At 31.8% G+C, this 57671-nt stretch carries 50 protein-coding genes (2 of these 50 cut by a window edge); 29 read left to right on the top strand and 21 right to left on the bottom strand.

Annotated elements, in window-relative coordinates; all coding sequences use genetic code 11:
- Together CW733_RS13475 and gdhA are read right to left on the bottom strand one after the other, a co-directional pair.
- Positions 1-1918 carry the 5' portion of an ABC transporter substrate-binding protein gene (locus tag CW733_RS13475; RefSeq protein WP_100997678.1) on the bottom strand. It extends 431 nt beyond the left edge of the window, so 1918 of the gene's 2349 nt are visible here — the first part of the coding sequence; the start codon lies at positions 1916-1918; its stop codon lies beyond the left edge, outside the window.
- Positions 1919-2022: 104 nt separating this feature from the next.
- Positions 2023-3366, bottom strand: coding sequence for an NADP-specific glutamate dehydrogenase (gdhA, locus tag CW733_RS13470; RefSeq protein ID WP_100997677.1), 1344 nt, complete (start codon positions 3364-3366; stop codon positions 2023-2025).
- Between the two features lie 224 nt (positions 3367-3590).
- Here gdhA and CW733_RS13465 point away from each other — a divergent pair, with 224 nt between their 5' ends.
- Positions 3591-4376, top strand: a complete 786-nt coding sequence (locus tag CW733_RS13465) for a glutamate dehydrogenase (protein ID WP_100997676.1) — start codon at positions 3591-3593, stop codon at positions 4374-4376.
- Between the two features lie 70 nt (positions 4377-4446).
- Here CW733_RS13465 and CW733_RS13460 read toward each other — a convergent pair whose 3' ends face one another.
- The gene (locus tag CW733_RS13460) at positions 4447-5586 is read right to left on the bottom strand and encodes a cystathionine gamma-synthase (RefSeq protein ID WP_100997675.1); all 1140 of its coding nucleotides are present in this window, start codon (positions 5584-5586) and stop codon (positions 4447-4449) included.
- 100 nt (positions 5587-5686) lie between these two features.
- Here CW733_RS13460 and CW733_RS13455 point away from each other — a divergent pair, with 100 nt between their 5' ends.
- Complete coding sequence (locus CW733_RS13455; protein WP_100997674.1) at positions 5687-6430, top strand: PdaC/SigV domain-containing protein; 744 nt, start codon at positions 5687-5689, stop codon at positions 6428-6430.
- Here CW733_RS13455 and CW733_RS13450 read toward each other — a convergent pair.
- Positions 6419-6883, bottom strand: a complete 465-nt coding sequence (locus tag CW733_RS13450; RefSeq protein ID WP_100997673.1) for a DinB family protein — start codon at positions 6881-6883, stop codon at positions 6419-6421. The genes CW733_RS13455 and CW733_RS13450 overlap by 12 nt on opposite strands.
- Positions 6884-6987: 104 nt before the next feature.
- Between CW733_RS13450 and CW733_RS13445 the strand changes: the two genes are divergently transcribed.
- Entirely contained in the window at positions 6988-7347 is a 360-nt protein-coding gene (locus tag CW733_RS13445) for an arsenate reductase family protein (protein WP_100997672.1), read from the top strand.
- Positions 7337-8236: a DMT family transporter gene (locus CW733_RS13440; RefSeq protein WP_100997671.1), complete on the top strand. Its 900-nt coding sequence runs from the start codon at positions 7337-7339 to the stop codon at positions 8234-8236. The genes CW733_RS13445 and CW733_RS13440 overlap by 11 nt, the downstream gene beginning before the upstream one ends.
- On the opposite strand, the gene CW733_RS13435 is transcribed toward CW733_RS13440, so the two are convergent.
- On the bottom strand, positions 8225-8704 hold the full coding sequence (locus CW733_RS13435; RefSeq protein WP_100997670.1) for a thioesterase family protein: 480 nt from the start codon (positions 8702-8704) through the stop codon (positions 8225-8227). The genes CW733_RS13440 and CW733_RS13435 overlap by 12 nt on opposite strands.
- 127 nt (positions 8705-8831) lie before the next feature.
- Between CW733_RS13435 and CW733_RS13430 the strand changes: the two genes are divergently transcribed.
- The 4 genes from CW733_RS13430 to CW733_RS13415 all read left to right on the top strand — a co-directional run bounded on the left by CW733_RS13430 (position 8832) and on the right by CW733_RS13415 (position 13183).
- Positions 8832-9689, top strand: coding sequence for a YicC/YloC family endoribonuclease (locus tag CW733_RS13430; RefSeq protein WP_100997669.1), 858 nt, complete (start codon positions 8832-8834; stop codon positions 9687-9689).
- Positions 9690-9764: 75 nt separating this feature from the next.
- A complete protein-coding gene (gene gmk / locus CW733_RS13425) occupies positions 9765-10364 on the top strand; it encodes a guanylate kinase (protein WP_100997668.1) in 600 nt (199 codons plus the stop codon).
- Positions 10365-10376: 12 nt separating this feature from the next.
- Complete coding sequence (gene nadD, locus CW733_RS13420; protein ID WP_100997667.1) at positions 10377-10955, top strand: nicotinate (nicotinamide) nucleotide adenylyltransferase; 579 nt, start codon at positions 10377-10379, stop codon at positions 10953-10955.
- Between the two features lie 56 nt (positions 10956-11011).
- On the top strand, positions 11012-13183 hold the full coding sequence (locus CW733_RS13415; RefSeq protein WP_157811579.1) for a sulfatase-like hydrolase/transferase: 2172 nt from the start codon (positions 11012-11014) through the stop codon (positions 13181-13183).
- 358 nt (positions 13184-13541) lie between these two features.
- Here CW733_RS13415 and lysM read toward each other — a convergent pair whose 3' ends face one another.
- Positions 13542-14027 carry a peptidoglycan-binding protein LysM gene (gene lysM, locus CW733_RS13410; protein WP_100997665.1) on the bottom strand — a complete coding sequence of 162 codons (486 nt, stop codon included), beginning with the start codon at positions 14025-14027 and terminating at the stop codon, positions 13542-13544.
- Positions 14028-14179: 152 nt separating this feature from the next.
- A complete protein-coding gene (locus CW733_RS13405) occupies positions 14180-15130 on the bottom strand; it encodes a nicotinic acid mononucleotide adenyltransferase (protein ID WP_100997664.1) in 951 nt (316 codons plus the stop codon).
- Positions 15131-15264: 134 nt separating this feature from the next.
- Between CW733_RS13405 and CW733_RS13400 the strand changes: the two genes are divergently transcribed.
- Together CW733_RS13400 and CW733_RS13395 are read left to right on the top strand one after the other, a co-directional pair.
- Complete coding sequence (locus CW733_RS13400) at positions 15265-16266, top strand: NAD(P)H-dependent glycerol-3-phosphate dehydrogenase (protein WP_100997663.1); 1002 nt, start codon at positions 15265-15267, stop codon at positions 16264-16266.
- A gap of 195 nt (positions 16267-16461) precedes the next feature.
- On the top strand, positions 16462-17931 hold the full coding sequence (locus CW733_RS13395) for a serine hydrolase domain-containing protein (RefSeq protein ID WP_100997662.1): 1470 nt from the start codon (positions 16462-16464) through the stop codon (positions 17929-17931).
- Between the two features lie 5 nt (positions 17932-17936).
- Here the strand turns inward: CW733_RS13395 and CW733_RS13390 are convergent, their stop codons facing one another.
- From CW733_RS13390 to CW733_RS13380, 3 genes are all read right to left on the bottom strand, one after another.
- Complete coding sequence (locus tag CW733_RS13390) at positions 17937-18332, bottom strand: hypothetical protein (protein WP_100997661.1); 396 nt, start codon at positions 18330-18332, stop codon at positions 17937-17939.
- Between the two features lie 169 nt (positions 18333-18501).
- The gene (gene pheS, locus CW733_RS13385) at positions 18502-19521 is read right to left on the bottom strand and encodes a phenylalanine--tRNA ligase subunit alpha (RefSeq protein ID WP_100997660.1); all 1020 of its coding nucleotides are present in this window, start codon (positions 19519-19521) and stop codon (positions 18502-18504) included.
- A 225-nt stretch (positions 19522-19746) separates the two neighbouring features.
- Positions 19747-20103: a hypothetical protein gene (locus tag CW733_RS13380; RefSeq protein WP_100997659.1), complete on the bottom strand. Its 357-nt coding sequence runs from the start codon at positions 20101-20103 to the stop codon at positions 19747-19749.
- Positions 20104-20273: 170 nt separating this feature from the next.
- Between CW733_RS13380 and CW733_RS13375 the strand changes: the two genes are divergently transcribed.
- Positions 20274-20795 (top strand): CvpA family protein, encoded by a 522-nt coding sequence (locus CW733_RS13375; protein ID WP_100997658.1) that lies wholly within the window; start codon positions 20274-20276, stop codon positions 20793-20795.
- 87 nt (positions 20796-20882) lie between these two features.
- Here the strand turns inward: CW733_RS13375 and CW733_RS13370 are convergent, their stop codons facing one another.
- Entirely contained in the window at positions 20883-21491 is a 609-nt protein-coding gene (locus CW733_RS13370) for a superoxide dismutase (protein WP_100997657.1), read from the bottom strand.
- Positions 21492-21694: 203 nt separating this feature from the next.
- On the opposite strand from CW733_RS13370, the gene CW733_RS13365 reads away from it, so the two are divergent.
- The 5 genes from CW733_RS13365 to CW733_RS13345 all read left to right on the top strand — a co-directional run bounded on the left by CW733_RS13365 (position 21695) and on the right by CW733_RS13345 (position 31336).
- On the top strand, positions 21695-24853 hold the full coding sequence (locus CW733_RS13365) for a UvrD-helicase domain-containing protein (protein WP_100997656.1): 3159 nt from the start codon (positions 21695-21697) through the stop codon (positions 24851-24853).
- A 45-nt stretch (positions 24854-24898) separates the two neighbouring features.
- On the top strand, positions 24899-26095 hold the full coding sequence (gene kbl, locus CW733_RS13360; protein WP_100997655.1) for a glycine C-acetyltransferase: 1197 nt from the start codon (positions 24899-24901) through the stop codon (positions 26093-26095).
- 120 nt (positions 26096-26215) lie between these two features.
- A complete protein-coding gene (locus CW733_RS13355) occupies positions 26216-27673 on the top strand; it encodes an OmpA family protein (protein ID WP_100997654.1) in 1458 nt (485 codons plus the stop codon).
- Between the two features lie 70 nt (positions 27674-27743).
- On the top strand, positions 27744-30497 hold the full coding sequence (locus tag CW733_RS13350; RefSeq protein ID WP_100997653.1) for a PD-(D/E)XK nuclease family protein: 2754 nt from the start codon (positions 27744-27746) through the stop codon (positions 30495-30497).
- Positions 30497-31336, top strand: a complete 840-nt coding sequence (locus CW733_RS13345) for a S9 family peptidase (protein WP_100997652.1) — start codon at positions 30497-30499, stop codon at positions 31334-31336. The genes CW733_RS13350 and CW733_RS13345 overlap by 1 nt, the downstream gene beginning before the upstream one ends.
- Positions 31337-31350: 14 nt before the next feature.
- Here CW733_RS13345 and CW733_RS13340 read toward each other — a convergent pair whose 3' ends face one another.
- The gene (locus CW733_RS13340) at positions 31351-32148 is read right to left on the bottom strand and encodes a universal stress protein (RefSeq protein ID WP_100997651.1); all 798 of its coding nucleotides are present in this window, start codon (positions 32146-32148) and stop codon (positions 31351-31353) included.
- 90 nt (positions 32149-32238) lie between these two features.
- Between CW733_RS13340 and CW733_RS13335 the strand changes: the two genes are divergently transcribed.
- From CW733_RS13335 to CW733_RS13325, 3 genes are all read left to right on the top strand, one after another.
- Positions 32239-33573, top strand: a complete 1335-nt coding sequence (locus CW733_RS13335) for an MATE family efflux transporter (RefSeq protein WP_100997650.1) — start codon at positions 32239-32241, stop codon at positions 33571-33573.
- Between the two features lie 138 nt (positions 33574-33711).
- Complete coding sequence (locus CW733_RS13330) at positions 33712-34164, top strand: 6-carboxytetrahydropterin synthase (protein WP_100997649.1); 453 nt, start codon at positions 33712-33714, stop codon at positions 34162-34164.
- 213 nt (positions 34165-34377) lie between these two features.
- Entirely contained in the window at positions 34378-35130 is a 753-nt protein-coding gene (locus CW733_RS13325; RefSeq protein WP_100997648.1) for a UDP-2,3-diacylglucosamine diphosphatase, read from the top strand.
- Here CW733_RS13325 and CW733_RS13320 read toward each other — a convergent pair.
- Together CW733_RS13320 and CW733_RS13315 are read right to left on the bottom strand one after the other, a co-directional pair.
- The gene (locus CW733_RS13320; protein WP_100997647.1) at positions 35127-35822 is read right to left on the bottom strand and encodes a hypothetical protein; all 696 of its coding nucleotides are present in this window, start codon (positions 35820-35822) and stop codon (positions 35127-35129) included. The two genes, CW733_RS13325 and CW733_RS13320, sit on opposite strands and share 4 nt — an antisense overlap.
- Before the next feature lie 81 nt (positions 35823-35903).
- The gene (locus CW733_RS13315; RefSeq protein WP_100997646.1) at positions 35904-36563 is read right to left on the bottom strand and encodes a peptidoglycan-binding protein; all 660 of its coding nucleotides are present in this window, start codon (positions 36561-36563) and stop codon (positions 35904-35906) included.
- Between the two features lie 203 nt (positions 36564-36766).
- Between CW733_RS13315 and CW733_RS13310 the strand changes: the two genes are divergently transcribed.
- Positions 36767-38086, top strand: a complete 1320-nt coding sequence (locus CW733_RS13310; protein WP_100997645.1) for a sulfatase-like hydrolase/transferase — start codon at positions 36767-36769, stop codon at positions 38084-38086.
- A 2-nt stretch (positions 38087-38088) separates the two neighbouring features.
- On the opposite strand, the gene CW733_RS13305 is transcribed toward CW733_RS13310, so the two are convergent.
- The 3 genes from CW733_RS13305 to CW733_RS13295 all read right to left on the bottom strand — a co-directional run bounded on the left by CW733_RS13305 (position 38089) and on the right by CW733_RS13295 (position 41634).
- Positions 38089-39363, bottom strand: a complete 1275-nt coding sequence (locus CW733_RS13305) for an MFS transporter (protein ID WP_100997644.1) — start codon at positions 39361-39363, stop codon at positions 38089-38091.
- An 18-nt stretch (positions 39364-39381) separates the two neighbouring features.
- Positions 39382-41073 (bottom strand): single-stranded-DNA-specific exonuclease RecJ, encoded by a 1692-nt coding sequence (gene recJ, locus CW733_RS13300; protein ID WP_100997643.1) that lies wholly within the window; start codon positions 41071-41073, stop codon positions 39382-39384.
- A gap of 138 nt (positions 41074-41211) precedes the next feature.
- Positions 41212-41634, bottom strand: a complete 423-nt coding sequence (locus CW733_RS13295; RefSeq protein WP_100997642.1) for an OsmC family protein — start codon at positions 41632-41634, stop codon at positions 41212-41214.
- Between the two features lie 57 nt (positions 41635-41691).
- Here CW733_RS13295 and CW733_RS13290 point away from each other — a divergent pair, with 57 nt between their 5' ends.
- Entirely contained in the window at positions 41692-42282 is a 591-nt protein-coding gene (locus tag CW733_RS13290; RefSeq protein WP_100997641.1) for a carboxymuconolactone decarboxylase family protein, read from the top strand.
- Between the two features lie 107 nt (positions 42283-42389).
- Here the strand turns inward: CW733_RS13290 and CW733_RS13285 are convergent, their stop codons facing one another.
- Both CW733_RS13285 and rsmI read right to left on the bottom strand, forming a co-directional pair.
- Positions 42390-42959 carry a uracil-DNA glycosylase family protein gene (locus CW733_RS13285; RefSeq protein ID WP_100997640.1) on the bottom strand — a complete coding sequence of 190 codons (570 nt, stop codon included), beginning with the start codon at positions 42957-42959 and terminating at the stop codon, positions 42390-42392.
- 31 nt (positions 42960-42990) lie between these two features.
- Positions 42991-43662: a 16S rRNA (cytidine(1402)-2'-O)-methyltransferase gene (rsmI, locus tag CW733_RS13280; protein ID WP_100997639.1), complete on the bottom strand. Its 672-nt coding sequence runs from the start codon at positions 43660-43662 to the stop codon at positions 42991-42993.
- A 91-nt stretch (positions 43663-43753) separates the two neighbouring features.
- Here rsmI and CW733_RS13275 point away from each other — a divergent pair, with 91 nt between their 5' ends.
- Positions 43754-47530 carry a gliding motility-associated C-terminal domain-containing protein gene (locus tag CW733_RS13275; protein WP_100997638.1) on the top strand — a complete coding sequence of 1259 codons (3777 nt, stop codon included), beginning with the start codon at positions 43754-43756 and terminating at the stop codon, positions 47528-47530.
- Here CW733_RS13275 and CW733_RS13270 read toward each other — a convergent pair.
- Together CW733_RS13270 and CW733_RS13265 are read right to left on the bottom strand one after the other, a co-directional pair.
- Positions 47527-47889 (bottom strand): DoxX family protein, encoded by a 363-nt coding sequence (locus tag CW733_RS13270; protein WP_100997637.1) that lies wholly within the window; start codon positions 47887-47889, stop codon positions 47527-47529. The two genes, CW733_RS13275 and CW733_RS13270, sit on opposite strands and share 4 nt — an antisense overlap.
- A 9-nt stretch (positions 47890-47898) precedes the next feature.
- Positions 47899-48627 carry a hypothetical protein gene (locus CW733_RS13265; RefSeq protein ID WP_100997636.1) on the bottom strand — a complete coding sequence of 243 codons (729 nt, stop codon included), beginning with the start codon at positions 48625-48627 and terminating at the stop codon, positions 47899-47901.
- Positions 48628-48744: 117 nt separating this feature from the next.
- Between CW733_RS13265 and CW733_RS13260 the strand changes: the two genes are divergently transcribed.
- From CW733_RS13260 to CW733_RS13230, 7 genes are all read left to right on the top strand, one after another.
- Complete coding sequence (locus tag CW733_RS13260; protein WP_100997635.1) at positions 48745-49386, top strand: thymidine kinase; 642 nt, start codon at positions 48745-48747, stop codon at positions 49384-49386.
- Complete coding sequence (gene alr, locus CW733_RS13255) at positions 49379-50485, top strand: alanine racemase (protein ID WP_100997634.1); 1107 nt, start codon at positions 49379-49381, stop codon at positions 50483-50485. The genes CW733_RS13260 and alr overlap by 8 nt, the downstream gene beginning before the upstream one ends.
- 93 nt (positions 50486-50578) lie before the next feature.
- The gene (mscL, locus tag CW733_RS13250) at positions 50579-50983 is read left to right on the top strand and encodes a large conductance mechanosensitive channel protein MscL (RefSeq protein ID WP_100997633.1); all 405 of its coding nucleotides are present in this window, start codon (positions 50579-50581) and stop codon (positions 50981-50983) included.
- Positions 50984-51141: 158 nt separating this feature from the next.
- Entirely contained in the window at positions 51142-52143 is a 1002-nt protein-coding gene (locus CW733_RS13245; protein ID WP_100997632.1) for an aspartate-semialdehyde dehydrogenase, read from the top strand.
- Between the two features lie 77 nt (positions 52144-52220).
- On the top strand, positions 52221-53318 hold the full coding sequence (locus CW733_RS13240; protein ID WP_100997631.1) for a hypothetical protein: 1098 nt from the start codon (positions 52221-52223) through the stop codon (positions 53316-53318).
- Between the two features lie 15 nt (positions 53319-53333).
- Positions 53334-55733, top strand: coding sequence for an FG-GAP-like repeat-containing protein (locus tag CW733_RS13235; RefSeq protein ID WP_157811578.1), 2400 nt, complete (start codon positions 53334-53336; stop codon positions 55731-55733).
- A 77-nt stretch (positions 55734-55810) separates the two neighbouring features.
- Positions 55811-57671 carry the 5' portion of a prolyl oligopeptidase family protein gene (locus CW733_RS13230; protein ID WP_100997630.1) on the top strand. Its footprint extends 302 nt past the window's final position, so the window shows 1861 of its 2163 coding nt (coding positions 1-1861); it begins with the start codon at positions 55811-55813; its stop codon lies off the right edge, out of view.

Below are 57671 nucleotides of genomic sequence, written 5' to 3'. Positions count from 1 at the left end.
TTGGAGAATTATCCTTTGTAAAATGATAAATAGTTTCTTGACCATCTGATGAGAAATAATATGCTCCAGTATTTAAGGTTGCTATCCATTTGTTATTTGCTCCATCAACTTCAATATCTGTAATAAACTGTTGATATAACAATTCTACAGGAGTTCCATCGTCAAGCACTATAATCTCTGAAGGCTCAAAGGATGGGTCATCAAAAAATGAATCAGCATTATATATTATTCTTACACCTTTTCCTGTACCAAACCAAACTTGATTTTGCTTATCGACAACTACTGTTCTTACAGTAGGAGATGGTACATTTTTCTCTTCAGATTCAATGTTATGTAATTCACCTGTATCAGGTTTATAACCAATAATACCTTTTCTATGTCCTCCAACCCAAACTACTCCATTTTGGTCTACAGCAATAGATCCATAGCCAATCTCAGTATTTCTATCTAAAATTATCTCACTAAAATCATAAGATTTCCATTCTCCTGTTTCTAAATTAAAAGACTTTAATGGACTTGTTGTTTTAGCATTAGTACACCATAAAATATTATTTTGATCTATTACAGAACCTGCATTTCTAATATCTACACCTGCAGACCAAGAAGACACAAAAGTACTATTGTCCTCACCATATATTACAGTAGGATCATCGTCTTCAACTTCTATTAATCCGTGAACAAATGAACTAATATATACCTTATTAGTATTAAATGGATTAACATGAATTTTATTAAGATTAACCGCATCAAAGACACTATCGAAAGGAATATTTGTCCATTCTTCACCTTTTAAATGACTAAAACCTCTTTTTCTTAAAGGAAATGGATTGTATGAAATTGAATAATCACCATAAGTCATCCACACATTATTATCAATAGCATTAATAGCAAATCCATCATTAGAAAGTGGACATGATGGATGTACCTCTTCCATTATCGTTAAATCTGAAAGATTAGTTTTTAAAATTCCATATCCAGATTTACCACTAACAAATACGCCTTGCGTTCCAATAAAAATATCATTTTCTTCATTAATAACAGCTGAAGTGAAGTTTGTAGGAAAATCTGAATTAGACATCACTACAGCGGTTTCATTAAAAGGATCGGTATTATATAAAAATAACGCATTTAGCGTTGTAACTAAAAGTTGATTATTTAATTTTCTTAAGTCTTTTATTTGGACTGAATAATCTACGCTCTGAACAAAAGAACCTCCAACTATCTCATACAAAATTGTATTATCTCTTGCAATAAACACTTTTTCTCCAATAGATTCAATTTCAACCCAATTTGCCATTCCAATTTGTTCCCATTGCTGATAATCAATTAAATTTTGATTATCTACATCTGCTTTGTAAAAACCACTCTCTGTTGCAACATAAATTTCATTTTGAAATACTGCAATATCATTAACAATTAATTGAGATCCGTTTGGTCCAATAAAATAAGTGTCTCCAAATTCTAAATTATTAATATCATAAAGAGAAATACCGTAATTTGTAGAAATATAAGCTAAACCATTATAAATATTAAAACCATTAATTCTCTTATCTGTTGGAGGAATTGTTGGTTTATTTAAAATATCAACTACAGTTTTTACCTCTTGGCTAGATTCTAAATAAACTTGCATTAAACCATTTTCGAAACCTATTAGTAGCAACCCATTTTCTTCTACGTAATGTATGCTAGAAATGGTTTCTCCAGACAAACCATTAATTGTAGATAGCTCCTCTATTTCGTTAGTTTGAGTATCATATATAAAAATTGCATTTTCAGCAGCTCCAAAAATCTTAGAAGAACCTTGAGAGATGTCATTTATATCTAAAAATGAAAAATAACCTTTCCAATCTCTTGAGTAGTCTTGAGAATAGATAGAAAGTGGGAAAAACAATATTAATATTAGGTGTTTTATTTTCATAACTTATAATTAAGCTTAATATAACGTAGAATATTGCAAAAATATATACAAAAACAAAAAAAGCTTCCTAAAAAGGAAGCTTTTTTTAATATAATATACTATTACTATACAACGCCTTGCGCTAGCATAGCATCTGCAACCTTAACAAAACCAGCTACATTCGCTCCTTTTACGTAGTCTACGCTACCATCTTTTTGCGTTCCGTATTTTACACAAGATTCGTGAATATCATTCATAATCTGGTAAAGTTTAGCATCTACCTCTTCTCTTGTCCAATTATATCTTAAAGAGTTCTGACTCATTTCTAATCCAGAAGTTGCAACACCTCCAGCATTAGATGCTTTTCCTGGCGAGAATAATACTTTTGCTTTTTGTAAAACTTCAATAGCTTCAGGTGTTGTTGGCATGTTTGCTCCTTCGGCAACAACAAGAACTTTATTTTTTACTAAAACTTCCGCTTCTTCTTTATTAAGTTCATTTTGTGTTGCACATGGCATAGCCACATCACAATTTACACTCCAAGGCCTTTCTCCTTCATGGAATTTAGCCGAAGAATATGTATCTACATACTCGCTTATTCTTCCACGTTTAACATTTTTAATGTCCATTATTAATGCTAATCTTTCAGCATCTATTCCGTTTTCATCATAAATATAACCTGAAGAATCAGACATTGTTACTACTTTTCCACCTAATTCTGTGGCTTTTTCACAAGCATATTGTGCTACATTTCCAGATCCAGAAATAACGACTGTTTTTCCCTTAAAAGAATCGTTTTTAGTCGCTAGCATATTTTTTGCAAAATATACAGTTCCATAACCTGTTGCTTCTGGTCTAATTAAAGAGCCTCCATAACTTATTCCTTTTCCTGTTAATATTCCTGTAAATTCATTTGCTAATCTTTTATATTGACCAAACATATAACCAATTTCTCGACCGCCAACTCCAATATCTCCAGCAGGAACATCTGTATTTGCACCTATGTGTCTAAACAACTCAGACATGAATGATTGGCAAAAACGCATCACTTCGTTGTCACTTTTTCCTTTTGGATTAAAATCACTTCCTCCTTTTCCTCCACCCATTGGTAAAGTGGTTAGAGAATTTTTAAATACTTGCTCAAAACCTAAAAATTTAAGAATACTTAAATTTACAGATGGGTGAAAGCGTAAACCTCCTTTATATGGTCCTATAGCAGAATTAAATTCTACCCTAAAAGCTCTGTTTACCTGCGTATTTCCTTTATCGTCAATCCAAGGTACTCTAAAAATTATTGTGCGTTCTGGTTCTACCATACGCTCTAGTAACATTTTCCCTTGATACTTAGGGTTTTCTTCAATAAATGGGATTACAGTCTCTGCAACCTCATGAACAGCTTGTAAAAATTCTGGCTCGTGGCCATTTTTTTCTTTTACTAAATCTAAAAATGCTTGAATTTTATTTTCCATTTAACCGGCTAATTATGTTTTTAATAATAGAGTTCCTCGTTTTGTAGTACAAATATACATTATCTTTAAAAAAGATGTTTATTTTTTTTATATTTCGCAACTAATATTTTTTTATATTTATTTTAGTTTGAAATTATTATGATGCATTTTGTCTATAATATTTTTTTGTTTATCGTGTTTTTATATATTTGTTCGTTTAATGCCTCTAATTCTTGGACATAACTATGCTTGATTCAAAACATTTAGCGAAACTAATTATAATTCTTCTTACTGCACAAGTTTCTTTTGCGCAACTAGGATTTTCTCATGAAGTAGGAATAATCACTGGTCCTGTTGCCTTTAAATCGGATTATGGATTAAGAAGTGAAACTGAGACCAACGCTGGAAATACAGGATTTGGTATTGGAATTGTGCATTATATAAACTTTGCTTATCAAGCGAGTTGTAACTGCTATACTACAGATAATTATTTTAATGATCACTTTAAATTAAGAACCGAAATTTCTTATAATAAAACAAAACTTGAGCATTTTGGAGAATTTGCAGATCCTGCAAAAACAGGAGCAGATGCTAAAAGATTAAGAGCTCATAAAGGTGAAGCAAATAATTTTGATATTGGAATGCAGATTGAATACTTTCCTTTAAGTATTCGTTCATTTCAAGCTTTCTCCTATAAATGGGCTCCTTTTGTTAGTTTTGGTGCGCATTATGTATCTTTCAATCCTAAAGTTAGTTCTACTTACACAGGTACAGGAAGTACTTATTACGCTCCATGGTTTACAGATGCTAATTCAAAACCTATAGATGTTAGTGGAGGAAGTACATGGTCTGTAGTATCAAGTATTGGTGCACGTTATAAATTATCAACCTCTGCAGATTTAATGATAGACCTTAGAGGTCAATATTATTTTAATGATTTAATAGATGGTTTAGACCATGATTTAGAATTCAACAAATATAACGACTGGTTAGTATGGCTTAACTTCGGATACATTTATTATTTAGATTAAGCGCTAATAAAATTTCATAAAAAAAAGCTCAAGTTTAAACTTGAGCTTTTTTTACGCGTTAAAACAAGTGCTATCCTAAAGCTTGTTTTAAATCGTTTATTAAGTCTTCTTCATCCTCAATACCAACACTTAATCTAATTAAGGAATCTACAACACCTATTTTTTCGCGTTCTTTTTTTGGTATGCTGGCATGCGTCATACTTGCTGGATGTCCAGCTAAAGACTCTACTCCTCCAAGAGATTCGGCTAATGTGAATATTTTTAAATTCTCAACTACTTTTATGGCTTCTTCATAATTATTTCCTTTTGTATTAAAAGAAAGCATGCCTCCAAAATCTTTCATTTGAGCTTTTGCAATATTATGGTTAGGATGATTTTTAAAACCTGGCCAATACACACTTTCAACTTTTGGATGCGATGCTAAATATTCTGCTACAGCTTTTCCATTTTCACAATGTCGTTGCATTCTAACATGCAGTGTTTTTATTCCGCGTAGCGCTAAAAAGGCATCTTGCGGTCCACAAATGGCACCACTTGCATTTTGTATAAAATATAATTTATTGGCTAAATCTTTATCCTTTACAATTAAAGCTCCCATTACCAAATCGCTATGTCCACCAATATATTTTGTTGCAGAATGCATAACGATATCTGCACCCAAATCTAATGGCTGTTGTAAATAAGGCGTTGCAAAAGTATTATCGACAGCTAATAAGACACCATGCTTTTTTGCAATTAAAGCAGCCGCTTTAATATCAATAATATTTAACATTGGGTTTGTAGGTGTTTCTACCCAAATTAGTTTTGTTTTATCGTTTATATAGTTTTCAATGTTTGCAGCATTATCCATACCTACAAAATGAAATTTAATACCAAATCCTTCAAAGATTGAAGTAAATAAACGGTACGTTCCTCCATAAAGATCGTTAGTAGAAATCACCTCATCGCCAGGTTTTAAGAGTTTCAAAACGGCATCAATAGCTGCTAAACCAGAGCCAAAAGCTAAACCAAATTCGCCATTTTCTATACTTGCAAAAGCGTTTTCTAATGCGTGACGTGTAGGATTGTGAGATCTTGAATATGCAAAACCTTTATGTCCTCCAGGCGTTGTCTGTGCATAAGTAGAGGTTTGGTATATTGGCGGCATGACTGCTCCATAAGCTTTGTCTGGATACTGTTTACCGTGTATGGTTTTTGTGTTAAATTTCATATGTTTATATTTCAATTAAAAAATAACTTTCAGTTTTTTTGATTACAACAAAAATAACCTTTAATTCGTTGTATATAAATTGCATTAAAACCTTTAGTCAATGTTTAATAGTTCATCTTTCAGATTAATAAAAATTTTTAGTTTCATATTTTTAACAAGTGTTTTTTTTTCTTGTAAAGATGAAGTTACCCTTAATTTTATAGAAACGTCTATTATAGATGAAGGAGAGACTACTATAGAAATAAATATTCCAAAAGCCGAAGGCAAAACAGAAGCCGCAAAACAAATTAACTCAACACTTGCTTATTTTGTAAACACAGCACTAAACATTGAAGCCGTTTCAGCAACCAAAACAAGTACAGAAGAAAGTATTGAAGATTTTAAAAAAGCTTATACAAACTTTAAAACACAAATAGGAAAAACACTGTACACAATTTTACCTCCTTGGGAAGTTTTAATCGATGGAGAAATAATTTACGAAAGCGAAACCTTAGTATCTATAGCCATGAACTCTAGTATAAATACTGGTGGAGCACATAGCAATTTAGTATTTAGATTCTATAATTTTGACGTTAAAACAGGTCAAGAATTAAAAACTAAAGACTTATTAAATGATATTCTTGCTTTTACAACATTAGCAAAAAAATACTACGATAAAGAACTCCTTTCTGCAAACAACGATAGAATAGAAGCTTTTGAAGCCGATACTTTTACACTACCAGAAAACCTAGGTTTTAGCGAAAACGGTGTGATTGTTTTCTACGACACCTTTAACTCTTCATCTAATAATGTAATAGAATTTACAATTCCTTATACTGTTGCAAATAACTATTTAAACTTTTAGAGCACGCAACATCGCTAAAATATATCCTGCATGCATCCCTTCGTGAATAAGTGCAAATTGTATAGCTTGATTTACGTTTGTTAATGTATTTCCTGTAGTAGATAAAGTATATTCATTAAAAGTGCTAAAAACTTTAGAGCCAAAATCTGCTTTTGTATGTTCTATTGTAGAATAAGCTAAAGCTTTTAACTCATCGACTTCTTCTTGTGTTGCTTCGCCATCTGGCTTTGTTCCTTTTTTATATTTCTCGATAAGCGCTTCACTTACATTAGGTTTTAGTCCAGAAAGTTTATAAACCAAAATTTGCTCTGTTACGATACTGTGTCCAATATTCCAGACGATATTATTATTAAATCCGTTTGGTATAGCATTAAGCTGTGCTAATGACAATTCGTCTAAATACGCTTTAAAAAAGCCTCTTGTTTTGGCAAAGACATCGAAAGTAAAATCCATAGTTCAAATTTTTTATAAATATAGTAGAATCTGTTTTAAATCAATTTAATTTGCAGTGTAAAAACTAGATTTCCGTTTTCACGGAAACGAATTCAGATAATTCGATGACTAATAAAGTATATTATTTAAAATCTTGTAGCACTTGTATTCGTATTTTAAAAGAGCTTGATCTACCAGAAAACGTAGTACTTCAAAATATAAAAACTGAAGCTATTACAGAAGCTCAAATTGAAGAAATGAAAAACCTAGCAGGAAGCTACGAAGCCTTTTTTAGTAAAAGAGCAACACTTTATAAGCAACGCGATTTAAAAACCCAGAATTTAACTGAAACAGATTACAAGAATCTAATTTTAGAACATTATACTTTTTTAAGCCGACCAGTTTTTATTTTAAATAATAAAATCTACATAGGAAACTCTAAACAAAATGTTGAAGCTGTAAAAAATGCTTTAGATGAAAACTAGATATTGGGCATTAATTGCTGCATTTACTGTTCAGCTACTTTACGGCTTAACTTTTACTTTTGCTAAAGATGTTATTTCTGGTGGTTATATAAAACCTTTTGGTTTTATATTAATACGCGTTGCAGGAGCAACCGCTTTGTTTTGGTTATTTAGTTTTTTAGGGCCTAGAGAAAAAATTGATCGAAAAGATTATTTAACCTTCTTCTATGCAGCTATATTTGGCGTTGCACTAAATATGCTTTGTTTTTTTAAAGGCCTAGAGTTTACAACACCCATCCATGCTTCGGTTATTATGATAACTGTACCAATTATTGTATTGGTTTTATCATCATTTTACTTAAAAGAAAGCATTACAACATTAAAGATTTTTGGCGTTATTTTAGGTTTCTCCGGTGCTTTCGTACTAAGCATCTATGGGAAATCTAACTTAGAAGGTGACAATATTTTATTGGGTAATTTGTTAGTTTTCATAAACGCTATATCCTATAGTATTTATATTATTATTATTAAAAAACTAACCAATAAATACCATCCATTTACATTTATACGCTGGTTATTTTTATTTGGATTAATTATGGTAATCCCTTTTGGGTATAATGATTTAGTTACTGCTCAATTTTCAACTTTTACACCATATATTTTATTTTCAGTGCTTTTTGTAGTTGTTGGTGCAACATTTGGAACGTACCTACTAAACCCTTTAGCGCTTAAACATTTAAAAGCCTCTACTGTAACCACATTTATTTACATACAGCCAGTAATTGCTGGTATTTTTGCCATTATTATGGGAAGTGACACTGTAACACCAGTAAAAATAATAGCCTCTACACTAATATTTGCAGGAGTATATTTGGTAACAAAAAAGCCTAAAGTAGAACTAGAGCGTTAAATTTTTTGGAGTTCTACCATGTGCTCGTGTATCTTCTTTAGTTAGAATTTTATAGTCTTCAGATTTTGGAAACTTATCTGCTAAGTCTGCAAGTACTTTTGGTAGACTCGTCATCTTTCTAGCCTTTAAATCTATCCAAGCACCAAACATTTCGCAAAACGCTATGTTTTCTCCTTTATAGTTATAAAAATTATGATCGAATTTAAAAAATGTACCATCCTCACTCAATCCAGAAACTTCTAGAGATACAGTAAGAGGTTGTCCCATAAAAGCTTCTTTAAAATAATGCATGTGCTCATAAAAAACTACTGGTCCAATATTATGGATTGCTAATTCTTTCATGGTAAAACCGTGTTCTACTAAAAAAGCCATTCTAGTATGGCTCATAAAATTAGTATAAGCTGAATTTGCTAAATGCCTATTAGCATCAATATCACTCCAGCGTATTTCGAACTCTTTTTTATACATTTTTTTAAATTTTGAAATACAAAGCTATATTATTTTTACTTAATAGTTACCGCATTAAGTAAAAACAATATGGAGTTTTCTAAGGATTCTGTTTTACTTATCTTTGTGCAACTTTTATAAAAAGCATATGATACATTCAATGACAGGTTATGGTAAATCTGTTTTACAATTACCAACAAAAAAAATTACAATTGAGCTAAAATCACTTAATAGCAAAAATCTAGATTTGAATGCTAGAATGCCTTCTATTTACAGAGAAAAGGAACTTTACTTACGTAAATTAATGGCTAAAGAGTTAGATCGTGGAAAAATAGATTTTTCTATTTATGTTGAAGCTACTGCTGAAGACACCTCGACTAAAATTAACACACCTGTTGTAAAGCAATACATACAACAACTTAAAAATGTGGTTGATGGTAGTGAGATCGAACTCCTAAAAATGGCTGTTCGTTTTCCAGACGCTTTAAATACAGAGCGCGAAGAAATAGACAATACCGAATGGGCAAAAATTGAAGCTGAAATTAAAGTAGCAATACTTGCTATTAATGATTATCGTTTAAATGAAGGTAAAGTTCTTGAAGCCGATTTTAAAAACCGCGTTGCAACTATAGAAGACTTATTAGAACAAGTACTTACTATGGATCCAGAACGTGTTGAAGGTGTTCGCGAACGCTTAAAAAAAGGCGTTGAAGACCTTAGAGAAAAGTACGACGAGAACCGTTTTGAACAAGAATTGGTTTACTACATAGAAAAATTTGATATTACGGAAGAAAAAGTGCGTTTAAAAAACCATTTAGAGTATTTTGTTGCAACACTAAACTCAAAAGATTCTAACGGAAAAAAACTAGCTTTTATTGGTCAAGAAATGGGAAGAGAAATTAACACCATTGGTTCTAAAAGTAATTATGCTCCAATGCAACAATTAGTTGTACAAATGAAGGATGAGTTAGAAAAAATTAAGGAACAATTATTAAACGTTTTATAGTCAATATATTGACATTTAATTATACCGTTTGGTCAAGCTTAGTCAAGACCTTTTTAATATATTAAGAATACCGAAGTGAATAAAGACAAACCTAAACAAGGCAAACTAATTGTGTTTTCTGCTCCTTCTGGCTCTGGAAAAACAACCATAGTTAGGCACTTACTAAAACAAGAAGCATTAAACCTAGCATTTTCTATCTCTGCTACTTCTCGCGAAAAACGAGGCACAGAAGTGCATGCAGAAGATTACTACTTCTTATCTGCGAACGACTTTAAACAACATATTAAAGACGACGATTTCCTTGAATGGGAAGAAGTTTATAGAGATAATTTCTATGGTACTTTAAAAACAGAAGTCGAAAGACTTTGGGCTTTAGGCAAAAACGTTATTTTCGATATTGATGTTTCTGGCGGTTTACGTATAAAACGAAAATTCCCAGAGCAAACCCTATCTGTTTTTGTAAAACCACCAAGTATAGATGAGTTAAAAATTAGGCTTAAAAAAAGAAAAACAGAAAGCGACGATAAAATTAACATGCGTGTAGCAAAAGCTAGTGCAGAGTTAGCTACAGCTCCTCTTTTTGATGTAATTATTGAAAACGACAATTTAGAAAAAGCCTTACAAGAAGCCGAAAACCTTGTAGGACATTTTTTAATAACCGATACTGAAAAATAACACCAAACGAAGATGAATATAGGTCTCTATTTCGGTTCTTTTAACCCAATCCATATTGGGCACTTAATTATCGCCAATCAATTAGTAGAGAATAGCGATTTAGACCAAGTTTGGTTTGTAGTTACACCACACAATCCTTTTAAAAAGAAAAACACTTTATTAGATAATTTTCAACGTTTGGAAATGGTGCACCTTGCTACTAAAGATTATAACAAATTAAAAGAGAGTAATATTGAATTTAATTTACCGCAACCTAACTACACTATAAATACACTTACCTATTTACAAGAAAAACATCCAGACTATCAATTTTCTTTAATTATGGGAGAAGATAATTTAAAGAACTTCCATAAATGGAAAAACTACGAGATTATCTTAGAGAATCATAACATTTATGTGTATCCAAGAATTTCTGAAGGCACAATGGAGACTCAATTTAGTGGACATAAAAAAATACACAAGGTAGATGCACCAATCATGGAAATCTCTTCAACCATGATTAGAAAAGCAATAAAAGAAGGCAAAAACATTAAACCTCTATTGCCAAAAAATGTTTGGGAGTATATAGACGAGATGAATTTTTATAAATAATGATTCTTCATTTACTTAAAATAAGCTTGTACGAAAAAGTGTTTCTCCTTGGAAATATGGCACTGCTTATTATTATTTGTTTTATTTTCTGTTCATTTTTAAAAAATAAGGCTTTACGTTTTGTCACTTCTGTTATATTAAGTGCTTTTAGTGTTTTACAATTAACATCGCTTTTTATTGTAAGAACATATATAGGTTATAGTTTTATCATTCATTTTAACAAAAGAGATATTGATGGAATGATGGATTTATTTACATTTCAAATCTTTTTAATTGTTTTTTTAATTACTGTATTAACATACGTTTTCTACAAATCTCGCATGCTTCTTGCTGCATTTAATTCTAAAATAAAAAAACCAAAACTCTTAAGAGCAGCAACTAGTTTAATAATAATTTTAGCGCTCTTTACAATGAGTTTACCAAAAGGAGTGATTAACTCCAGCTATACTCTTATTAAATCTTTACAAGTAGACAATAAAGGTTTTACTAAAAATTTAGAAGCACTCAACATGAGTGATTATGTAAAACCTGAAAATTTAAAAGTTTCAAGTAGTAAAAAAAACATAATTATTATTGCATTAGAATCTTTCGAAAAAGGATATTTAAGCGATAAGTTTGAAGACCTGACTCCGTTTCTTAGAAGTTTGAAAACTAATCAAGATTGGACCTATTTAGACTTAAATCAAAATGAAGGGAGTAAGTGGACAAGTGGTTCTCTTTACACATCAATTACTGGTTTTCCTGCATATTTTGGAACGTATCATAATAAAATTTTTCAAAATAGCTACCATTCTAATATTACTGGAATTACACATATTTTAGATAAAGAAAATTATTCTAAAACCTACCTAAGTGCCAATGCTAAGGTTTCTGGAACAAACGACATGCTGTACGCTCTTAAGATTGACCAAATTATTGATAAGACAGAATTAAAAGAAAAAATTCAAGACAAAGATTTATTTGATAAAGCAAAAGACATTGTAGATAAAAACACAAGTAACAATAAAGCTTTTGCTTTATTTATTGCAACATTAAGCACGCATTTTCCAAATGGTATTTACGACAATCGCTTTGAAGATATAATAGCTCCTCAAAATTCTAATCTTGAATACATGGTTGCTGCAACAGATAATATGCTTAAAAGCTTTCTAACTCATTTACAAACTACAGGAGCGTTAGAGAATACCACTGTATATATATTTCCAGATCACTTAAAAATGGGAAGCGATACTATTTTTGATGACACTGGTGAAAGAGGTTTATTTATTTTTACAAATGCTCCAAAGAACAATATTGAAACTTATAAAACTCAGGTACTTTACCAAATAGATTTACCAAAAATTATTATGGATGGTGCACAAATTAAACATAATGCAACTTTTTTAACCGACTATGTTACTGGAAATAAAAATGAGTTTATTAAAGACAATATAACCGCACTCACAGCCTTAAATATTTCTGGGTTTTCTAGAGCTATAGTTCAGCCATTTTTAATCCCGAAGAAATCAGAGAAATTTTCTTCTTACAAAAAAGACACTTTGCGTTTTATAGCTCATGCAGGAGGAATAATAGACAAACACACATACACAAACTCTTTAGAGGCTTTAAATTCTAGCTACAATAAAGGGTTTAGGTTGTTTGAGCTTGATATTATAAAAACTAGTGACGGTAAATATGTAGCTGCACACTATTGGGACGAATGGAAAGAAAAAACTAAATACAAAGGAGATGTTCCTACTACAAAAGATGAATTTTTAAAATATAAAATTCATGAAAAATATACTCCATTAGATATGGACGCTATTAATAAGTGGTTTACAAAACATAAGGATGCAATATTAATTACCGATAAAGTAAATGAACCAAACGCCTTTTCTGAACTATTTATCGATAAAAACAGGTTAATGATGGAGCTATTTACTTTGGAAGCTGTAAAAGAAGGTATTGCTGCCAATATTAAATCTGCCATGCCTTCACAACGTGTGATTTTTAATCTAAAGGGAAATAAAATAAAAAAACTAAAAGCGCTAAACATTACAGATATTGCTATGTCACGCTTAAAGCTTGCTGAAAACTTAGAACTCTTTAAAGCTCTAAAAGAAAACAACATTAAAGTATTTGCATACAATATTAATGAAATGATTGATAGGGATGAAAACTATGTTGTTAAATATGAAATGGATTATTTCTACGGAATTTATGCAGACCATTGGGAATTTAAAGATTAAAAACTTTTAAATTTTGTAGCAAATTCTTACAATCAAAAAAATTACGGCTTTTACCGTAACGTAAAATAAAAAAAAAGGCACTTTTTCGATGAAATACACAAAATTATGAAAAATAATTTTGTGAGCAGTCTTTCTTTATTCTACTTTTGAAGTAGAATTAGACACTACATCTACTATTTATCCCTTTTTTAGATGTTTAATTAAAAATAAAACATACACTTTAATAGTTAGTTTTTTTCTAATCTATTTAAAGTTTTCCCATAACAAATAATTTTTAGGTATTATTTGTTATTTTGATTAATAGCGAAAAAAGCCATCTCTCTCGAGTTGGCTTTTTTATTTAATGCATTGTGTTTTTCTAGTCTAAAGCAGGAATACGCAATACTTGTCCTGGATAAATTTTATCTGGATGCTCTAACATTGGCTTGTTAGCTTCAAAAATCACAGGATACTTCATAGCATTACCATAAAATTTCTTTGCAATTTTCCCTAAAGTATCTCCACTTATAACAGTATGAAACTGTGCTTCTGGCTCTACGTGTTCAACTGTCATTCTATCGTCTACAGTAGCTATACCTTTACTGTTTCCTACTACTAATATCGCTTTTTCGCGAGTAGCTTGATCGTAAGCTAATCCAGATATAGTTGCAGCATCGTCATCGATATTCACACTAAGTCCTTCAACTTTAAGCTCTAAATCATTAATTGTTTGTTCTAACTTTCTTGCAGCAGCTTCTTCTAATTTTAATTCTGCAGCAGCAGCTTCAGCAGCTTCTTCTGCATCTGTTTTTCCTATGCCAAAAACTTTAGCGCCTGCATTTTTAATAAATGAAAATAATCCCATAATTTGTTGTTTGTTTTTAATAGTTAATTATATGTGTTGTAAAATTGAAGAAAATCTTCCTCAATTCCAATTATTTATTACAATTTATGTGCCAAAAAACAAAGCCATCTAAGAACTTTTTTATAAACGGCTTATTAAACGTAGTCTTTTATCTATTTACGAGTGTTTTCACGCATATTATCTTTTTTAGCAGAACGTTGCTTACGCTTCTTTAAATCAGACGTTTTAGACCTATCTATCGTTGTTCCTTCTTTTAAATATTGAATATAACCTCTTCCTGTAAATTCGTAAACAGTTCCAGAACCTGTGTGAAACAATTCTATTCTTTGATCGTTAATAACACTCAACTCAAAAAACTCATTATCAAAATAGTCATAATCTAGCGTTAATGTTTTTAAGTACATATTCCCACTAACACTTCCTACTCCATAATCTCCTGTGTAATCCCAATATAAATTATTAGGGTTTGCACCACTTTGGTCTTGAGAACTTCTAAACGTACTATCGTTACCTCCAGATAAAAACTGTAAGAAGTTTTCGTTATCAAATTCGTTTAATGCACCATAATCGCTTGTATATGTTTTTTCCCAAGCTTCGTATTCTTGCATGAAATAATGAATGTTATCGTAAAAAACATAATCGTAATCAAAATTAGAACGTTGGTATCCATTTAAAAAATAAGAGGTGTCATTAAAAGGGTTATATAATTCTATTGTATTATTATCTACTTGGTAAACATCAAAACTATCATAACCATCTATATCATGATCGATATCTAAAATCATGTCATAAGCATTATAAGCGCCTATTGGGATTCCAAATCCATTACCCTGATTACCAATACCAACTAAATTATTGTTTGCATATAGCGTTCCGTTTCTAAAAGAAACAGTAAATGCTATTTGTAAAAATGGTGATTCTCCATAACCTACTGTTTTATTAATATCCACATACCATAACTCGTAAGTATTAAATAATTGATCTATTGATATTGCTGGTGCTGTATTATTTACGTAGTCGTCTTCTACAAGAACTTCTGTGTAGCAAGAGGTTAATAAAGTTGCTATTAGGGCAAATACCGAAAGTAGTTTTAATGTCTTCATAATCGTTTCGTTTTAAAGGATTGATACTAGACTAATTTCAAAAGCTGTGCCAAAATATTTATTTCTATAGTTCTCAGTGCTTTACTAACAACTTATAATTGCTTAATTTTGTTTAATAACTGTACTGTTTATTTATGAGTCAACAATTAAAATACGCTGTTTTTGGATCTGGAAGTTGGGCAACTGCAATTGTAAAAATGCTTTGCGAAAATTTAGACGAAGTAGGTTGGTATATGCGTAGCGTTTATACTAAAGAACACTTACTAAAAGAACAACACAATCCTGCATATTTAAGTTCTGTAGAGTTTCACTTAGAACAACTAAAGTTAAGCAACGATATTAACGAAATGGCTAACTACGCCGATGTACTTATTTTTGTAGTACCATCTGCCTTTATCCATTCAGAATTACAAAAACTTACTGTAGATATTACCAACAAAACAGTTGTCTCTGCTGTAAAAGGTATTCTTCCCGAAACAGGAAAACTATTAGGTGAACATTTTCATGATAGTTACAAGATTCCATTTGATAACATAGCTGTAATTGCTGGACCTTGTCATGCAGAAGAGGTTGCTTTAGAACGTTTATCTTACCTAACTATTTCTTGTGTAGACCAGAAAAAAGCACAAGGAATCGCAGATGCTTTATCAAGCGATTATATAAAAACAACAACTAGCGACGACGTAATTGGTACAGAATACGCAGTTATGCTTAAAAACATTTATGCTATTGCTGCTGGTATTGCACACGGTTTGGGATATGGAGACAATTTCCAAAGTGTTTTAATGAGTAATGCCATACGCGAAATGAAGCGTTTTATAAAGAAAATGCACAAAATGAAACGTAACATAAATAATTCGGCTTATTTAGGCGATTTACTAGTTACAGGCTACTCTACATTTTCTAGAAACCGCATGTTTGGAAACATGATTGGCAAAGGTTATACCGTAAAATCTGCACAAATGGAAATGAGCATGGTAGCTGAAGGTTATTACGCTACAAAAAGCGCACATTTACTTAACAAGAAAAACGTAAAAAAAACACGTTTACCAATAATTGAAGCCGTTTACGATGTGCTATACGAAGGCAAGGATGCTAAAAAAGTATTTAAAAAACTAACCGATAAATTAGATTAATTCCCTTAAAAAAAGGAATCTATTTTATTTTTGGCGTTACCTAAAGGTCGGGCTTTACACTATATCTTTTTTATCGTACCTCAAAAAAAGGATGCCGTTTCAATCCCTAACGCGAGCGAAACTGGAACAAACATGTTATATTGTTATCCTTCTTAAAAGCCATTACTTAACGCTTATATAAGAAACATAATCATAATGAAATTTAAAGCAATCCTATTATTCTTTATTGTAACCACTTTTAGTTGTAAACCTAATAAAGAAGAACAAATAGACACATTTAAAGAAATTACTAAGCTTGTCGATATTTATGCCAACCAAACTTTAGAAAAAAACAATATTAACTCCTTGGCGTTTGCAATTTATAAAGATGAAGAAATCTATAAAAATTATTATGGTGAAATCGATAAAGGAGCCAACAACACTCCAGACGATAATACCTTATACGAAATAGCATCCATAACCAAAGTATTTGCAGGATCCTTAGCTGCTAAAGCTGTTTTAGAGAATAAGATTACTCTTAATGATGATATTAGAAAATACTTAATAGGAGACTACACTAATTTAGAATTTGAAGGCACACCAATAACCATTAAAAATCTACTTACACACACTATTGGTTTAAAAAACAAAACACCAAAAAGACTTAAAGAAGTAACAGATAGTGTAAACAAAGGTTATTTTGAAAACAAGCCATTCACCTACACCATTAACCACTTACTAGAAGAACTTAAAACTGTAACAGTAAATAAAAAACCAGGAACTGTTTATGCATACAACTCTGTTGGACCGGAACTAGTTGCTTATATTTTAGAACAAGTTTACCAAAAACCTTACTCTATTTTATTACAAGCTTTTCTAGACGAATTAAACATGAAAAACACCTATTTATTAGATTCTAATTTTGATGATAACCGAGTAGTAAATAGCTATAATAATGGCAAATTAGCTCCATTAAATAAAAACCCATTACTAGGTGCAACAGCTGGATTAGTTACTACACTTCCAGATTTAATTACGTTTATGAAATTTCAATTAGAAAGCGATAATCCTATAGTAAAAGAATCTGTTAAACAGCTTTTTGAAGACGATGACGATAATCTTGTTGCTTACCTATGGGAAGGTTTAGGTGTTGGTGAAGAAGAAGGTTTCTACTACTCTAAAACAGGAACATCAAGTGGTGTACAAAGTGGACTTTTATTATGTCCTGATAGTGATTACGGATTAATATTAATTATGAATAGCAATTCTGATGCAGCCTTAAATAATTGGGAAAATTTATTTTACGGCATAGAAAACGAACTGATTAAATATCCTAAATTAAACAGTGTTGCCTTTTTAGAAAACACATTATTGCATGATACCGATAATGGCATTAAAAAATTAAAACAACAACTTAAAGACACTACTAATTATTATACAAATAATGATAATTTAAATGCCATAGCATACCAACTTCTTAATAATAAAAAGACCGAAGACGCTCTAAAAATATTCAATCTACAATTAGAGTTGTTTCCAAATCATTTTAACTCTTATGATAGTTTAGGCGAATTCTATTTTACAACTAAAGCTTTATTTAATTATAAAAAATCTTTAGAATTTAATCCGGAAAATGAAAACGCAAAAATATTTATTCAAAAAATAGAAGAAATTACCGCTAAATAAATAATCTACTTTACCAAAACACCACGTGCTTCCATTAAAGGAAGTTCTTGTAAATCTTGAAGATTAACAGTGTTTTTTCTGAAGGTATATGTTCTGTCGAACATCTTATTATCCTGAAAGAAAGTGACCTTAAATTGATTGTTAAGTGTAAATAAATCTTCTTGCATCAATTCTATTTTAGCGTAACTTTTTTTAGGAAGCAAATCTACTTTCTTTCTAAAAATAGAAGTCATTTTCTTTTCTGAATAACCGCTAGTTACTATTAACACCATTTCTAAATCAACATCTTTATCGTTAATTATATAAGCGTTCCAATCTTGAGTTTTATAAATGTCGTTGTACTCGTTTACAATTGCAACGTAAACGTCTTCAACTTTTGGAATGTCAATGTCTTTTTTCATATTTATTTCCCACGAAAGTGGGAATCTTATTAATGGAAAAAATAGATTTTTTATGTCTATTTTGCTAGAATAAAGAGGAGTTAAAAAAAATTAAAACGAGTTTCTTTTAATCTAATATTTTACATAAAGGTTGTTTTCTTTTTATATAGAAATTCCTGTCTTGCAGGAATTAAAGAGCACTCTTAAACTGCTCTAAAAACCTAACATCGTTTTCACTTAAAAGTCTAATATCACCTATTTGGTGCAATAACATTGCTATTCTATCTATACCAACTCCAAAGGCAAAACCTGAGTATTCGTTAGCATCAATCCCACAATTTGTTAATACGTTTGGATCTACCATACCACAACCTCCAATTTCTAACCAACCTGTTCCTTTGGTGATTTTATGATCGGTTTCTGTTTCAAGTCCCCAATACACATCTATTTCTGCACTTGGCTCTGTAAATGGAAAGTAAGATGGTCTTAATCTTATTTTAGATTTTCCAAAAAGTTCTGTTGTAAAGTATTGTAATGTTTGCTTTAAATCTGCAAAACTTACATCTTTATCTATATATAACCCTTCTAGTTGGTGGAAAAAACAATGTGATCTTGCCGAAATAGCTTCGTTTCTATACACACGACCTGGCGAGATAGTACGAATTGGTGGTTGATTGTTTTCCATATAACGTACTTGTACAGAACTTGTATGTGTACGTAATAAAATATCTGGATCTGTTTGAATAAAAAACGTATCCTGCATGTCTCTTGCTGGATGATATTCTGGCAAGTTTAATGCTGTAAAATTATGCCAATCGTCTTCTATTTCTGGACCCTCACTTACGTTAAACCCTATACGAGAAAAAATGTCTATAATATCGTTTTTTACAATAGATATAGGATGTCTTGCTCCTATTGAAACAGGTTCTCCTGGACGTGATAAATCTAGATTTCCAGAATTATCATCTGTTGAATTATCCAACTCTTCTTTTAAAGCATTCACTTTATCTTGAGCTGTATTTTTTAACTGATTTATTACTTGGCCAAACTCTTTTTTATGCTCGTTTGCTACATTTTTAAACTCGGCAAAATAATCGTTAAGTAAACCTTTTTTACCTAAATATTTAATTCTAAAAGCTTCAACCTCTTCTTTCGATTGGGCTTTAAAGCTTTCTGCTTCTGCAATGAGTTCTTTTATCTTATCTATCATGACCTCTATAAATGATTGGCAAATTTAATTAAAAATATCGTGATTTCGAGAAGGAAATAACGAAGTAATCTTTAAAAGAGAAAGAGATTGCTATAACAAATAGAAAAGGTTTGTTTTACAATGACTTAATCTAGTTATAGTTTGCGTTAAGGATTGAACGGTTTGTTTGAGCTCCTCGCAGAGAGCGAGTAGTGAAAGCCTGACCCTTGTGGTAACGCCCAAATGCTAGTCTATATACTGGGTTTCTATAAAGTAGTTTACAATGGCTTCCTTCATTAAAACGCTTTGTTCACCTGCTTTTAAGGTTGGTAATTCTTCTTTTATGTGGTAGTGTGGCCAACCGTCTTCGTCTACGAAATCTAACTCGTAATAGCCATAAGGCACCAATAATTTACATATAGCTATATGCATTAAATCGAGTTTTTGGTCTTTTTTAAACTTACGTTCTAACTGCCCTAATTCTTGAATACCAATTAGGTAAATTATGGCGTCTAAATCGAGTTTTTCTCCATCTGCAAATTGAGTGGATAGTTTACTGACTACCAATTCCCAACGTTCTTTTAATTCTATATCTCTAGACATGTTATGTGTTCAAATTTTAAAGTTCAAAGTTACTAAACCTCTTTATGACTTTGATATATTTAAATCATTGATTTAATATTTGATAAATAGACTTGATGTAATCATCGTTTTCTGCTTAAAAAAGATGGGGAATTTTGATATTTACTATATTTGACAAAATTCTACATTTTATGGCTGTTATTGATATTGTTTTAGGTGCTTTACTTCTTTTTGGGCTTGTTCGCGGTTTTATGAAAGGTCTTTTTGTTGAAGTTGCTTCATTAGTTGCATTAATTGCTGGAGTTTATGGCGCTATTCATTTTAGTTACTTTGTTGCAGATTTTCTACAAAGTAGAACAGAATGGGCAGAAAAAACTATTAATGTAACTGCATTCGCAATCACGTTTGTAATTATTATTCTTATTATTTCTTTAGCAGGAAAAGCATTTACTAAACTAGCAGATTTTGCTTCTCTTGGTATTTTAAATAAATTACTTGGTGGTGTTTTTGGTGCTCTTAAAATAGGTTTAATTTTAAGTGTATTATTAATTGTTTTTAATAAAATGAATAATACGATAACCTTTGTAGACGAAGAGCATATTAAAGACTCTGTACTTTATAAGCCTGTAAAATCTATTGCTCCTATAATATTTCCTAATATTATTAAAGCTGATGGTGAAGAGGAAGAAATTAATGCTAATGAAGAATCTTAAAAGCCATTAACGTGTTTTTTATTCTCAATAAAAAAAGAGCTAGTAAAATTTACTAGCTCTTTTAAATATATTAATAATGAGTTGTTATTATTTTGCTAAAGCATAACGTCTCTCTACTTCGTTCCAGTTAATAACATTAAAAAATGCATTAATATAATCTGGTCTTCTGTTTTGGTAGTTTAAATAGTAAGCATGTTCCCATACATCTAATCCTAATATTGGTGTTCCTCCACAAGTTACTCCTGGCATTAATGGATTATCTTGGTTTGGTGTAGAACAAACTTCCACCTTTCCACCTTCATGGACACATAACCAAGCCCAACCTGAACCAAATTGTGTCGCAGCTGCACTACTAAAAGCATCTTTAAAAGCATCTACAGACCCATAAGCTATCTCAATTGCTTCTTTTAAATCTCCAGATAAACGTCCTTTTCCTTCTGGATTCATTACATCCCAAAATAATGAGTGATTGTAAAAACCTCCACCATTATTTCTAACACCTGCATTATTCATATCAAGATTAGTTAATATGTTTTCTATAGATTTACCTTCTAAATCTGTGCCTTCAATAGCAGCATTTAATTTAGATGTATATCCATTGTGGTGTTTAGTGTGATGTATTTCCATTGTACGAGCGTCGATATTTGGTTCTAAAGCGTCGTAAGCGTATTTTAATTTCGGTAATTCGAAAGCCATAATTTTATATGTTTATGTTAATAATTCTTTGAGTGTAAATTTAACACTTTAACAAATCAATTAAAAATTAAACCCATATTATGTCTTTTGTTTTAATAATACTTTAACAACGTGATTTTTAAACTGTTCTGTTTTCTTCTGAAAAAAATGAAATTTCAGCAATCTTCAAACGAATTGTTTTTATCTTGTACTAAAAATATTAAATGGCGTCAAACTCTTCATTTCAAGTCTATAATGCATCTGCTGGAAGCGGTAAAACGTTCACTTTAGTTAAAGAATATCTTAAAATTCTATTTTCTGCTTCAGGAAATTATCAATTTAGAAATATTCTTGCCATTACTTTTACCAATAAAGCAGTTGGGGAAATGAAAGCACGTATTTTAGAAATGCTAAAAACCTTTTCTCAAGAGGATGCTTTAACAAATTCGCATCCAATGTTTGCAAATATTGTTGAAGATTTAAAAATGAAACCTGAGGTGCTTCAAAAAAAGTCTAAAGACATTTTAAATACCATCATGCATAATTATGCAGCGTTCGACATTTCTACTATTGATGGTTTTAACCACAGACTAATTAGAACCTTTGCTCACGATTTAAATTTACCTCTAAATTTTGAAGTAGAATTAGATACAGAGTCTTTATTAAATGAAGCTGTCGATCGTTTAATAGCTAAAGCAGGAACCAATAAAGAGCTAACAAAAGTATTAGTAGATTTTGCTATTGAGAAAGCAGACGACGATAAAAGTTGGGACGTTGCAAGAGATTTTAATAATATCGCAAAACTACTAACTAAAGAAAGTGATTTAGAATTTGTAAAAACACTGAATAGCAAGTCTTTAAATGATTTTGATAAATTAAAACAAAATTTAATATCTGAAATTAATTTAACCGAAAAAGACATAATTAATTCAGCTAATTCTATTCTTGATCTTATTAAAGAAAAAGGTTTAGAGTATTCTGATTTTACAAGAAGAACTTTACCTAATCATTTCGAAAGAGCAAGTAATCTAGAATTTGTTAGGCTATATGAAAATAAACTAGAAAGTAACCTTTCAGAAAATAAAAGCATTTATAATAAAACTTTAGACAGTGGCAAAGCTAGTACGATTGATTCTATCCTACCTGAAATTGAAAAAGGATTTCACAGCACTAAACAAAATGTTTTTCATCTTAAATTTTTAAAATTATTTTACAAAAACTTAACACCTTTATCTGTCTTAACTGTTATCAACAAAGAATTAATTGACATTAAAACCGAGGAAAACAAAATGCTAATTAGCGAGTTTAACGCCATTATTAGTAACGAAATAAAAGACCAACCCACTCCTTTTATATACGAACGAATGGGTGAAAAGTTTAAACATTATTTTATAGATGAGTTTCAAGACACATCGCAAATGCAATGGGAAAATTTAACACCATTAGTAGATAGTACTCTATCTGGAGAAAATAGTAAAGCAGAAAAAGGCACTGCCATGATTGTTGGTGATGCAAAACAAGCCATCTACAGATGGAGAGGTGGAAAAGCAGAACAGTTTATGGAACTGTTTAATAAAACTTCGAAACCATTTTATATAGAACAAGATGTTAAAAACTTGGGTTCAAATTTTAGAAGTTTCGAAACGATCGTTAATTTTAACAACGCTTTATTTAAACACATTTCTACACATGCACTTTCTAAAGAAGATTATGCAAACCTCTATGAGCAATCTCATCAAGAGCCATCTAAAGACACAAAAGGTTATGTAAACCTTAATTTTATTGATTTTGAAGATGAAGATAGTGATAAGGATGAAGTTTACACGCAACATGTTTACGATACAATTAAATCTTGTCAAGAAAATGGTTATGCTCTAAAAGACATTTGTATTCTTGTTAGAAAGAAAAAACACGGTATTGCTATTGCAGAATTTTTAAGCAGTCAAAATCTAAAGATCACATCTAGCGAAACAATGCTTATTAATAATGCGCCAGAGGTACAACTAATAAATAATGTGCTTACTGTGTTAGTAAACCCAAACGATACAGAGTGCAAGGTTAATATTTTAAGTTTTTTAGCTGATAAGTATGACGTTAAAGACAAGCATGCCTTTTTTAAAAATCATTTATTTTTAGATTTAGAATACTTCTTTAAAAGCTTTGAAGCCTTTGGAATTAACATTAACCCAAATCTATTAGTACAACAAGGTTTGTTCGATTTAGCCGAAACCGTTGTAAGAAGCTTTAAATTAGTAGCAACATCAAACGCATATGTTCAGTTTTATTTAGATACGGTTTTAGAATATTCTCAAAAAAACATTTCAGATTTATCTTCCTTTCTGGAATATTTCGAATCTAAAAAAGACAAACTAAGTATTGTTTCACCCGAAGAACAAGATGCAATACAGATAATGACTATCCATAAATCTAAAGGATTGGAATTTCCGGTTGTTATTTTTCCTTATGCTGATATTAAAATATATGAAGACATTGAACCTAAAGAATGGTTTCCTTTAAATCCAGAAAACTATAATGGTTTTAAATACGCATTATTAAACTATAATAAAGCTTTCGAAGATTTTGGAGAAGAAGGCAAAGCTATTTATGCAAGACATCAAGCAGAATTAGAACTAGACAGTCTAAACTTATTATATGTAGCATTAACTAGGCCTGTAGAACAACTATATATTATAGGAAAAAAAGACATTAGTAAAAAAGGAGAGTTAAACTTAAAATCTTACTCTGGGTTATTAATAGATTATTTAATGAATACTGGAGATTGGAATGATACCGAAACAATTTATAGTTTTGGCTCACCAGAAAAACCAGAATCTAAAAAAGAAGAACAAAGTATAAACACAATAGAACAACAAGAGTTTATATCTACAGCAAAAGAAGATCATAATATTAAGGTAATAGCAAACTCAGGATATCTTTGGGACACTAAACAAGAAGATGCTATAGAAAAAGGAAACTTGGTCCATGATATTATGGAACATATAAAAACAGAAAGCGACGTCGACTTAGCAATCAACAATTTTGAAAGCGATGGAATACTAAACAAAACTCAAGCAAAAGCTTTAAGAATCTCGATACTTGAAATTATAAATCATCCAGATTTAAAGCCATATTTCTCTGAAGGCAATACTATTTATAACGAACGTGATATCATTTCTAAAACAGGAAAACTATACAGACCAGATCGATTAGTAATAAATAGTAAAAACGAAGTGGTAATAATAGATTACAAAACAGGGCTACACAACCCTAAATACCAACACCAATTACAAGATTACCAAGATGTTTTAGAGGAAATGGATTTTAAAGTAACTCAAAAACTCCTCCTATATATTAATAAGACTATAACAATTAAAAGGTATTAGATAATAGTTTAATAGATTTGTATAATCAACTAACAACAAATAAACATGTACGGTAAAATACAACAACACTTACAACAAGAGATAAAAGACATTAAAGACAACGGACTTTATAAAGAAGAACGTATAATCACATCACCACAAGGTGCAGAGATTACTTTAAATACTGGTGAAACAGTTTTAAATTTTTGTGCAAATAACTATTTAGGCCTATCGTCTCACCCAGATGTAATCCAAGCAGCTAAAGATGCTATGGACACTCATGGTTTTGGAATGAGTTCTGTTCGTTTTATCTGTGGAACCCAAGACATTCACAAAGAACTAGAACAAAAGATTGCAGATTTTTATGGTACAGAAGACACCATATTATATGCAGCAGCTTTCGATGCCAATGGTGGTGTTTTTGAACCTTTATTAGGAAAAGAAGATGCAATAATCTCAGATTCATTAAATCATGCGTCTATTATAGATGGTGTTCGTTTATGTAAAGCTGCACGTTATCGTTACCAAAATAGCGACATGTCAGATTTAGAACAACAACTTATTGAGGCTAATAAAAATGGTGCAAGACATAAAATAATAGTTACAGATGGTGTGTTTTCTATGGATGGATTAGTAGCTCCATTAGATAAAATCTGTGATTTAGCCGATAAATATGATGCATTAGTAATGATTGACGAATGTCATGCCACAGGATTTATTGGAAAAACAGGAATTGGTACTCTTGAAGACAAGGGTGTATTAGGACGAATAGATATAATTACTGGAACCCTAGGAAAAGCTTTAGGTGGAGCAATGGGTGGCTACACTACTGCTAAAAAAGAAGTGATTGATCTTTTACGTCAACGTTCTAGACCATATTTGTTTTCTAATTCTTTAGCTCCTGCAATTGTTGGGGCTTCGATTAAAGTCTTCGATATGCTTAAAAATGATACATCATTAAGAGACAAGCTTGAGGATAATACAAATTACTTTAAAAGAGGAATGAAATCGGCTGGTTTTGATATTATTGATGGAGACTCTGCTATCGTTCCTGTAATGCTTTATGACGCTAAATTATCTCAAACGATGGCGAATATGCTATTAAAAGAAGGTATTTATGTTATTGGCTTCTTTTTTCCGGTTGTACCAAAAGACAAAGCACGTATTAGAGTTCAGCTATCTGCTGCCCATGAACAAAGTCACTTAGACAAGGCTATTGAAGCCTTTATTAAGGTTGGAAAAACACTTGAAATTATTAAATAATTAATATTAATTTTGACATTTTAGTACAATAATCAATATTTTTATATATTTGTCTTTGTTAATACTATTTAACAACTTATTTTTGCTTCTTAATTAACACTTAAAATTAAATTTTTGAATATGAAAAATCTTAGCAGATTATTATTCACTCTAGTACTTGTAGTAAGTTTTAGTAATGTGAATGCACAAGACCAAGACAATCCTTGGGCTATTAATTTTGGAATTAACGCAATCGATGTTTATCCTGTAGGAGGCGACCTTAATGATAATGACCCTCAAGGCCCTTACTTTGATGAATTCGTTAACGTAGAAGATCACTGGAGTATTTTACCTTCACTTTCTACAATTTCTCTTTCTAAATATGTAGGAAATAATTTCTCTATACAAGCAGGTGGATCTATTAACAAAATAACTAAATGGGGACAAATTGAAGATCCTGTTGCAGAAGATAACAACATTAGCGTAGCTGGTTTAAATTATTACGCAGTTGATGGTAATGTAAGATACCACTTAGCTGACTTAATTAAGTCAAAAAAATTAGATCCAACAATTGGTATTGGTGGTGGTTACACTTGGATAGAAGAAGGTCCATATAACACTAATACTGTTTCTGGAAACAATAATGTTGGAGCTGGAACTTTAAACGGTTCTTTAGGTTTAACTTATTGGGTATCTGATAATATTGGATTATTTATTGAGTCTAAATACAAGCATTCTTTTCAAGATTATTTAACAAAACACTTCCAACATTCTGCTGGAATATCTGTGAAATTTGGAGGAACTGATACTGATGGTGATGGTATATTCGATAAGAATGATGCTTGTCCTGAAGTTGCTGGTTTAGAAGCTTTCAACGGTTGTCCTGATACGGATGGTGATGGAATCGAAGATTCTAAAGATTCTTGTCCTAACGAAGCTGGTTTAGCTGAGTTCAACGGTTGTCCTGATACTGATGGTGATGGTGTTGTAGATGGTAGCGACGATTGTCCTACTGTTAAAGGTCTTAAATCTTTAAACGGTTGTCCTGATGCTGATGGTGATGGAGTAACTGATGCTAAAGACAAATGTCCTAAAGAAGCTGGTCCAGCTGCTAACAATGGATGTCCTTGGGCTGATACTGATGGTGATGGTGTAACTGATAATGTTGACAAATGTCCTAAAGTAGTAGGTACAGTTGCAAACAATGGTTGTCCTGAAGTTGTTGCTGTTGTGCAACCAACTCAAGAAGTTATTAATAAATTAAATGCTTACGCTAGAACAATCTTATTTGATTCTGGAAAATCATCTTTCAAAAGCCAAACTGTTGAAGTTTTACGCAACATTACAGCAATATTAAAAGAATATCCTGCTTCAAACTTTTCTATTGAAGGTCATACTGATAGTGTAGGTGCTAAATCTTCTAACCAGTTATTATCTGAAAGAAGAGCTAACGCAGTAAGAGATTACTTAGTTGCTAACGGAATTGAAAAAGCAAGATTAACATCTTACGGTTTTGGTGAAGATTACCCAGTAGATTCTAACGCTACAAGAAATGGTAGAAAAAACAACAGACGTACTGAGATTAAACTTAAAAAATAAGTTTCTCAATACTTTTAAATAAGTTTTTAAAAACGCTTCGGTTTACCGAAGCGTTTTTTATTTTTATACAATGAAATCATTTATTTTCGATGTATTAAAAAAACTTAAAGATAAAGGCGAAGACTTATCGAGCCTTACCTTTATATTACCCAGTAAACGTGCTGGTGTCTTTCTAAGACAAGAACTATCTGTAGTAGTAAATAAAACTATATTCTCTCCTAATATTATTAGTATTGAAGAGTTTGTTGAAGAACTAGCTCAGTTAAAATCTACTACCAATACAGAACTATTGTTCGAGTTCTACAACTCTTACTTAGCCTTAACTCCAAAAAAGGAACAAGAACCATTTGAAAGCTTCTCTAAATGGGCACAAATACTGCTTCAAGATTTTAACGAGATAGATCGTTATCTCATTCCACAAAATAAAATTTTCGATTATTTAGGAGCTATAAAAGAGCTGGATCATTGGTCGTTAGAAGACAATAAAACAGACGTTGTAAAAAACTATCTTAAATTCTGGGAAAAACTAAAACTCTACTATAAACATTACACTGAAGCCTTAATAGATAAAAAACTAGGCTATCAAGGCTTAATCTATAGGCAAGCCGTAGAGAATATTCATAGCTATTCTTCAAAGAATATGCAGAAACACATTTTCTTAGGCTTTAATGCTTTAAACACTGCTGAAGAAACCATAATCCAACAATTACTAAAAAGCAACTTAGCTGAAGTATTTTGGGATATAGACGAAGTCTTTATAGAAAACCCTATTCATGATGCTGGTTTATTTACAAGAGCTCACAAAAGAAATTGGAAACATTTTGAAAAAAACAGCTTTAACTGGATAACTAAACATTATTCCGAACCTAAAAAAATTGAAATATTAGGTGTTCCAAAAAATATTGGGCAAGCAAAAACCATTGGGTCAATTTTAAAAATAATAGAAACTAAAAACCCAAACCTAAAGAGCACTGCTGTTGTTCTTGGAGATGAAAACCTTTTAATTCCTGTTTTAAACTCTATTCCATCAACAATAGATAAGCTTAATATTACAATGGGCTTTCCACTAAATTCTATACCTCTATCATCACTTTTTGAACAGTTATTTGCAATACATAAAAAAGGATCTGAAAAATATTACTATAAAGACATTATTGGCCTACTTTCACATCAATTTATAAGACCTCTATTTTTCAGTGAAGATAAAAATAATGCTTCACTATTAATTGAGATCATTAAAAAGAATAATTTAGTTTATTTATCACTTGTAGATTTAATATCTTACAGTAAGAGTAATTCAGATATATTACAACTACTTTTTAAAAATTGGCAAAACAGTGCAAATAATGCTATTCAGAGTTGTTTCGAAATAATAAATAAAATAAAAGAATATCTAGATATAAAAAAAGAGGATAACCTAATATCTCTTGAGTACTTATATCGCTTTAACAAGCTCTTTAATGAGCTTTTTAGACTAAATGAAAGCTATAAGCACATAAATGACATTTCAGCCCTTTTTAGCATCTATAAGGAACTACTAACTAGTGAGACTTTAGATTTTCAGGGAGAACCTTTAGAAGGTCTTCAAGTTATGGGAATGTTAGAATCTCGTGTACTAGATTTTGAAACCGTAATTATTTCTAGCGTAAATGAAGGCGTTTTACCATCCGGAAAATCAAATAATTCTTTTATACCGTTTGATGTTAAAGTAGAAAACGAATTACCCACTTATAAAGAAAAAGATGCTGTTTACACCTATCATTTTTACAGATTACTACAACGTGCTAAAAACGTTTATATTCTCTATAACACTGAAGCTGATGTGTTAACTGGAGGCGAAAAAAGTCGTTTTATTAATCAACTAGAGTTAGAAGCTATTCATACTATTAATCATAAAATCATGACTCCTCAAGTCCAAGGTTTTAATATTGAATTAAAAGAAATCGTTAAAACCGAAGCAGTAGTAAATCAATTAAAAAAAATAGCCAAACAAGGCTTCTCTCCTTCTTCTTTAACAAATTACATAAGAAATCCTTTAGATTTCTATTACCAAAAATTATTAGGTATAAAAGATCTTGAAGATGTTGAAGAAACTGTTGCTGCAAATACAATGGGAACAGTTGTTCATGATACTTTAGAAGCGCTATACATACCATTTATTGGTGCGTATCTAAAAGTAGAAGACATTCAAAATATGAAGCCTCAAATAGATACTAATATTTCGAAGTTTTTTCAAAAAGCTTATGCAGATGGAGACATGACTAAAGGCAAGAACCTAATTGTATTTGAAATTGCAAAACGTTACGTACAAAATTTTTTAAATCTTGAAATCGAAGATTTAAAAGCAGGTAATACTATTAAAATAGTAGCACTAGAAGAACGTACAGAAATACCATTAAACATCCCAGAATTAGACTTTGAAGTAAAATTAAAAGGAACTGTAGATAGAGTAGACCTCTACAATGGTGTAACAAGAATTATAGATTATAAGACAGGAAAGGTTGATAGTACACAAGTTTCAATAATAGATTGGAAAGAGATAACCTCTGATTATAAAAAATATAGTAAAAGCTTTCAGATTCTAGCTTATGCTTACATGATGCATACTGTTAAGCCTCTAGATTTTCCAATCGAAGCTGGTATCATTTCATTTAAAAATCTTAGCGCAGGTTTTTTAAAATTCACAAAAAAAGAACAACAAAGAGGTGGCAACAAAGAAACACTTATCATCCAAGAAACTTTAGATAATTACTTTGAAGAACTAAAAAAACTAATCATTGAAATTTGTAATTCTGAAGTTAATTTTATTGAAAAAGAAGTGTAATGATTAAAAAAGACCAAATACTGTATAGAAAAGAGCAAAAGCCAATTGTTTTTGATACCTTTTTCAATAAAACTAAAAAACAAAAACCACTCGTTATATTTTGTCATGGCTATAAAGGTTTTAAAGATTGGGGAAGCTGGGATTTAATGGCCGAAGTTTTTAGAAAAGCAGAAACGTTCTTTGTTAAATTCAATTTTTCGCACAATGGAGGAACTACAGAAAACCCAATAGATTTCCCAGATTTAGACGCCTTCGCTGAAAACAATTACATTAAAGAATTGGACGATTTAGACGCTGTATTAAATTATTTTCTATCAGAAGATAGCGAATATAAAAATGAGATAGACACAAACAACGTTACTGTTATTGGTCATTCTCGAGGTGGTGGAATTTCTATAATTAAAGCAGCCGAAGATTCAAGAATTACAACCCTTATAACATTAGCTAGTATTTGCGATTTCGGAAAACGAACAGCCACAATTGGCGATTTAAAACAATGGCAAAAAGAAGGTGTTAAATATGTTTTAAACGGAAGAACGAAACAGCAAATGCCTCACAACTATCAGTTTTACGAAAATTTCAAAACTAATGAAACACGGTTAAACATAGAAAAAGCAGAGAAATCGTTAAAAATTCCACATCTTATTATTCATGCAAAAGATGATCCATCAGTAAAGTTCAATGAAGCAGAATATCTTCATTTTTGGAATCCAAAAAGCATATTACTTCCTATAGAAAATAGCGACCATGTTTTTGGTGCTAAACATCCTTGGGAAGAAAAATCACCTCCAAAAACATTAATACAGGTTATAGAATATTGTATTGGGCAGATTTGTTAGAGAAAACTAAAAAATTATTTTAAACCACTAAGTACTAAAACTGGAAATTCACTTACATGAAAATCCTTTTTAAGCATAACATTCTTTTCCCATAGTTTTTTAAAAAAACCACGTTTACGTCTTACAACACATAACATGTCAGGATTAATGGTTTTATAATGTTCTAGAAAGCCTTGATAGGTTGTAGCATTTTCAGATTTTGTAATATTAGTTATTACACTATCAAGTTCACTATTTACATTAAAATCTTCAGCATTGTAAAATGGTGTTTTTACTAAAAGTAAATTCACTGTCGCATTAAAACTGTTTTTAACAGCTTTTAAAGGTTCTAATGCTTCTTCTTTTTTAATAATCGCAGATTTTAACGCTAATAAAATAGAAGTAATTGGCTTAAAAACAAAACCTTCAGGTACTATTAATGCAGGAATGTTAGTCTGCTTTATAATTTTTCCAGAAGTTTTACCTAAGTACACTTCATCTTTAATAGAGTTCGTTCTTGGTTCTAGAATTATTAAATCTATTTTTAAAGCTTTACAAACGAGTTCTATTGTTGGAACCAGTTTTCCTTTAAATGTTTTACAAACAACATCTACACCTTTATGTTCAATTTGAGATACATGACTTTCTAAAAAATTTAGGCTTTCACGCTCTAGAATATGATCAATTTTTATCATTGTCCCTGCTTTGGTATATACATTATATATTTGAACAACGTAAACCTTAGCACCTGTTGATCTAGCAAAATCTACAGCATACTGCAAGTGGCTTTTAGCATTCTTAGACGATCCAACGGGAACTAATATATTTTTCATGGTGTTTTTATTAAGAGTATTTATGGTGCAAAAATACAGTTTTTATACTAAATCTTACGACCTTCGTCTTATCTAAAAATATAATCTATCTTGAGTACTAATATTAGCTTAAAACATATAAACAAATTAGCTATTCCAGCACTTATTGCAGGTGTTTCTGAACCTATACTCTCTCTAACAGATGCGGCTATTATTGGAAATGTGGATTTTAATGCTACAGAATCTCTTGCAGCAGTTGGTATTGTTTCTACCTTTTTATCCATGTTAATTTGGGTGTTTGGACAAACCAGAAGTGCTATTTCGTCTATAGTTTCGCAATATTTAGGAGCAAATAAATTAGACGAAATTAAAAATCTACCAGCTCAAGCCATTTTTATTATTACCTCGTTAAGCATCTTAATTATTATGGCCACTTATCCTTTTGCCGAATCCATTTTTAAACTTTATAATGCCGAAAATCTAATTCTAGACTATTCCGTAGACTACTATAACATTCGTGTTTTTGGCTTCCCATTTACACTATTTACCATTGCTGTTTTTGGAGCATTTAGAGGTTTGCAAAACACTTATTACCCAATGGTAATTGCTATAATTGGAGCAATAGCAAACGTTATTTTAGATTACGCATTGGTTTATGGTATTTTAGATATTATTCCAGCAATGCATATTCAAGGCGCAGCTTATGCAAGTGTAATTGCTCAGTTTTTAATGGCCTTACTATCTGCATATTACCTTCTTAAAAAAACAGATATTCCTCTAACTTTTAGCTTTCCTTTTAATAAAGAAATGAATCGCTTTTTATTAATGATTGCCAATTTAATAATAAGAACCATAGCTTTAAACGTTACCTTATATTTTGCCACACGCTTTGCTACAGGTTATGGTAAAGAATATATTGCAGCCTACACAATAGCAATAAACTTATGGTTTTTAGGAGCCTTTTTAATAGACGGTTATGCAAGTGCTGGTAATATTTTGTCTGGTAAATTAGTTGGCGGAAAAGAATATGGCAAACTCATCTCTTTAAGTAACAGTCTTATAAGATATGGCATCGCAATAGGATTAATTATCGCTATTTTAGGAGCATTATTTTACTACCAAATAGGAAGAATCTTTATTAAAGAACCCGAAGTTTTAGAACAATTTTATAGCGTTTTCTGGATTGTTTTAGCTATGCAACCATTGTGTGCATTAGCATTTATCTTCGACGGCATGTTTAAAGGGCTCGGCAAGATGGCAGACTTAAGAAACCTTTTATTAATAGCTACATTTGCCGTTTTCTTACCCACACTCTACATTTTAGACCAATACAATCTAAAGTTAACAGGTATTTTTATAGCACTAACATTTTGGATTACTGTTCGTGGGCTTCCATTAATCATAAAATTTAGAAAAGAATTTTTACCACTATCACAAAAGAATTAACTTTGGAGCGAGCTTAAAACTCATTAAAATAAAAAAAATGGAAATATTAAACTTTTTAGGAGGCAGTGGTTTTTTCGCCATCCTCGCCTTTATTATCATTATAATATATATATATAATAGATACAAAAACCGTAGATAATGGGAAACATTCGTATAACTAAGCTTTTTTCATTCGAAACTGGCCACGCACTTTATGGTTACGATGGAAAATGTAAAAACGTTCATGGACATAGTTACAAACTCTCTGTAACCGTTTTTGGTAAGCCAATTTCTGATAACACAAACGTTAAATTTGGGATGGTTATCGACTTTACAGATCTTAAAAAAATAGTAAAAGAAGAAATAGTAAACGTCTTCGATCATGCAACCGTTTTTAACAAAAACACACCACATGTAGAGCTTGCAAAAGAACTTAAAGACAGAGGTCACAACGTTTTACTAGTAGATTACCAACCAACAAGTGAAATGATGGTTATTGATTTTGCTAAAAAAATTAAAAACCGTTTACCAAAAAACATACAATTACACTCCTTAAAACTTCAGGAAACGGATAGTTCGTATGCCGAGTGGTATGCTAGTGAAAACAGTTAAATAATTAGGGCGTTACCTAAAGGTCAGGCTTTACACTATATCTTTTTTTTCTAAGGAACAGTCTCAAACTTAATTTAAGATCTCAAAAAAAAAAAAAAAGGATGCCGTTACAATCCTTAACGCGCTCATATACTATGTTTTCAACCAAACAAAAAGACATCGCAAATCTACTAAGAGATTCCTGCCTTCGCAGGAATTAGTTATATTTACAACATGCAAATTCCAAAAGGAAAGAAAATATATTTCGCTTCAGACAATCATTTAGGTGCTCCTACAAAAGAGCAATCCTTTCCACGTGAACAAAAATTTGTTGCTTGGTTAGATGAGATAAAAGAAGACGCAGCTGTGATTTTTTTACTTGGCGATTTGTTCGATATGTGGATGGAATACAAAACCGTAATTCCAAAAGGGTTCACTAGAACACTTGGTAAATTAGCCGAAATAAGCGACTCCGGAATACCAATACATTACTTTGTTGGTAATCACGACCTATGGATGAATGGCTATTTTGAAGAAGAACTAAACATACCTGTTTACCACAAACCACAAGAATACACTTTTAACAATACTACTTTTTTTATTGGTCATGGAGACGGCTTAGGTCCTGGAGACAAAGGCTATAAACGCATGAAAAAAGTATTTACCAATCCTATTTCTAAATGGTTATATAGATGGTTACACCCAGATATTGGAATTCGTTTAGCACAACATCTTTCGGTTAAAAATAAAATGATTTCTGGAGACGACGATGCTAAGTTTTTAGGAGAAGACAACGAGTGGCTAGCACAATACTGCAAACGCAAACTAGAAACCAAACACAGGGATTTCTTTATTTTCGGACACAGACATTTACCTTTAGATATAAAATTAAATGAAAATTCAAGATACGTAAACCTTGGCGATTGGGTTAGCTATTATACTTATGGTGTTTTCGATGGTGAAACGTTGGAGTTAAAAGAGTACTAATCTTCTAAAGCAATAATATCTCTATTGTTAAGTACTTCGTTAAAATCAATCATAAAAAAGACAAAACAAAATTGAGCTATTAATTCGCTTAAATTTAGAAGCCCCGAAAGCATCACATTTTGCACTTGTAAAGCCAAAATAATAAGACCAAGAAGACACGTTATACTATATCCAATACCTGTTAAAAACAAATAAATACTATTAGGGTGATTGTATACAGAGGTAATATAAAAACAACTCGCTAAAAAAGCTGTAAACGGAAGTAATCCAGAAGCAAAAAATAAGCTAGTATTAAGCTCACTAAGAAACGTTATATAAGTAGAGAGAATAATATAACCCAAAGATGTAATTACTATTAAAACAAAGATCCGGTTTACACCTTTAAGCCTTAGTTTTCCTTTTTTTAATAATGGAAATAATAATATAATACCACTAGAGAAGCATATTGTATATCCCAATACAACCCAAAGAATATTAAAAACAATAGTAGATTTAGCCATATACTCTACAGCCATAGCGCTTAAATAAAACAAATAAAATAAAGGCTTAATCTTTTTTGACAAAAGACTGTAAGCAATTAATAGAACAGCATGAAATAACGGTTTAGAGTAAAACTCTAGCCAGCTATATGTTGTCAATGAAATAACTATACTAAATCCACCTAACATTAATGCTAGGTTTTTAAAAATCACTTTAGTTGTCAGTGTTATAGGTTTTTATCATTAAAAAATTATGGGCAATAATCTCTAATTTAGAATGCTAAATATAGTCATTTATTTTAGTAATAAATCTAAAGTCTTTAAATCAATTTTACCATCTGGGAACAAGTTGTTTTTTTCTTCAAAGCCTTTAAGTGCCTCAGATGTAATAGTTTGATAAACACCATCTACAGAAATGTCATAACCTTTTTTAACCAAAAGCTTTTGCATTTCATAAATAAAAGCGCTTTTCTCACCCGAATACAAAGCTTTTTGTGGCATCATATTTAGTAATAGTTGTTTTTCTTTTAAAGACATTTCTTCTTTATTATGTTCAGTTATAGAAACACCTTTTATTTCAAATAATTTAATCTCTTCATTAGTTAAACCTTTATTTTTAAACGTTTTAGATGCTTCTAAAATAGCTTTATAGTAATTTGCTTTCGCTACTTTTCGTCCATATTCTAAAACTGCCAAAGTTGTTTCCGCATCATCATTCTCTGGGCTTCTAACATCTATACTGTTGGCACTCCATTGCATTTGCATGTAATTATTTACAGCTTCTAAAGCATCATAATAATTATAAACAGTTTCTTGACTGTGGTAGTTTAGGTCTATGTTTTCAGACGCTTTTATGTTTGCATTTTCAGGATGAAAACGTTGATATTCTTTGTATTGAGAATACCCAAAAATTAGAATAATAACAGCAAGTATAAAGAGAAGAATTTTTTTCATTAGTCCTTTAATTGAATAAACGATTTCGTTAGCTATATACAAATATAAGAGAATTTGAATTTAATGTCTATTGTATTGTTTATTATGTATTAGAAAATGAAAAAACATTACATATCACATTAATCAAGAAGAAAACCTGAGTAGATTAATTCCTTAATATTAAACTATTGCTCAATTTTAGAGTCTTAACCTAAACTTAGTTTATGAAAACCAAACAAATATTTGCTTCATTATTTTTCATGGTAACACTCTTTTCTTGTGGAAACGACGATAAAATAGTTACAGAAACGCCTTCAGAAACCAATACTTCAAAGCCAAATATTGTACTAATTATTGCAGATGATATGGGTTTAGACGCAACTCCTGGTTACACTATTGGAAATACAAAACCAAACATGCCTAATTTACAAAGCATGATAAATAATGGTATTCGGTTTAATAATTTATGGTCGAATCCTGTTTGCACACCAACACGATCTAGCATTATTACAGGTAAATATGGTTTTAGAACTAATATTTTGAAAGTTGGAGACGAACTCTCAACCAGTGAGACCTCTTTGCAAAGTTATTTAGATAATAATACTGGAAATACGTATAGCCACGCTGTTATTGGCAAATGGCATTTATCGAATAGCGCAAATCATCCAACAGATATGGGAATTGATTATTATGCAGGTTTATTAAATGGAGGTGTACAGTCTTACACCAATTGGAATTTAACTGAAAACGGACAAACAACAAATTCAACAGAATATACAACAACAAAATTTACAGATTTAGCAATAGATTGGGTAAACCAACAAACACAACCTTGGTTTTTATGGTTGGCTTATAACGCGCCACATACACCATTTCACTTACCACCAGATAATTTACATTCTCAAGGTGTTTTACCAACAGACGATGCAAGCATAAATGCAAATCCGTTGCCATACTATTTAGCAATGTTGGAGGCTTTAGATACAGAAATGGGACGCTTTATTGCATCGCTACCAGAGGAAGAAAAGGCAAATACCGTCTTTATTTTTATTGGAGATAACGGCACGCCAAATCAAGTTGTGCAAGAGTATAATAGTTTTCGTGCAAAAGGAACCGTTTACCAAGGTGGCGTTAATGTGCCAATGATTATTTCCGGCAAAGATATATCACGTATAAACACCAGTGAAGATGCTTTATTAAATACTACAGATTTGTTTGCAACCATAGCAAATATTGCAGGAACTAATACTACAGAAGTTAATGATAGTAAAAGCTTTATAGATTTATTGTCTACAACTACTGCTGAAAAAAGAGATTATACTTATACTGAAATTGGAAATGATTCTGGTGGTTCAGATTATACCATTAGAAATGCTACACACAAATACATTTTGTTTGATGATGGCTCTGAGGCTTTATATAATTTAATAAATAATGAATTTGAAAACCCTAATTTATTAAGTACAACTCAATTACCATTAAGTACTGAAGATGCTACAATAAAAGATGAATTATTGGCAGAGTTAATTTCTATTAGAAATTAAATTCACTCTTCTTTTTCGTGTTCCTCGAAATCTTTTGTAAGGTCTAATTTTCTAAATGAAGGCGATACAATTCCTGTAGTTACTACGGTAATTAACGTCATTGCACCTCCAAAAACAACAGCAGTTGCTGTTCCCATAAGCTTTGCAGTTACACCACTTTCAAAAGCTCCTAACTCGTTAGACGAACCAACAAACATAGAGTTTACTGAAGATACTCGACCACGCATATGATCTGGCGTTTTTAGCTGAAGGATGGTTTGCCTAATCACCATAGAAACACCATCTGTTACACCACTAAAAAACAATGCTACTACAGAAATCCAAAATATAGAAGATAAACCAAATACAATAATACAAACACCAAAACCAAAAATAGCGACAAGCAATTTCATACCTGCATTTTTACTAATTGGAATATAAGCTGTAACTAACATAGTTAAAAAAGCACCAACAGAAGGTGCTGCTACTAAAATCCCAAAACCTTGTGGTCCTACTTTTAAAATATCTTCTGCAAAAACAGCTAAAAGTGCTACTGCTCCACCAAATAAAACAGAAACCATATCTAACGTTAAAGCACCTAATATTGCTTTTGTTTTAAACACAAAACTAACGCCTTCTTTTAAACTTTGCATAATAGGCTCACCTATTTTAGGGTTTAATATTGGCTTTTTAGAAATCTGAAACACCATAGCTAGTGCTACCATTACTAAACAAAAAACAATGCATAACGACCAATGTACACCAATCCAACCAATAGAAAAACCTGCAAAAGCAACACCTAAAACACGCGACATTTGCCAGGTAGAACTATTCCAAGTTGCTGCATTAGGATAGATTTTTTTGGGTACAATTAAAGCCACCAAAGAAAAAATAGTTGGCCCAAAAAACGAGCGTAAAAAACCACCAAAAAAGACTAAAGCATAAATAGAATATAACAAACTGGTTTTAGACCACGTTTGAGAAACAGTTCCTGAAGTAAGCCAAAACAAAGCAAAACTTATAATAGAAAAAGCTGCTAAACAAATAGCTAGTAGATTTCGTTTTTCGCGCTGATCGACAATGTGTCCAGCAAATAATGCCATAGTAAAAGCCGGAATAATTTCCATTAAACCAATAATACCAAGAGATAAAGGATCTTTAGTTAAAGCATACACCTGCCATTCTATAACAATAAATTGCATAGACCATGCAAAAACTAAGAAAAAACGCATGGTTAAAAAGGTATTAAATTCTTTAAAACGCAATGCTGCGTAGGGATCGTTTTTAATTTTATTCATTGTATTAAAACACTGTTTTTATTCCTGTATATCTCGCAATTTCAATTGCAAAGACACATGACCTTGCCACTCGTTTTCGTCTATAGAATAAGTCGCTTTAAACGGTTTTTTGTCTTTAATAAGGCTTAGCCTTTCGCCTAAACCAAAACCGATGCATACTATCTGGTTGCTATTGGGTTGTTTTACGGTAATTCGTAAGTGCTTATCGTCTTCACCAACACATTTACCATAACCAGTATCTTTAAGATTATCGCTCATAAAAACTGGCGACATATTTCCTGGTCCAAAAGGCGCAAACTGGCGGATAATCCGCATTAATTTATCATCGATTTGGTTTAATTCTAATTGTCTATCTATTGTAATTTCTGGCGTTAATAATCTTTTGTCTATTGTAGCCTCTACTACTTCTTCAAACTTTTGTTTAAAGGCTTCGTAGTTTTCTTCTTTAAGTGTTAAACCAGCAGCGTATTTATGGCCTCCAAATTGCTCGATATGTTCAGAGCAAGCCTCTAACGCATTATAAACGTCGAAACCTTTTACAGAACGTGCAGAAGCGGCTAATTTATCGCCACTTTTAGTAAATACTAATGTTGGTCTGTAATAGGTTTCTATTAATCTACTAGCAACAATACCAATAACACCTTTATGCCAGTCTTTGCTATAAACAACAGTAGTAATCCTTTTCTTTTCTTTTTGTTTTTCAATATGCTCGAGAGCTTCGATTGTAATTTGTCTATCTGTTTCACGTCTATCGGTATTAAAATCTTCTATTTCTTTTGCGCACACCTCAGCTGCTTCAACATTGGTTTCGGTTAATAAATCTACCGCATATTGACCATGTTTCATTCTACCAGCAGCATTTATTCTTGGCGCAATAACAAATACAACATCTGTAATAGTTAGTGTTTCTTTTTTAATTTGATTTATTATCGCTTTAAAACCAGCTCTTGGTTGTTGGTTAATAACTTGTAAACCAAAATAAGCCAAAATTCTATTTTCGCCAGTAATAGGTACAATATCTGCGCCTATTGCTGTGGCTACCAAATCGAGATATTCTACTAAATCTTCAATCGTTTTTCCTTTTCTAGAAGCTAAGGCTTGTATTAGTTTAAAACCAACACCACAGCCACAAAGCTCATTATAAGGATAATTACAATCGTTTTGTTTAGGATCTAAAACGGCTACTGCATTTGGTATTTGATCTCCTGGCCTGTGGTGATCGCAAATTATAAAATCGATGTTTTTTTCTTCCGCGTAAGCGACTTTATCAATTGCTTTTATACCACAATCTAAAGCAATAATTAGCGTAAAATTATTGTCTTCGGCAAAATCGATGCCTTGAAAAGAGACACCGTAACCTTCTCCATAACGGTCTGGAATGTATGTGGCAACATTAGGGTATTCGGTTTTTAAATACGAAGACATTAACGATACTGCTGTTGTACCATCTACATCATAATCGCCATAAACCAATATATTCTCGTTATTTACTATCGCTTTTTCAATACGCTCGACTGCTTTTTGCATATCCTTCATTAAAAAAGGATCGTGTAAATGACTTAAGCTTGGTCTAAAAAAATCTTTGGCTTGCTCGTAAGTTTCTATTCCTCTTTGTACTAAGAGTGCTGCAATGGATTCTTCTACTTGTAAGGCAGACTGTAAGGATTTTACAGTTTCAAGATTGGGTTTTGGTTTTAAAGTCCAACGCATGGTTAAGTGAAAAGTGAATAGTTATAAGTGAATAGTTTACTTACTCGAACTCTTATTAATTTAAGGTATCATTAAGAGCGTAGCGAAGAATTTTTTTCAATCAATGAGATTCTTCGCTGCGCTCTGAATGACAAAAATTTAATTATTATGAAAATTGATTTTAGTTTCAACTTTTGAAAACTGACGAAACATTTCCATAACACCGCAATATTTCTCTACCGAAAGGTTTACTGCTTTTGTTATCTTTTTCTCGTCTAAATCGCTACCATAAAAATGATAATCTACAATTACTGTATGGTATATTTTTGGGTGCTCGTCTGTTAATTCGCCAACTACTTCTATTTTAAAATCGCTAAACTCTGTTTTCATTTTTTCGGCAACAGAAACCACATCTAATCCAGAACAAGCTGCTAAAGCAGATAACATTGCTGCCTTAGGTCTTAAAGACTTGTAAGGGTCGTTATCTTCTTCCGACACACCTAAATTAAAACTATAACCACTTGGGTTATCGCTCTCGAAAATCATTTTTTCTTTCCAAACAGTAGTTACTTTATCCGACATAATTGAATATTTTTTCGTTTATTGATCCTATCAAAAATACTATTAAAAAACAAATATATGCCATTAGTAACGCCTTTAGATGCCGAACACGATTTAGAAACTAAAAAACTAGCAGAGTTCTTTAATGAAACTTTAGGTTTTTGCCCAAACTCTGTGCTTACCATGCAGCGCAGACCAGCCATTTCTAAAGCTTTTATAAATTTAAACAAAGCCGTAATGGCTAACGAAGGGAAAGTTACCTCAGCCTTAAAACGTATGATTGCTTGGGTTTCTAGTAACACAACTGGTTGCCGTTATTGCCAAGCACACGCTATTCGTGCTGCAGAGCGTTACGGAGCAGAACAAGAGCAGTTAGATAATATTTGGGAATACAGAACACATGCTGCTTTTAACGAGGCTGAGCGTGCTGCTTTAGACTTCTCTTTAGCGGCTTCGCAAGTTCCAAATGCTGTTGATGCAGATATACAAAAACGTTTACATGCACATTGGACTGAAGGTGAAATTGTAGAAATGCTAGGTGTAATTTCTTTATTTGGGTACCTTAACCGTTGGAACGATTCTATGGGTACAACACTTGAAGGTGATGCTATTGAAAGTGGAGATCAATACCTTGGAAAACATGGTTTTGAGGTTGGAAAACATGTTTAGATAGTCTCGATTATTAGATTACTTTACTTTTAGATACAATAGATTAAACCTTGCTAGAAATAGTGAGGTTTTTTTTAAATCTATTATTTTGGCGAATTTTTGCGTTTTTATAGAATCTCTCTAATCTTCTCTTGCAACTCTGGCACAACCAATTCCTCGAACCAAGGATTTTTACTTCTCCAAAACCTATTAGTTGGCGAAGGATGCGGCATTGGAAAATATTTTGGTAAATAGGTTTTATACTCACCAACAGTTTCTGTAAGGTTTTTTTTAAAGCCTTCTTTTAAGTAATATTTTTGAGCATAAGCACCAATTAATAGTACTAATTCTACTTTTGGCATCTTTTGCAATAACTGCTCGTGCCACTCTGGAGCACATTCTTTTCTTGGTGGTAAATCTCCCGTTTTTCCTTTGCCAGGATAGCAAAATCCTATTGGTATTATGGCGAAGTTTTTAGTATTATAAAAATCTTCATCACTAACATTAAGCCATTCCCTTAGTTTTTTACCACTTTGGTCGTCCCAAGGTATTCCAGATTCGTGAACTTTAGTTCCTGGTGCTTGACCAATAATTACAATTTTAGATTCTAGATGCGCAGTAACTACAGGTCTTGGTCCAAGAGGAAGGTGATCCTTACAAATGGAACATTGAGTAATACTATGTAGTAGACCTTGCATTAAAAGATATTATTTGGTTAACTTAGTTTATCTACTTTTTTCCTCCTACAACAATAACAATCTCTCCTTTTGGCGGCTTATTAGTGTAGTGTACTAACACTTCTTTGGCAGTACCTCTTATGGTTTCCTCATACATTTTGGTAAGTTCTCGTGATACAGAAACTGGCCTGTCTTCTCCAAAATACTCACAAAAATGACCTAAGGTTTTTATTAATTTGTGTGGGCTTTCGTAAAATATAATAGTTCTTGTTTCTTCTGCTAGAAATTTTAACCGTGTTTGTCTTCCTTTTTTAACTGGTAAAAAACCTTCGAACACAAACTTATTATTTGGCAATCCAGAGTTTACTAAAGCTGGAACAAAGGCTGTTGCGCCAGGTAAACAATCTACTTCTATACCATTTTCTACACAAGCTCTAGTTAATAAAAATCCAGGATCGCTAATAGCAGGTGTTCCTGCATCGCTAATAAGCGCAATAGTTTCACCGCTTTTTAAACGCTCTACCAAACGTTCAACAGTTTTATGCTCGTTGTGCATATGATGGCTGTGCATTGGTGTTTTTATATCAAAATGCTTCAAAAGTTTTCCAGAAGTTCTGGTGTCTTCAGCTAAAATAGAATCTGCAGACTTTAAAACCGAAATAGCTCTAAAAGTCATATCTTCCAAATTCCCTATAGGTGTTGGTACTATGTAAAGTTTGCTCATTTAGTATTACTTATAATTTCAAATTTACAATCTTTAAGCGTTTTTTACGCAACCTTTTTATTATTTTGGTATCTACTTACTAAACCAACCAATGCAAAAAATCGCTATTTGCTTATTCATTCTTTGTTTTTCATTTTTAAATGTAAAAGCACAAACTACAGATTTATCAATTGTTGTAGAAGCACAAAATAATTCTGGAACAACTGTTTCTAATGTAAATATTTATCAAGATTTTCTGTATTTAGTAACTATTCTAAACTCGGGAAATGAAGTTAATAATGCTACTTTTTCACAAACGTTAAGTACAAATGTGAGTTACTTTGTATCTATGAGCCAGAATCCAAATGGAGGGTCAAGTGCTGTTACTAATTTAGTTTTTACTGGAAATACACTTACTGGAACCATTGCAAATATGCCTAGTAATTCTAGTGTAGAAGTTTTGGTAACTGTTCGTGCTCCAATAACTCCTGGAGGAATTGCCACTAATGTTACTGTTTTTCCTCCTAATGGAACCACAGACAATAACTCTTCAAACAACCAATCCATAATTTCTATAGATGTTAATGATTTACCTATAGATTTTTCTGTTGTCTATTCTCAAATTACACCTGCTCAAGGTACTGGAATATCCAATTGGGACGATACAGTCACTTACCAATTTACTATTACAAACAATAGCAGTATTGGTTTTCCTTTAAGTAGTTTTTCTGGTAGAATGCAATTGGCGAACGCTATTAATTTTGGAATACCAAATGTGCAATTCCAATCTATTTCTTGTTTAAGTGGAACAAATGGTACACTATGTCCAGATGCTTCTGGAGTACCACAAAATTCTGGACCTGTATTAACTGCTAGTCCTCAGTTTACTACTTTTTTTAGCTATAATAACCCTATTCAGTTTAATGCAAATAGTTCTTTAAGTTTTGAAATTGTTTACAAATATTTAGAACCTGCTTGTAGTCTTGAAATAGATGCATTAGCTGTTGATAGCTTTATAAGAATTGAAATAGACCATGCTAATGAATCTTCTAACAATTCTAATTTAGTTTTTACACAACTTATTGACCCTTCAGTTTGTGATACAACAGATTTATGTATCGAGACTACACAAATTACACCTTTACCAACAGACATGGTGAGTTGGGATGAAGAAATAACTTTCGAAACCATAGCGTGTAACAATGGACCGCTTGATGGTTATGGACGCTTTTTTCTTCAAAATTTATCTGTAAATATAGATTGGGAAATTGTATCTATTACTTGCGACGCAACTACAGGAAATATAACATGTAATGATTTTACCTTAACAGATCAAGGTGTTTTTTGGTCTACTAACGAATTTATTATTCCTGCTAATGTTACCATAACCGTCACAACAGTTGTAAAGTTTATAGATCCAGACGACTGCTCTACTGGAACAATTATTAATTCGGATGGACACGTAAGAAGTGGAGTAAACTTATTAGAAACTACTATTTTAGAAAGCAATGTTGTAAACAATGCAGAAAGTGATTTTGTAATATTACCTCCTTTACCACTTTGCGATCCTGAAGAGATAGTAGATTTACAAGTTACTAAAGTACAAATAGATCCTGTTTTTCCACTTGGTAGCGATGCGGCAAACACAGTTGGTTGGGGAAATGTAACTTATGAAATTACAGTAACAAACCCAAATGCAACCACAAATGCCTTAGTAGAAATAGAAGACTACATGCCAAATGGAGCAAACACACAAACAACTGCTGCTTTAGTGTCTGTAAATTGTGCCTCAACAACCGGAACAGCAACTTGCCCAACGGTTATTAATGCCAATATTGGTATTGTATTAGATGGTATTCCAGACGCTGGAATGGAAGATATTTTTTGGAGCATTAATCCTCAAGATAATTACTCATTACCTGCGCAGAGTTCTATTACTTTTCAAGTAATAGTAAACTGGGAACCAGAATGTTCTAGTTCTGCAATAGAAGCAACCAATGGTGTAAGAATAACTAGTGTTGATAATTTAGCAGATAATGCTCTTGGTAATAACCAAGCGAGTGTAGTAACTTATTTTGCACCTTGTGTAGATTTGGTTGTACAAACCTATCCAGAATTTACTCAGGTTGTTGTTAATCAAGATTTTAATTGGATAATAGATATTACAAATAGCAACACGAGTTCTAATGCTATTAATATTGACTTTCAAGATATAATAGGAAGCGAATTCATCTTAAATGGTACTCCAACTTGTACTGTAACAAATGGAAATGCCAGTTGTACCACTTTTACAACAACAGGAAATACTATAACTGGAGTAATACCAAATATGGATGCAGCGTCAACAATACAAATTACAATTCCGGTTACTGCTCCAAGTTTTGGTGGTGCATTTACAAACAATGCTCAAGCCATACCAAACGAAAGCGATAACCAAGAGTTAACTCTCGAAACTAATATTTCTATTAGCAATATTCAAGTTATTGCACCAACAGTTGTAAAATTGTTTACGCCAACTCAAATTATTGTTGGACAACAAAGTGTTTTAGAATTTACTGTTACCAACTTGGCTGGTAACCCAGCACAAAACAATATAGACTTTACCGATAATCTTCCAACCGGATTAACCATTGCTGGACCAATAAATTGGGTACAGAGCAATGGCTGTACAGCTACATTTACAGGAAACAATGGAGATACAAGTGTAATCGTTAATAATTTAATGTTTCCTAATGGTATTGAAACTTGCACATTTGCTGTTCCTGTTACCTCTACTATTATTGGAACTTATTTAAATGATAATGCTAATTTTTCAGACCAAAATAATATCGACACCTCACTTGCTAACGCAACTTTAGATGTTATTGCAGACAATACTAATGTTGATATTGAAGTTCTAAAATCCGTGTTACCAACTCAAGCCTTTGTTGGAGAAAACGTAACTTTTACTATTACAATTTCTAATTTAGGCACATCTGAAGCTACAAATATTTCTATTTTAGAAAACTTACCTTCTGGTTATCAATTTATATCTGCATCGACTAGCTTAGGTGTTTATATTGATGCTTCTTCATTATGGAATTTAAATAGTTTATCTCCAAATCAAACCGAAACATTAACTATTATTGCTCAGGTTGTTTCATCAAATGATTTAGTAAATAGCGTTAGTTTAAATAGTCTCACAGAAACAGACAGAGACCTCACAAATAATGAAGATACAGCAGAGGTTACTATTTTAATGACTGATGTTGATATTGAAGTATTAAAATCTGTTTCACCTACGGAAGTTTCAATTGGTGGAACCGTTACATTTACCATTACAGCAACAAATATAGGAACCACAAATGCTACTACTATTTCTATATATGAAAGTCTACCTAGTGGCTATATTTACCAGAACTCTAACACAACTTATGGTATATATAATGAAACTTCTTTTCTTTGGAATTTACCCAATTTAAACACTAATCAATCTGAAACACTAAACATATCTGCTCAAGTAATTTCGTCTCACAACTTATTAAATACAGCTAGTTTAAATAGTGTAACCGAAATTGACAGAGACGAAACTAACAATGAAGACTCAGCCGAAGTTTCTGTAAACGACTGTTTAAAAATATCGCAAGGTGTTTCGCCAAATAATGATGGAGATAACGATACATTTATAATAAATTGTATTGAAGATTATCCTATAAATAATGTAAAAATATTTAATCGCTATGGAAAGTTGGTTTTCGAAACTAACAACTATAAAAACAACTGGAACGGTATTCCAAATAAAGGAGTTCCAAAATCTAATACGCGTTTACCTGTTGGCACTTACTACTATGTAATAACAATTAACGCTTTAGAAAAACCTTTTGTAGGTTGGTTGTATCTTAATTATTAACTTTTAATTGGTCTAACCACTTTTCCTAGAAAGTAAGAAATTAATATTAGAGGAATCACCACGTAAGACAATCCTATTTCATGTCCTGCATTATAATGCGCAGCACTTGCTAGAATTGCATTAAAAAAAAAACCAGCATAAGCCCATTCAGTAAGCCAACTATTTTTACGCAACAAAATCATTATTACACCAATAATTTTTAGTGTTGCTAAAGGATAAACAAGATAAGTAGGGTGGTTAAGTACTTCAAAGAAACCTTTTACCATCTCGTATTTTGTAAAATACATACCTGCCGAAAATAGAAATATACCGCAAACTCCTATAGTTGCAATCCAATAAATAATTTTTTTAATACTCATTCTTTTTTACTAATTAAACCTAGATTCAATAATCGCCATAAAACGCTCAACATATTCATCTTTATCTGCCCAAGATTTATAATCTGGTTTTACAGTGTTTTCTATAAAGGTATTGGCTTCTTTAAAATTAGACATCGTGTTTAATTGTGAAACCACACGATCATAATCTTCATTTTTACCATCGAATAAATATTTTATAAAAGCCAACTTATCGTTTAAACCAATGGTTAATCCGCCTGATTTTAACTTATCGTTTAACGATTTTTTTTCGGTAGATTTAATATCACTTACTTTATCGAAAATTGGAGTTTCATTAAAATCGGCAGTAATATCTTCAAAATCATTTTTATGGTATTTAGGCTTTATAGACTCAAAAATAGCATCAACCTCTTGTGTTTCTTGAGGCATTTGAGCAACCATATCTTTAATTTTTTCTATTACAGGCTCCATTATTTCATCGTCATCTCGTTCATCTACATCAATATATGTTTTGTTTCCAACCTCAATATTATCACTTACGGTATTATTAAAAGCAGTGTCTAACATCCCAAAAAAAGAAGAATCGTTACCAATGGTAGGTAAATCGTCTTCAAAGTTTTCTTGCGCAAATTTTAAAACGGTAAGTTTTTCGTATAAAGCAGCAACTTCAGTATGCATTCTATTTACATCTTCTTTCCCTTTTAGTTTAAGAATCTTGTGAGCAATACTCATCAATTCGGATTCTAACTTCTTCTTCATAGATTAAAATTTTATAATTATTCAAATTTATACAATTTAGGCTTTTGATTTTTAATAAATTTGAGCCACCTTTATAGCAACAAGAAATGTTTCTTGTTGGTGTGTTAAAATTACGAAATGTTTCTTGAAAATACAGTAAATCAAAAAGAACAATTTGGTTGGATTGAAGTTATTTGCGGTTCCATGTTTTCTGGAAAAACCGAAGAGCTTATTCGAAGACTAAAACGTGCACAGTTTGCAAAGCAAAAAGTAGAAATATTCAAGCCTGCAATAGATGTGCGATATGATGACGAAATGGTAGTCTCTCACGATGCTAACCAAATTCGCTCTACTCCAGTTCCTGCCGCTGCTAATATTCCTATTTTGGCAGATGGTTGCGATGTGGTTGGTATTGACGAAGCTCAGTTTTTCGACGACGAAATTGTACGTGTTTGTAACGATTTAGCAAACAAAGGCATTCGTGTTATTGTTGCTGGGTTAGATATGGATTTTAAAGGCAATCCATTTGGACCAATGCCTAATTTAATGGCAACTGCAGAGTATGTTACCAAAGTACATGCCGTTTGTACACGTACAGGAAATCTTGCACAATTTAGTTACCGAAAAAATAAAAGTGAAGATCTTGTGTTATTAGGCGAAATTGAAGAATACGAACCTTTAAGTCGAGCAGCATACTATAAAGCAATCACGCGAGAAAAAATAAAAACAATGGAAGTGAATGATGCCGAAGCACTAAAACCTAAAGATAAAGATGCTTAAATCTCAGGAAACCATTCTGGAAATAGACTTAAGCGCTTTAAAACATAATGTTACTTTTATAAAATCTAAACTTAAAAGTAGCACCAAGTTTTTAGCCGTAGTAAAAGCTTATGCTTATGGAAGCGATGCTGTAGAAATAGCAAAATATCTTGAAGACTTAAATGTAGATTATTTTGCTGTAGCATATACAAACGAAGCTATTTCACTAAGAGATGCAGGCATAAAAACACCAATTTTGGTGTTGCATCCTCAACCTGAAAAATTTAAATTAATTATAGAACGCTGTCTAGAACCTAGTATATATTCTCAACGTGTTTTAAATGAATTTATAACTGTCGCTGAAAAACAAAAACAATACAATTATCCTATTCACATAAAATTTAATACAGGTTTAAATAGATTAGGTTTTGCTGAAGCTGAAGCTGAAACCATCCTGAACAGTCTAAAAACGACTGAAGCAATAAAAGTGAAATCACTCTTTTCGCATTTAGCAGCAAGTGAGGATGTAAACGAAAAAGACTTCACATTAAATCAAATTAAAAGTTTTAAACGTATTGCGAAAAAGATGATAGATAATTTAGGTTACCAACCTCTTTTGCATCAAAGTAACACCTCTGGAGTATTAAATTATCCAGAAGCACATTTCGATATGGTTAGATGTGGAATTGGATTGTATGGCTTTGGAAATAATCCAGAAATTAACAAAAACCTAAAACCAGTTGGGACATTAAAAACAAGTATTTCTCAAATTCACACCATAAAAAAAGGTGATAGTTTGGGTTATAATCGTGCCTTTATTGCTAATGAAGATATTAAAACCGCAACCTTACCTATTGGTCATGCAGATGGCATAAATAGACTGTTTGGAAACGGAAAAGGATTTGTATTTATAAATAACCAAAAAGCATTTATAATTGGTAATGTTTGTATGGATATGATTATGGTAGATGTTACAACTATTTCTTGCAAAGAAGGTGATGAGGTTATTGTTTTTGGACCTCAACACTCTGCCGAAAGCTTAGCAGAAAGCATCAACTCTATCTCATACGAATTACTAACCTCTGTATCTCAACGTATTAAACGTGTGTTTTATCGATAAACTTAGTCTTTGTGTTATGTTGATTTACTCTTTTTGTTAAAATTTTAACTAAATTGAAAATTATAAATTTCAACTAACTTAAAAATTAAAATTATGCTTAAAGAATTTAAGGATTTTATTATGACAGGTAACGTGATTGATTTCGCAGTTGCTGTAATTATGGCAGGAGCTCTTGGAGCTGTAATAAACGGTTTCGTTTCAAAAATAGCAATGCCTCTTATTGGCCTAGCAACTGGTGGAGCAAGTTTCTCTGACAAGTTTTGGACTCCTGGAGAAGAAGTATTCGCTACTGTTGCTGCTGCAAAAGAAGCTGGCATTGCTGCTGTAGAATATGGCGCATGGATTGATACTATTATTAGTTTACTTGTTGTTGGTTTTGTTATGTTTTTAATTGTTAAAGCATACAACAAAACGAAAAAACCTGTTGAGGCAGCTGCTCCTTCTGGACCATCTGACAACGACTTATTAACTGAAATTAGAGATGCTTTAAAAAAGTAATCTACATTTTTAGAGATATTATCTTAAAAATCGGTTTTGTAATGCAAAATCGGTTTTTTTTATGCCAAATTTTTACGAAAAAATTAATACATTTTTAAACACAAACAATTAGAAATACAATAGCTTTGTATTTTATATATTGAAATAATACATTAGTTATGAAGTTAGCAGTTGTTGGTGTTACAGGTATGGTTGGTGAAGTTATGCGTAAAGTACTAGAAGAGCGTAATTTTAAAATTACAGAATTTATTCCTGTAGCTTCAGAGCGTTCTGTAGGTAAAAAAGTAACTTTTAAAAACCAAGAATTTACAATTGTAAGCTTGGCAGATGCCGTTGCTATGAAACCAGATGTGGCTTTGTTTTCAGCTGGTGGAGATACTTCTCTAGAATGGGCTCCTAAATTTGCACAAGTTGGCACTACTGTAATCGATAATTCTTCAGCTTGGAGAATGGATCATTCTAAAAAATTAATTGTTCCAGAAATTAATGCGAACGAACTTACTAAAGAAGATAAAATTATTGCTAATCCAAACTGTTCTACCATTCAAATGGTAATGGCTTTGGCTCCACTTCATGAAAAATATAAAATAAAAAGAATTGTAGTTTCTACATACCAATCTATCTCAGGAACTGGAGTAAAAGCAATACAACAATTAGAGAACGAAATGGCTGGTGTAAAAGGAGAAATGGCTTACCATTATCCTATTCATAAAAATGCGATTCCACATTGCGATGTTTTCGAAGAAAACGGCTACACAAAAGAAGAAATGAAATTGGTTCGCGAAACTCAAAAAATTCTTAACGATAAAACTATTGCAATTACAGCAACTGCTGTAAGAATACCAACTTCTGGAGGACATAGTGAGGCTGTTAATGTGGAGTTTGAAAATGATTTTGATGTAGAAGAAGTAAGACAATTACTAAACCAAACCGATGGTGTTACAATTCAAGATAACTTAGACACAAATATCTATCCAATGCCATTATATGCAAATGGAAAAGACGATGTTTTTGTTGGACGCATTCGTAGAGATGGATCACAACCTAATACATTAAACCTTTGGATTGTTAGTGATAATCTTAGAAAAGGTGCAGCTACAAATACGGTTCAAATTGCTGAGTATTTAGTTGCAAATAACTTATTGCAGTCTACTTTGTAGTTAAAACTATCAATTTCAGCGCTTTAATTGTAAGAGTTTATTAAATTCTCTATATTTATAAGCTTTTTGAAATTTATATGGATAAAAACTACTTTTTCTACTTGCTCTTTTTTCTTCTCACTTTAAACATTTTATCATGTTCAAAGGAAGAATCTTATGAGCCAAATCCTGAAGAGATAATTGAGGTATCTCCTGTTGTTTTCGATATTGAAAATGTGCCTTATCAAAATCTTTCAGAATATAATTTTTTTAATGGCACTATAAAAAACCTACTGCCTGTAACAGGAGTTTTACCTTATGGTTTAAACTCTAGTTTGTTTAGTGACTATGCAAAAAAGAAGCGTTTTATTTGGATGCCTTCTAATGTAAAAGCAACTTATGTAAACGATTTTTCTCCATTTAATTTTCCCATTGGAACCGTATTAATAAAAAACTTCTTTTATAATAATGTGTTACCAGAAAACACTTCTAAAATTATAGAAACGCGCTTAATGATTAAAAAAGTAGATGGTTGGGAATTTGCAGAATATGTTTGGAACGAAACTCAAACCGAAGCAGCTCTTACAAACGAATCTCAAATAATAAATATTGAGTGGTTGCAAAATCAAGAAACCAAACAAGTGGATTATAAAATTCCATCACCTTCAGAGTGTTTTACTTGCCATAATAGTTATGATTCTCCAATACCAATTGGACCAAAACCTCAAAACATAAATAAAGACTACCTTTATGCAGATGGTACTAAAAATCAATTAGTAAAATGGGTGGAACAAGGCTTTTTAGAAACTGGCTATCCATTAACAATTGAAACCTCAGTAAATTGGAGCGACGAATCTCTACCTTTAGACTTAAGAGCGCGATCTTATTTAGATATTAATTGTGCGCATTGCCACACAGAAGGTAGCTATTGCGAGTACAGACCAATGCGATTTGCATATAAAGACAATCATGATTTAGAAAACATGGGAGTTTGTGTACCAATGGAAACAGATATTGGAAATGGGTTAACACATATTGTAAAACCAAGTAGCCCAAACGAATCTGTACTATATTTTAGAATAAATTCAACAATAGAACAATATAGAATGCCACTTTTAGGAAGACGGTTAATCCATACTGAAGGTGTGCGATTGATAGAAGAATGGATAGATTCTTTAACCACACCTTGTCAATAATTAAATATTTTTATCATGAAAAAAATTATTTTATGCTTTACACTTTTAGGTTTAGCCTTTACTTTACAAGCGCAAACTTATTTAACTGAAAATTTTGATTCTTCAATTCCTGGAACATGGACAGTTACAGATGGTGGAGATGCAGCTGGTGGAACTTGGGATTCTGGTATGGTTGGAGCAAACTCTTTAAATGGAACAAATGCTGCCGTTGTTAATAGTGATGCCCAAGGTAACGATCCACATCCTCAATTAATAGAAACGTTAACATCTCCTGTTTTTGATGCTTCTTCTGCGAGTACATTATTTTTAAGTTTCGACCAATACTTTAATAATTTGAATACAGATTTTGGAGTAGTAGAAGTTTTTAATGGCACTAATTGGGTAGAAGTTTTAAACCAATCTACAGATGTTGGTTCTTTCGCAAATCCTGACCAACAAAATATAGACATTACAGCGCATAAGAATGCTAATATGCAAGTCCGTTTTATATATAATGATGATGATGTTTGGGCTTGGTATTGGATTGTAGATAATATTCACGTTTATGATGTCGCATGTGCTACTCCTTCTGGTATTTCGGTTGTAAATATCACAACAGATTCTGCAACGATAAACTGGAATGCTGCTGGAACAGAGACCACTTGGGAAGTTATTATTCAACAAGCTGGACTTGGGATTCCAACAACTGTAGGAACCCTTGTTACAGCAACAACATATAATGCTACTGGATTAAACGTAAATAGTAATTACGAGGTTTATATAAGAAGTTTTTGCGATAGTGATGGTTATAGTATTTGGCTAGGACCTTATGCTTTTATTACAGCAAATATTCCATCTCCTATTTCATTTTCAACACAATCTATTAGCACCACAGGAACAAATAGAGCCGTAGTAGATATGAATGGTGATAACCTTGACGACATTGTTTCTATTAACGATAACAATATTAACATTCAAGAACAACAAACTGATGGTAGTTTCTTACAAAAAAACATTACCACAACAAGTGCAGACTTTACTCCATCATGGAGTTTGGTAGCTGCAGACTTCGATAAAAACGGCTATACAGATTTATTATATGGTGGAGGATCTGGTGTTACTTTTATGAAAGCAAATGCAAATGGAACAGCTTATAGTGAAATTTCAGGTTCAGAATACGTGTTTTCTCAACGTTCTAATTTTATAGACATTAATAACGATGGCCATTTAGATGCTTTTGTTTGTCATGATGTAGCTCCAAATGTTTATTACATTAATGATGGTAATGGGAATCTTCAGTTTTACCAAACACCAGAAGATGGAACCACTAATGGAGCGCCTCATAATTTAGGAGGTTATGCTTCTGGAGGAAATTATGGCTCAATCTGGGTAGATTATGATAACGATGGTGACCAAGATATGTTTATTGCAAAGTGTGGTGGTATTACCGCTAGACGTACTAACCAAATGCATACCAACGATGGTAATGGAAATTACACAGAAAATGCTGCCGCTATTGGGCTTGCAGATCCAATGCAAACTTGGTCTTCTGCTTGGGGAGATTTTGATAACGATGGAGATATGGATGTATTCGTAGGAAGTAGCGATCCTAACGACCCACATAAATTAATGCGAAACGATATGAATACAATTGGAACATTTACAAACGTTTCTGTTGGTTCTGGTTCGGTAAACGCAACTACTTTTAATCATGAAAATGTAGCTTACGATTTTGATAATGATGGCTTTTTAGATATTGCTTCAAATGGAGATATATTATTTGGAAATGGAGATTTAACCTTTGCTGTTTTCGATGATTTAGTTCCTGATGATGGCTCTTTTGGAGACTTAAATAACGATGGTTTTATTGATGCCTTTGGAGGCGACATTGTAATGAACAATACTAATTCTAATAACTGGATTGTAATAAACACAAACGGAACCTCAAGTAATATTGATGGTATTGGAGCTCGAGTAGAATTAACAACTGCTTTAGGCACACAAATAAGAGATGTTAGAAGTGGAGATGGTTTTAGGTATATGAATACATTAAACACACATTTTGGAATTGGAACTGAAACAACAATTACAGCTGTAACTATTACTTGGTCTTCTGGTATTGTAGATCAAATTTTATACCCAATAATTAATGAAACTTTAAGTGTAACTGAAGGTGAACACCCATTGAGTGTAGATAACTTTTTGGTTGAAAACCTAATTCTTTATCCAAATCCTACTAAACAGGACTTAAATCTAAACGGAGATTACGAAGTTAACAACCATAAGTTTCAGGTTTTCGATATATCTGGAAGACAAATATTTAAAGGAACTATTAAAAACAACAAAATTGACGTTTCGCGTTTACAAAGCGGAAATTATATATTGAGAATTGCAAATAATGAAAAAGTACGTACTCAAAAATTTATAAAGCAGTAGTCTATTAAATAACACTAAAAGCGTTTACATAACTATGTAAACGCTTTTTTGTTTATTTTTATATTAAATTATTAACCATGAAAAAATTAGCACTTTGCTTAATAACACTTTCAATATTTATGTCTTGTAAATCTACTAAGATTGAAAATAAAATAAACTCTTTAAAATATCCCATAACTAATAAAGGTATAGTTTCTACTAATTATTTTGAAACTGAAGTAAAAGATCCATACAGATGGCTTGAAGACGATAGAAGTGATGAAACAATGGCTTGGGTTAAAAACCAAAACAAAGCAACTTATGGTTATCTAGACAACATCCCATTTCGTAATGAATTAAAAGATAGACTAACCAAACTATGGAACTACGAAAAAATAGGGTCTCCTTTTAAAGAAGGAGATTACACTTATTTTTATAAAAATACTGGTCTTCAAAATCAATATGTTATTTACAGATATAAAACAGGAGAAGATCCAAAAACTGCAAGTGTATTTTTAGATCCAAATGGCTTTAGTAGCGATGGCACAACCTCTTTAGGTGGTACAAGTTTTTCTAAAGATGGAAAAAAATTAGCCTATGCAATTTCTGAAGGCGGAAGTGATTGGAGAAAAATTCTAATCATGAATACAGAAACCAAGGAAATTATAGAAGATACTATTGTAGATGTAAAGTTTAGTGGTATGTCTTGGTATAAAAATGAAGGCTTCTATTATTCTAGCTACGATAAACCAGAAGGCAGTGAGTTATCTGCAAAAACAGATCAGCATAAAGTATATTATCACAAATTAGGAACAACGCAAAAAGAAGATAGAATAATATTTGGAAATACTCCAGAAGAAAAACATAGATATATTTACGGAAGCGTAACAGAAGATAATCATTATCTATTAATTTCTCCTCGTACATCTACTTCTGGAAACAAATTATATATAAAAGACTTAACAATAGAAAACGCGCCATTAGTAGAAATAATTGGCAATACAGATAGCGATACTTATGTACTAGAAAACATAGGCTCTAAATTATTTTTAGTAACCAATTTAAATGCACCAAACCAAAAAATTGTTACCGTAGATGCTTCAAAACCAACTCCTGAACATTGGATAGATTTTATTCCTGAAACTAAAAATGTATTAAGCCCATCTACAGCTGGTGGTTACTTTTTTACAGAATATATGGTAGATGCTGTTTCTCAAATTTTTCAATATGACTATAATGGTAAATTAGTTCGCGAAGTAAAATTACCAAGCATTGGAAGCGCAGGAGGTTTTGGTGCTAAAAAAGAAGAAACAGAATTGTATTACTCTTTTACTAACTATGTTACTCCAGGAAGTATTTATAAATATGATATAGAAAAAGGAGTTTCTACTTTATATAGAAAACCAGATATCGATTTTAATTCTGATAACTACGAAAGCACTCAAGTTTTTTATCCGTCAAAAGATGGTACAAAAATCCCAATGATAATTACTCATAAAAAAGGGTTAGAACTTAACGGCAAAAACCCAACAATACTTTATGGATATGGTGGTTTCAACATTAGTTTAACACCAAGTTTTAGTATTACAAACGCCGTTTGGATGGAGCAAGGTGGTATTTATGCCGTTGCTAATTTAAGAGGTGGAGGAGAATATGGGAAAGAGTGGCATGATGCAGGAACACAACTAAAAAAACAAAATGTATTTGATGATTTTATTGCAGCTGCCGAATACTTAATCGCTAAAAATTATACCTCATCAGATTATTTAGCCATAAAAGGTGGTTCGAATGGAGGCTTATTAGTTGGTGCAACCATGACACAACGACCAGATTTAATGAAAGTTGCTTTACCTGCAGTTGGAGTTTTAGATATGTTACGCTACCACACTTTTACAGCAGGAGCAGGTTGGGCTTACGATTATGGAACAGCAGAAGACAATAAAGAAATGTTCGACTATT

Origin of the sequence: Lacinutrix sp. Bg11-31 (assembly GCF_002831665.1) — a bacterium.
GTDB lineage: Bacteria > Bacteroidota > Bacteroidia > Flavobacteriales > Flavobacteriaceae > Lacinutrix.
This window is presented reverse-complemented; position numbering and strand designations above follow the sequence as displayed.

Bases quoted from the DNA above. Each gene is read 5' to 3' on its own strand.
- gdhA (WP_100997677.1), bottom strand. From the start codon at position 3,366: ATGGAAAATAAAATTCAAGCATTTTTAGATTTAGTAAAAGAAAAAAAT.
- CW733_RS13465 (WP_100997676.1), top strand. From the start codon at position 3,591: ATGCTTGATTCAAAACATTTAGCGAAACTAATTATAATTCTTCTTACT.
- CW733_RS13460 (WP_100997675.1), bottom strand. From the start codon at position 5,586: ATGAAATTTAACACAAAAACCATACACGGTAAACAGTATCCAGACAAA.
- CW733_RS13455 (WP_100997674.1), top strand. From the start codon at position 5,687: ATGTTTAATAGTTCATCTTTCAGATTAATAAAAATTTTTAGTTTCATA.
- CW733_RS13450 (WP_100997673.1), bottom strand. From the start codon at position 6,883: ATGGATTTTACTTTCGATGTCTTTGCCAAAACAAGAGGCTTTTTTAAA.
- CW733_RS13445 (WP_100997672.1), top strand. From the start codon at position 6,988: ATGACTAATAAAGTATATTATTTAAAATCTTGTAGCACTTGTATTCGT.
- CW733_RS13440 (WP_100997671.1), top strand. From the start codon at position 7,337: ATGAAAACTAGATATTGGGCATTAATTGCTGCATTTACTGTTCAGCTA.
- CW733_RS13435 (WP_100997670.1), bottom strand. From the start codon at position 8,704: ATGTATAAAAAAGAGTTCGAAATACGCTGGAGTGATATTGATGCTAAT.
- CW733_RS13430 (WP_100997669.1), top strand. From the start codon at position 8,832: ATGATACATTCAATGACAGGTTATGGTAAATCTGTTTTACAATTACCA.
- nadD (WP_100997667.1), top strand. From the start codon at position 10,377: ATGAATATAGGTCTCTATTTCGGTTCTTTTAACCCAATCCATATTGGG.
- CW733_RS13415 (WP_157811579.1), top strand. From the start codon at position 11,012: ATGGCACTGCTTATTATTATTTGTTTTATTTTCTGTTCATTTTTAAAA.
- lysM (WP_100997665.1), bottom strand. From the start codon at position 14,027: ATGGGATTATTTTCATTTATTAAAAATGCAGGCGCTAAAGTTTTTGGC.
- CW733_RS13405 (WP_100997664.1), bottom strand. From the start codon at position 15,130: ATGAAGACATTAAAACTACTTTCGGTATTTGCCCTAATAGCAACTTTA.
- CW733_RS13400 (WP_100997663.1), top strand. From the start codon at position 15,265: ATGAGTCAACAATTAAAATACGCTGTTTTTGGATCTGGAAGTTGGGCA.
- CW733_RS13395 (WP_100997662.1), top strand. From the start codon at position 16,462: ATGAAATTTAAAGCAATCCTATTATTCTTTATTGTAACCACTTTTAGT.
- CW733_RS13390 (WP_100997661.1), bottom strand. From the start codon at position 18,332: ATGAAAAAAGACATTGACATTCCAAAAGTTGAAGACGTTTACGTTGCA.
- pheS (WP_100997660.1), bottom strand. From the start codon at position 19,521: ATGATAGATAAGATAAAAGAACTCATTGCAGAAGCAGAAAGCTTTAAA.
- CW733_RS13380 (WP_100997659.1), bottom strand. From the start codon at position 20,103: ATGTCTAGAGATATAGAATTAAAAGAACGTTGGGAATTGGTAGTCAGT.
- CW733_RS13375 (WP_100997658.1), top strand. From the start codon at position 20,274: ATGGCTGTTATTGATATTGTTTTAGGTGCTTTACTTCTTTTTGGGCTT.
- CW733_RS13370 (WP_100997657.1), bottom strand. From the start codon at position 21,491: ATGGCTTTCGAATTACCGAAATTAAAATACGCTTACGACGCTTTAGAA.
- CW733_RS13365 (WP_100997656.1), top strand. From the start codon at position 21,695: ATGGCGTCAAACTCTTCATTTCAAGTCTATAATGCATCTGCTGGAAGC.
- kbl (WP_100997655.1), top strand. From the start codon at position 24,899: ATGTACGGTAAAATACAACAACACTTACAACAAGAGATAAAAGACATT.
- CW733_RS13355 (WP_100997654.1), top strand. From the start codon at position 26,216: ATGAAAAATCTTAGCAGATTATTATTCACTCTAGTACTTGTAGTAAGT.
- CW733_RS13350 (WP_100997653.1), top strand. From the start codon at position 27,744: ATGAAATCATTTATTTTCGATGTATTAAAAAAACTTAAAGATAAAGGC.
- CW733_RS13345 (WP_100997652.1), top strand. From the start codon at position 30,497: ATGATTAAAAAAGACCAAATACTGTATAGAAAAGAGCAAAAGCCAATT.
- CW733_RS13340 (WP_100997651.1), bottom strand. From the start codon at position 32,148: ATGAAAAATATATTAGTTCCCGTTGGATCGTCTAAGAATGCTAAAAGC.
- CW733_RS13330 (WP_100997649.1), top strand. From the start codon at position 33,712: ATGGGAAACATTCGTATAACTAAGCTTTTTTCATTCGAAACTGGCCAC.
- CW733_RS13325 (WP_100997648.1), top strand. From the start codon at position 34,378: ATGCAAATTCCAAAAGGAAAGAAAATATATTTCGCTTCAGACAATCAT.
- CW733_RS13315 (WP_100997646.1), bottom strand. From the start codon at position 36,563: ATGAAAAAAATTCTTCTCTTTATACTTGCTGTTATTATTCTAATTTTT.
- CW733_RS13310 (WP_100997645.1), top strand. From the start codon at position 36,767: ATGAAAACCAAACAAATATTTGCTTCATTATTTTTCATGGTAACACTC.
- CW733_RS13305 (WP_100997644.1), bottom strand. From the start codon at position 39,363: ATGAATAAAATTAAAAACGATCCCTACGCAGCATTGCGTTTTAAAGAA.
- recJ (WP_100997643.1), bottom strand. From the start codon at position 41,073: ATGCGTTGGACTTTAAAACCAAAACCCAATCTTGAAACTGTAAAATCC.
- CW733_RS13295 (WP_100997642.1), bottom strand. From the start codon at position 41,634: ATGTCGGATAAAGTAACTACTGTTTGGAAAGAAAAAATGATTTTCGAG.
- CW733_RS13290 (WP_100997641.1), top strand. From the start codon at position 41,692: ATGCCATTAGTAACGCCTTTAGATGCCGAACACGATTTAGAAACTAAA.
- CW733_RS13285 (WP_100997640.1), bottom strand. From the start codon at position 42,959: ATGCAAGGTCTACTACATAGTATTACTCAATGTTCCATTTGTAAGGAT.
- rsmI (WP_100997639.1), bottom strand. From the start codon at position 43,662: ATGAGCAAACTTTACATAGTACCAACACCTATAGGGAATTTGGAAGAT.
- CW733_RS13275 (WP_100997638.1), top strand. From the start codon at position 43,754: ATGCAAAAAATCGCTATTTGCTTATTCATTCTTTGTTTTTCATTTTTA.
- CW733_RS13270 (WP_100997637.1), bottom strand. From the start codon at position 47,889: ATGAGTATTAAAAAAATTATTTATTGGATTGCAACTATAGGAGTTTGC.
- CW733_RS13265 (WP_100997636.1), bottom strand. From the start codon at position 48,627: ATGAAGAAGAAGTTAGAATCCGAATTGATGAGTATTGCTCACAAGATT.
- CW733_RS13260 (WP_100997635.1), top strand. From the start codon at position 48,745: ATGTTTCTTGAAAATACAGTAAATCAAAAAGAACAATTTGGTTGGATT.
- alr (WP_100997634.1), top strand. From the start codon at position 49,379: ATGCTTAAATCTCAGGAAACCATTCTGGAAATAGACTTAAGCGCTTTA.
- mscL (WP_100997633.1), top strand. From the start codon at position 50,579: ATGCTTAAAGAATTTAAGGATTTTATTATGACAGGTAACGTGATTGAT.
- CW733_RS13245 (WP_100997632.1), top strand. From the start codon at position 51,142: ATGAAGTTAGCAGTTGTTGGTGTTACAGGTATGGTTGGTGAAGTTATG.
- CW733_RS13240 (WP_100997631.1), top strand. From the start codon at position 52,221: ATGGATAAAAACTACTTTTTCTACTTGCTCTTTTTTCTTCTCACTTTA.
- CW733_RS13235 (WP_157811578.1), top strand. From the start codon at position 53,334: ATGAAAAAAATTATTTTATGCTTTACACTTTTAGGTTTAGCCTTTACT.